Here is a 56,997-nt window from a genome sequence, read left to right on the forward strand (position 1 = left end):
AGTACCGTGAGGGAAAGGTGAAAAGCACCCCGACGAGGGGAGTGAAATAGAACCTGAAACCGGATGCCTACAAACAGTCGGAGCCCGCAAGGGTGACGGCGTACCTTTTGTATAATGGGTCAACGACTTAGTGTAACTAGCAAGCTTAAGCCGGTAGGTGTAGGCGCAGCGAAAGCGAGTCTGAACAGGGCGATTGAGTTAGTTGCATTAGACCCGAAACCGAGTGATCTAGCCATGAGCAGGCTGAAGGTTGGGTAACACCAACTGGAGGGCCGAACCCGTATCTGTTGCAATAGATTGGGATGACTTGTGGCTAGGGGTGAAAGGCCAATCAAACTCGGAAATAGCTGGTTCTCCGCGAAATCTATTTAGGTAGAGCGTCGACCGAATACCCTCGGGGGTAGAGCACTGGATGGGCTATGGGGACTCACCGTCTTACTGATCCTAACCAAACTCCGAATACCGAGGAGTACTAGTCGGCAGACACACGGCGGGTGCTAACGTCCGTCGTGAAAAGGGCAACAACCCTGACCTCCAGCTAAGGTCCCCAAGTCATGGCTAAGTGGGAAAGGATGTGAGGATCCCAAAACAACCAGGATGTTGGCTTAGAAGCAGCCATCATTTAAAGAAAGCGTAACAGCTCACTGGTCTAAATAAGGGTCTTTGCGCCGAAAATGTAACGGGGCTAAAGCCATGCACCGAAGCTGAGGATTTGCAGTAATGCAAGTGGTAGCGGAGCGTTCCGTAAGTCTGTGAAGGCGGACCCGTGAGGGCTGCTGGAGATATCGGAAGTGCGAATGTTGACATGAGTAACGATAAAGGGAGTGAGAGACTCCCTCGCCGAAAGACCAAGGGTTCCTGCTTAAAGTTAATCTGAGCAGGGTTAGCCGGCCCCTAAGACGAGGCGGACACGCGTAGTCGATGGGAACCACGTTAATATTCGTGGGCCTGGTGGTAGTGACGGATCTCGTGTGTTGTACAACCTTATTGGATTGGTTGTGCGGCGAAGAGGTTCCAGGAAATAGCTCCACCGTATAGACCGTACCCGAAACCGACACAGGTGGTCAGGTAGAGTATACCAAGGCGCTTGAGAGAACTATGTTGAAGGAACTCGGCAAATTGCACGCGTAACTTCGGAAGAAGCGTGACCCCATTTTAGGCAACTATGATGGGGTGGCACAGACCAGGGGGTAGCGACTGTTTATCAAAAACACAGGGCTCTGCGAAGTAGCAATACGACGTATAGGGTCTGACGCCTGCCCGGTGCTGGAAGGTTAAAGGGAGGGGTGCAAGCTCTGAACTGAAGCCCCAGTAAACGGCGGCCGTAACTATAACGGTCCTAAGGTAGCGAAATTCCTTGTCGGGTAAGTTCCGACCTGCACGAATGGCGTAACGACTTCCCCGCTGTCTCCAACATAGACTCAGTGAAATTGAATTCCCCGTGAAGATGCGGGGTTCCTGCGGTCAGACGGAAAGACCCCGTGCACCTTTACTATAGCTTTACACTGGCATTCGCCAAGGCATGTGTAGGATAGGTGGTAGGCTTTGAAGCAGGGACGCCAGTTTCTGTGGAGCCATCCTTGAAATACCACCCTTATCTTCGTGGATGTCTAACCGCGGTCCGTTATCCGGATCCGGGACAGTGTATGGTGGGTAGTTTGACTGGGGCGGTCGCCTCCGAAAGAGTAACGGAGGCGCGCGATGGTTAGCTCAGACCGGTCGGAAATCGGTCGTCGAGTGCAATGGCATAAGCTAGCCTGACTGCGAGACTGACAAGTCGAGCAGAGACGAAAGTCGGTCATAGTGATCCGGTGGTCCCGTGTGGAAGGGCCATCGCTCAACGGATAAAAGGTACGCCGGGGATAACAGGCTGATGACCCCCAAGAGTCCATATCGACGGGGTTGTTTGGCACCTCGATGTCGACTCATCGCATCCTGGGGCTGGAGCAGGTCCCAAGGGTATGGCTGTTCGCCATTTAAAGCGGTACGTGAGTTGGGTTCAGAACGTCGTGAGACAGTTCGGTCCCTATCTGCCGTGGGTGTAGGAATATTGACAGGATCTGTCCCTAGTACGAGAGGACCGGGATGGACGTATCTCTGGTGGATCTGTTGTCCTGCCAAGGGCATAGCAGAGTAGCTATATACGGAATGGATAACCGCTGAAGGCATCTAAGCGGGAAACCAACCTGAAAACGAGTGTTCCCTATCAGAGCCGTGGAAGACGACCACGTTGATAGGACGGGTGTGGAAGCACAGCAATGTGTGAAGCTTACCGTTACTAATAGCTCGATCGACTTCTTCGTTCCCATTGTTCATGTTCATCAAGCCAAGCTTGATGACATCATCTTCTGTCTTCACGGGCCAAGGCCCTGCAGACGGCGCGCGCCACAGGTATTTTGCTTGACAGCAAAAACCGGAAGGCGCGACGGACTAGCGTCCTGTATGGCTGCCTCGCTCAACCTCGAGCAAGGCAGGCAAACGGACCAGTCAAAGAAAGACGTGTTAAATTAAATAGAGCTTCGGCTCTCCAGCTTCTCGAAAACTGTTTCCATCTCAAAAATGGAAATCGTTGCGTTTTGCCGACCTGGTGGTTATCGCGGGGCGGCTGCACCCGTTCCCTTTCCGAACACGGCCGTGAAACGCCCCAGCGCCAATGGTACTTCGTCTCAAGACGCGGGAGAGTAGGTCGCTGCCAGGTCTGCAAAACGCAACACAAAATCTTCTCAATCACAAAAATGGGCAACAAGCCCAAATCAAAAGGCCGCCAAAAGCGGCCTTTATGCTATAATAAATCATTCCGCGGGGTGGAGCAGCCCGGTAGCTCGTCAGGCTCATAACCTGAAGGCCGCAGGTTCAAATCCTGCCCCCGCAACCACCGACACTTGCAAATTCGCCCACTCGGGGTATTTGCGACGAAGCTCCTCCTCATATGAGTCGAGGAGCTTTTTGCGTTTCTGGACCTCGGAAATTACGATATTCTGTCAAACCGCAATGACCTTGCCCCCAAGTTTTATCCAGTTTTGAGTTCGCTCCAGCGGTTTTGGGTTGCTGTATTCGGGGCGGTAGCGGCGGGGTGCGGTGCTGAGCCATTTCGGCTGCGCAGCACCGCATCACGTCGCGGGTTGATTGTCTGAGCGAACTCGGCGGGTGTCAGCCAGCCGAGGCCAGAGTGTGGGCGGTGATCGTTGTAATCGTAGCGCCAGTTTGAAAGCGCTGATCGAGCATGAGCCAGCGACGAGAAGAGAGTCTCATTCAGGAACTCGTCTCGCAGCCGCCCATTGAAGCTTTCGATGAAGGCGTTCTGGATCGGCTTGCCCGGTGCGATGTAGTGCCATTCCACCTTGGTCCGATCCGTCCATTGCAAGATCGCGTTGCTGGTGAACTCGCTACCATTGTCGCTGACGATCATCTTCGGCTTGCCTCGTCCCTCGATGATCCGGTCCAGCTCACGGGCAACCCGCAGACCGGAAAGCGACGTATCGGCGACGAGAGCCAAGCACTCCCTGGTGCAATCGTCGACCACCGTAAGCACCCGGAACCTGCGACCATCGGTGAGCTGATCCGACACGAAGTCCAATGACCAGCGATCGTTGGCGGCAAGCGGGATCAGCATCGGTGCTCGTGTGCCTATCGCTCGTTTCCGACCGCCGCGCTTGCGCACCGTCAGTTTCTCTTCCCGATAGAGCCGGAAGAGCCGCTTGTGGTTCACAAGGTGACCCTCACGCCTGAGCAGCACATGAAGGCATCGATATCCAAAGCCGCGACGTTCATGCGCCAGCGCCTTCATCCGCTCGCGAAGATCATAGTCATCGCTGCGTCTGGTTTCGTAACGGATCGTCATCCGGCAAAAGCCGATGGCTTTACACGCCCGCCGTTCGCTCATCTGGTGGTGATCCATCAGATGCGCGACAGCTTTTCGCCTTGCTGCGGGCGTCACCACTTCTTTCCCAAAAGGTCTTTCAAAGCCGCATTGTCCAGCATCGCATCTGCCAGGAGCCGTTTCAGCTTCGTGTTCTCGTCTTCCAGCGTCTTCAATCGCTTGGCTTCGGATACGTCCATGCCGCCGAACTTGGCTTTCCACTTATAGATGCTGGCATCGCTGACGCCGTGCTTGCGGCAAAGCTCCGAGACCGGCGTGCCAGCCTCGTGCTCCTTCAGAATGCCGATGATCTGTTCGTCTGTAAAACGATTGCGCTTCATTCCCTGGTCCTCTCAATGGGCCAGAGCTTACTTCAAAATGGATTATTTCAACGGGGCAAGGTCATTCCATGACCAATTCCATCTTCGGGATTGCCATAGACCCCAAAACGGTGATGATGCGCCATCATTCCAGTTCGGATAAAAGCTGCCGTGACCGCTGATCCCTTGCACATCCTCAAGACCGTCTATGGCTACGATGTGTTTCGTGGGCGGCAGGCCGAAATCATCCAGCACGTGGTGGCGGGCAATAATGCTTTCGTTTTGATGCCGACAGGTGGTGGGAAGTCGCTTTGTTACCAGATTCCAGCGCTTGCACGCGACGGTATGGGGCTGATCGTCTCGCCGCTCATCGCGCTGATGGTCGATCAGGTCGCTGCCCTGCGTCAGGCGGGCGTGCGGGCAGAGGCTCTTAATTCCGATCTCTCTCCGGAAGAGCGGCGCGCGCTCTGGCGGGATATGCGGGCCGGTAAAGTCGACATTCTTTATGCCGCACCGGAAACCCTTCTCAAGCCGGATGTCCTGGACGCCCTCCAGCCCATTGCCCTGTCGCTGATCGCTATCGATGAAGCCCATTGCCTGTCTCAATGGGGGCATGATTTCCGGCCACCTTACCGCCAGCTTGATACGCTGATCGAGCGTTTTCCCGACACGCCACGCATGGCGCTGACAGCAACGGCCGATGGGCCTACGCGCACCGAAATTCTCGGTCACCTGGGAATCGAAGAGGATGACGCCTTCATCGCCGGCTTCGATAGGCCCAATATCCGCTATGCGATCATGGAAAAGGATAATCCACGCGCGCAGCTGAAGCGCTTTTTGAAGGACCGCGACAGTGAAAGCGGGATCGTCTATTGCCTTTCCAAACGGAAGGTGGACGAAACGGCCGCATGGCTGCGGGAGGAGGGGCGCGATGCACTGCCCTATCACGCTGGGATGGACAAGGCCGCCCGCGAGGAGAACCAGACCCGTTTCCAGCACGGCGAGGCGGTCATCATTGTCGCGACCGTCGCTTTTGGCATGGGCATAGACAAGCCCGATGTGCGCTTCGTCGTTCATATTGATCTGCCCGGCAGCATCGAAGCCTATTATCAGGAAACGGGCCGAGCCGGCCGCGATGGTCTGCCATCGGACGTACTCATGCTCTACGGTTACGAAGACATCGCCCTGCGCAACCGCTTTATCGAAGAGTCGGATGCTGCGGACCAGCGCAAATATATGGAGCGCCAGAAGCTTGACGCGCTGCTCGGCCTTGCGGAAACCGCGAGCTGCCGCAGGCAGGTTCTGCTGTCCTATTTCGGCGACCGGTGTGAGCCCTGCGGCAATTGCGATACCTGCGCCGAGCCGCCCGACCTGTTTGACGGGGCCATAGCCGCACAGAAGCTTCTGTCCTGCATTTATCGCACGGGTGAACGTTTTGGCCAGGCCTATGTCATCCGCGTGTTGCTGGGTGTCGAGGATGAGCGGATTTCCCGCTTCGGACATGATCGCATCACGACATACGGTATAGGCAAGGAACATGACAATCGCACCTGGCGCGCCATTCTGCGTCAACTGGTTGCGTTACGCATGATTGAAGTGGATCTGTCCGGGCATGGTGGACTGTCCATTTCCGAGGACGGACGGCGTTTCCTGCGCGAAAAACCTGCGTTGATGCTGAGGATACCATCTGCTCCGCGTTCCGCCCGGCAACAGACGCCCCGCAACACGGTATCGACGATTTTGCCTGAAGCTGATCGCAGTCTTTTTGAGGCACTGCGTGCGAAGCGCATGGAAATTGCCCGTGCGCAGAACGTTCCGCCCTATGTGATTTTCCACGACAAGACCCTGATAGAACTTGCCACGGCAAAACCGGTCTCCGCGAAGGAAATGGCTGGGATTCCCGGCGTCGGAGACACCAAGCTGGAGCGCTACGGGCCAGCCTTTCTGGCGGCGATCATGCAGCACGCCGCTGGCGAGTGACCGGCAGAAATCGAATGAAAAGCCGGGTAAGCAAAAATCGGTGGGCTCCGACAAAGGCTCAGCCGGTCGTGTCCTTGAACAGAACGTTCTGATCGATGAGGTAGCGCGAAAACAGCGGTAGGCTAGCACCGCCGATTGCCCGCGCCTGGCTACCCACCGCACCTTCGATGATGTCAGGCAGCGTGACACCCTGCAAATCGTGGTGTTTAAGGGCAAGGCGGGTGGCGGCTACGATCCTTGTTCTGACCCAATCGGGAAAACCGCCGTCGATGATAACGCTCGAAAAATCGATGATGGAGGCGGCGGCAATGACGGCCTGCGCCAGAGCCGCGGCAGTTTTTCGGATCCAGCTTTCCAGCGGCTCGCCGAAATCGATCCACTCGTCTGGAGAAAACCACAGGGGACGCGGATCGATGCCCCTATCCCGCAACATATTTTCCAGAACGAAGATCGACGCGATTTTCAGAAGCTGGACGGTATTGCCGTCCTGCCCCTGCACCGGCAGGGGGCCGATAGCGCCGGCCGTTCCGGTCTTTCCGGAAAACAGCGCCGAATTCAAAACGACGCCGCCACCGATGAAGGAGCCGATGAAGACGTAGAGAAAATCCGGATAATGCTGGCCTGTCCCGAAAACCAGTTCAGCGCCACAGGCACTGGTCGCGTCGTTTTGCAGAAAAACGGGATAGCTGACGCTTTCAGCAATTTCCGACCGGATATCGACGCCCCGCCATCGCTCCATTTCAATCTGCGGAGCGCCCACTTCCTGCGCCCAGTTCCACAATTCGAATGGCGCGGCGATGCCGACGCCGGCAATTCTCTCTCGCTCGGCCGGCGAAAGCTTCGATTCGAGCTCCGTTATGCCGTCGATTACGAATGGCAATATCCATTCCGGCAGGGGATAGGGATAGGTTCTGCGCAGCTTGAGCCTGATCCGGCCGACAAAATCCATCAGCACGAGATCGACGCTGCGCCGGCCGATCTTTACGCCAAAAGAAAAGACGGCGTCAGGATTAAGCCGCATCGGCGTCGAAGGTTGGCCGACTTTGCCGCGCAGTCTTTCACCACGAATGAGAAGCCCGTCCTTTTCAAGCGACCGCATGATGACGGAGACGGTCTGTGCCGAAAGGCCGCAAAGTCTTGATATTTCGGCTTTTGACAGTCCGCCGTGGCGACGAACGAGGGACAGCACGAGCCGCTCATTATAGGCGCGCACCCCGATCTGGTTGGCGCCGCTGCTTATATCCATGGTGGTGGGCGACGCCGGCGGCGTCGTCTCGACAGATTGTCTCATATGTCATCCTCCCGCCCGCAATATCCGTCGCGACCGATACAGCAGGCTTTATGGCAATCTTGCTATCGCAACGTTAAACGACGCGGCGATATTCCTCCCTGCCGCCTATTAGAATGCCATAGAGAATTAATAATTCAATCGGATTTATTTATTGACAGCCGTTTCCTTTGGTGGTTCCATCTGGGTCAACGATCATTGTTCTCGGAGGAGACGGGATCGTCGGGTAACCGTCACGGTGCTCAAATATCCATTGGGAGGATCTCATGAAGACCACTGTTTCCGCTCTTCTGGGCGCGCTTGCGCTTGGCGTTTCTTTCGCGTCCGTTGCGTCTGCGGCCGATACTTCGGTTTGCCTCATCACCAAAACCGATACCAATCCCTTCTTCGTCAAGATGAAAGAAGGCGCGACCGCCAAGGCCAAAGAGCTGGGCGTGACGCTGAAATCCTATGCCGGCAAGATCGACGGCGATTCCGAAAGCCAGGTTGCCGCCATCGAGACCTGCATTGCCGATGGCGCCAAGGGTATCCTGATCACCGCATCGGACACCAAGGGCATCGTTCCGGCCGTGCAGAAGGCGCGTGATGCCGGTCTTCTGGTCATCGCCCTTGATACGCCGCTCGAACCCGTTGATGCCGCCGATTCCACCTTCGCCACCGACAATCTTCTCGCCGGCGAACTGATCGGCAAATGGGCCGCCGGCAGCCTCGGCGACAAGGCCAAGGATGCGAAAATCGCCTTCCTCAACCTCACCCCCTCCCAGCCGACGGTTGATGTGCTGCGCAACCAGGGCTTCATGAAGGGCTTTGGCATCGACGTGAAGGACATCAACAAGATCGGCGACGAGAGCGATCCGCGTATCGTCGGTCACGATGTCACCAATGGTAACGAAGAAGGCGGCCGTGCAGCGATGGAAAATCTGCTGCAGAAGGACCCCACCATCAACGTCGTCCACACCATCAACGAGCCCGCAGCTGCCGGCGCTTATGAGGCGCTGAAGGCGGTCGGCCGCGAAAAGGATGTTCTGATCGTATCCGTCGACGGTGGTTGCCCGGGCGTCAAGAACGTAGCGGAAGGCGTGATCGGCGCGACCTCGCAGCAATATCCGCTGCTGATGGCGGCGCTCGGCGTCGAAGCCGTCAAGAAGTTTGCCGATACGGGCGAAAAGCCGAAGCCGACCGAAGGCAAGAACTTCGTCGATACCGGCGTGACGCTGGTAACCGACAAGCCGGTCAAGGGCCTCGACTCGATCGATACGAAGGAAGGTCTCAACAAGTGCTGGGGCTGATGCCTCACCTTTGAAACCCGCGGGGGCATTCGTGCCCCCGCCCTTGGACCAGAATGAATATCAGGCACGATCCGGGGGATCGGACAAAGGAATAAACGAGCGCGTTGCGCGCCCCTGCGGGGATGACACAGGCCGCTTCACAACACTTTGAAATCTACGCATCATTCTCTTTGGAGATAGACCCAGGTGTCAGGGCTGATGCGATAGAGCGATCGGGAGGAAAATCCAATGAGCGATCAGCCGGTGCGGGCTCAGCCGCATAATGAATTTGAAAAGGTGCTTTCGGGAAGTTCGACGCAGGTCGCCGCTTTCGATACGCACGACAAGAGTGCGCTGGAAAAATTCCAGCATTTTCTCCATTCCAGCCCGGCGGCCGTACCGCTTATCGTTCTGGTGCTGTCGCTGGTTATTTTCGGCCTGCTCCTAGGCGGCAAGTTTTTCTCCGCCTTCTCGCTGACCCTCATCCTGCAGCAGGTTGCGATCGTCGGCATCGTTGGCGCCGCGCAATCGCTTGTCATCCTGACGGCGGGCATCGACCTTTCGGTCGGCGCGATCATGGTTCTGTCCTCCGTCGTCATGGGGCAGTTTACCTTCCGTTACGGTCTTCCGGCGGAGCTTTCCATTCTCTGTGGTCTCGCCGTCGGCGCATTTTGCGGCTTCATCAACGGCGTGCTGGTTTCGCGCATGCGCCTGCCGCCCTTCATCGTCACGCTTGGCATGTGGCAGATCGTGCTTGCGACCAACTTCCTCTATTCCGCGAATGAGACGATCCGGGCCCAGGACATTGCCCAGCAGGCGCCGATCCTGCAGTTCTTCGGCGCCAATATCCGTTTCGGCAACGCGGTCTTCACCTATGGCGTCATCGCCATGGTTCTGCTGGTCGCCCTGCTCTGGTATGTGCTGAACCGCACCGCCTGGGGCCGCCATCTTTATGCCGTGGGTGACGATCCTGATGCTGCGGAACTCGCTGGTGTCAATGTCAAGCGTATGCTGACCACCGTTTATACCCTGTCCGGTCTCATCTGCGCCTTTGCCGGCTGGGCCCTCATTGGCCGTATCGGCTCGGTTTCGCCGACCGCCGGCCAGTTCGCCAACATCGAATCCATCACCGCGGTGGTTATCGGCGGCCTGTCACTGTTCGGCGGACGCGGCTCCATCATGGGCATGATTTTCGGTGCGCTGATCGTCGGCGTCTTTTCACTCGGTCTCCGGCTTATCGGCACAGACCCGCAATGGACCTATCTGTTGATCGGCGTCCTTATCATCTTGGCTGTCGCAATCGACCAGTGGATCAGAAAGGTAGCAGGCTGATGGCAAAAGAACCTATCCTCACAGCACGCAATCTCGTCAAACGCTACGGTCGTGTGACCGCCCTCGACAATGCCGATTTCGACCTTTATCCGGGCGAAATCCTTGCCGTCATCGGTGATAACGGCGCCGGCAAATCCTCTCTCATCAAGGCGATTTCCGGTGCGGTGACACCCGATGAAGGGGAGATCAGGCTGGAAGGCAAGCCGGTGCAGTTCCGCTCGCCGATCGAGGCGCGCAAGGCGGGCATCGAAACCGTCTATCAGAACCTTGCGCTGTCTCCCGCATTGTCCATAGCTGACAATATGTTTCTCGGCCGTGAAATCCGCAAGCCCGGCATTCAGGGCAGCCTGTTCCGGGCGCTCGACCGCCCGGCCATGGAAAAATTCGCCCGCGAAAAACTGTCGGAACTCGGCCTGATGACGATCCAGAACATCAATCAGGCGGTGGAAACCCTCTCCGGCGGTCAGCGCCAGGGCGTGGCGGTGGCGCGTGCGGCAGCCTTTGGCTCCAAGGTCGTCATCCTCGACGAGCCGACGGCGGCACTCGGCGTCAAGGAAAGCCGTCGCGTTCTCGAGCTTATTCTGGATGTGCGCTCCCGCGGTCTGCCGATTGTCCTGATCTCGCATAACATGCCGCATGTTTTCGAGGTTGCGGATCGCATCCATATCCACCGGCTCGGTAAGCGCCTGTGCGTCATCAATCCGAAGGACTATTCCATGTCCGACGCCGTCGCCTTCATGACCGGCGCCAAGGAAGCGCCGAAGGAAACGCTTGCCGCATGACGCTGAAGCTTGAGACGATCGTCGAAGACGTTCTTCGGCGGGCAGAGGGTCAATCCCGTTTCATCATAGCCATTGCCGGTCCCCCTGGGGCCGGCAAATCCACGCTGGCGGATGCTCTTTGCGAGGCCTTGTGCGCGCGAGGCGAAACGGCTGCCGTCCTGCCCATGGATGGCTTCCATATGGACAATGGCATTCTTGAGGAACGGGGCCTGCTGCCGCGAAAAGGCGCACCTGAAACTTTCGATGTGCGCGGCTTCCTTGATATCGTGTCCGCTGTCCGCAAGGGCGGGCAGGAGGTGCTTGTTCCGGTTTTCGACCGCTCCCGGGAGATTGCCATTGCGTCCGCCCGGGCGATCGCGCCGGAAACACGCCTTATCCTTGCCGAAGGCAACTATCTGCTGCTGAACGAAGCGCCCTGGACAAACCTCTCCGAGAGCTTTGACCTCACCATCTTCGTGGGCCCGTCCGTCGCCGTGCTGGAAGAGAGGCTGCGGAACAGATGGCAGGGTTATGGTCTCGATGCCGCTCAGATCCATGCCAAGCTTTTCGTAAACGATCTTCCCAACGGAAAAAGGGTGATCGAAAACGCCCGTCCAGCCGATATTCACATCGATATCTGGGAATAGATTAACGCTTTCCAGTTCTTTACCGGCAAAGCGCGTTTGCCGTTAAGCCTTTGTTGACCATGTGTTGAATCTTTTTGATCCACAGGGTGGGGCTTTTGTGTGTCTATTCATTGACGTGAAAATTTCCTCATATACTATATGTGGTGTTCAAGGTTCTTCCGATTCGCAAGGGTTGGGAGCTAAGACGGGAATTCGGTGCGTAACGCCATCATGGCGGAACAAGGCCGAAACTGCCCCCGCAACTGTAAGCGGCGAGCATCGTTCCGATTTGGGTCACTGGAGCCAAAAGCTCCGGGAAGGCCGGAATAGATGTTGTGACCCGCAAGTCAGGAGACCTGCCTTGAGCGCAAACGTCCACGGGCGGGGTGTCCGGAGGAAGGTGTTGACGCAAATGATTTGCGTGCGCCCTTTTCTGCCCCCTCCAGAACAAGCTTCGGGGTGAAGTCATGCCAGTGCATTTCTTTAAGTTGCTGCGCTCGTCGGCGTAGAGAGTGATTTTGTGCGGCTTGCAGCATTTTGGGAAAACCGGAGCCCGGTTTCCATCCGAAAATGCGAAGAGTTGCTTGGGCTACGCGCCTCACCTGAATGACAGATCCACCGCCACCCGATTGCGATTGTAATCGGCAATGTTGAGCCGTGTCCGAAATCGGCTTCGAGAGAGGAAATCATGACCGTCACCGTTTACAGCAAACCCGCCTGCGTCCAGTGCACCGCCACCTATCGTGCGCTCGACCGCATTGGTGTTCCCTATGAGATCATCGATATCTCCGAAGATGCGGATGCGCTCGATCACGTCCGGGGTCTTGGTTACATGCAGGTTCCCGTGGTCGTCGCCGGCGAACGCCATTGGGCGGGTTTCCGGCCGGATATGATCGGCTCGATCAGCTGAGGCGGTAAGGTGATGGGCCTGATCGTCTATTATTCCAGCCGCTCTGAAAACACCCATCGTTTCCTTCTGAAACTGGGGCGGCGTTTGTTTCGCCTGCCGCTCGGCGCTGAGGACGACGTGCCTCATGTGTCGGAACCCTATGTGCTGGTCACCCCCACCTATGGGGGCGGCGGCACCAAAGGGGCCGTGCCTAAGCCGGTCATCCGGTTTTTGAACGAGCCCTCCAACCGAAATCTCATTCGCGGCGTCATCGCGGCGGGAAACACGAATTTTGGCACCGCTTTCGCATCCGCCGGAGATATCGTCTCGCGCAAATGCGCGGTGCCGTTTCTCTATCGCTTCGAGCTTCTCGGCACGGAAGAAGACGTCGCCAACGTCAAACATGGATTGGAACGATTTTGGACACGCTGACCTCGAGCGCGCTGCGCAAGGACGCCAAACAGCCGGCAGCCGCAAGCCAGAAACCGCTTGATGCGGGGCTGGACTATCACGCGCTGAACGCGATGCTGAACCTTTACGACGAGAACGGGAAGATCCAGCTCGACAAGGATCGGCTGGCCGCCCGGCAATATTTCCTCCAGCACGTCAACCAGAACACGGTATTTTTCCATAACCTCAGGGAAAAGCTCGATTATCTGGTGACGGAGGGATATTACGAGCAGGAGGTGCTGGACCAGTATTCCTTCAATTTTGTTCGTGACCTCTATGACGAGGCCTATGCCCGGAAATTCCGTTTTCCGACCTTTCTCGGCGCCTTCAAATATTACACCTCCTATACGCTGAAGACCTTCGACGGAAAACGTTATCTGGAGCGTTATGAGGATCGCGTCTGCATGGTGGCGCTGGCCCTTGCGCGTGGTGATGAGCAACTTGCCCGCAATCTGGTCGATGAAATCATTTCAGGCCGCTTCCAGCCGGCCACCCCGACATTCCTCAATGCCGGCAAAAAGAGCCGCGGCGAGCTGGTCTCGTGTTTTCTGCTGCGGGTGGAAGACAATATGGAAAGCATCGGCCGCTCCATCAATTCGGCCTTGCAGCTTTCCAAGCGCGGCGGCGGCGTGGCGCTGTCCTTGACCAATATTCGCGAATTCGGAGCGCCGATCAAACAGATCGAAAACCAGTCCTCCGGCGTCATTCCTGTCATGAAGCTGCTGGAAGATTCTTTTTCATATGCCAACCAGCTTGGCGCACGCCAGGGTGCTGGCGCGGTCTATCTGCATGCCCATCACCCTGACATCATGCGCTTCCTTGATACCAAGCGCGAAAACGCCGACGAAAAAATTCGCATCAAGACGCTGTCGCTCGGCGTGGTGATCCCCGACATCACCTTCGAACTCGCCCGCAACAACGAGGACATGTATCTGTTTTCGCCCTATGATGTGGAGCGGGTCTATGGCGTGCCGTTGACCGAGATTTCGGTCAGCGAAAAATATCACGAAATGGTCGCCGACAGCCGCATCCGCAAGAAGAAGATCAAGGCGCGCGAATTCTTTCAGGTGATCGCCGAAATCCAGTTCGAGAGCGGTTACCCCTACATCATGTTCGAGGACACGGTGAACCGCGCCAATCAGATCGCCGGCCGCATCAGCATGAGCAATCTCTGCTCGGAAATCCTGCAGGTCAGCGAAGCGAGCGAATTCAATGCCGATCTGTCCTACAGCCATATGGGCAAGGATATTTCCTGCAATCTCGGTTCGCTCAACATTGCCGCTGCAATGGATTCGGACGATTTCGGCAAGACCATCGAGACCTCCATCCGGGCGCTGACAGCAGTGTCTGATATGAGCCACATTTCCTCCGTCCCCTCGGTGGAAAAGGGCAATGATGCGAGCCACGCCATCGGGCTCGGCCAGATGAACCTGCACGGCTATCTGGCGCGCGAACGCATCTTCTACGGTTCCGAAGAGGGCGTCGATTTCACCAATATCTATTTCTACACCGTGACCTATCATGCCATCCGCGCTAGCAACCGGCTGGCGGTGGAAAGAGGCCAGAGCTTCAAGGGCTTTGAAAATTCGAAATATGCCTCGGGCGACTATTTCGACAAATATACCGACCGGGAATGGTTGCCCGCGACCGAAAAGGTGAAGGAACTGTTCGAAAAGGCCGGCATTGCCATTCCGACGCAGGAGGACTGGAAGGCGCTGAGGCAGGACGTCATGGCATCAGGTCTTTATAACCAGAACCTACAAGCTGTGCCGCCGACAGGTTCGATCTCCTATATCAACCACTCGACGTCTTCCATTCATCCAATCGTCTCGAAGATCGAAATCCGCAAGGAAGGCAAGATCGGCCGCGTTTATTACCCGGCTTCCTATCTCTCGAACGACAATCTCGAATATTATCAGGATGCCTATGAGATCGGTCCTGAGAAGATCATCGACACCTATGCGGCGGCCACCCAGCATGTCGATCAGGGCCTGTCTCTGACGCTGTTCTTCCGCGATACGGCAACGACGCGCGATATCAACCGGGCGCAGATCTACGCCTGGAAGAAGGGCATCAAGACGATCTACTACATCCGTTTGCGCCAGATGGCGCTGGAAGGCACGCAGGTTCAGGGCTGCGTTTCCTGCACGCTCTGAATTGAGGGACAAGACAATGAACATCGCCGTAAAACCCGCGTCCCGCATTCGCGCGGTCAACTGGAACCGCATCGAGGACGACAAGGATCTCGAAGTCTGGAACCGCCTGACCTCGAATTTCTGGCTTCCGGAAAAAGTGCCGCTCTCCAACGACATTCCCTCCTGGGGAACGCTGAAGCCGGAAGAACAGAAACTGACCATCCGTGTCTTCACCGGGCTGACATTGCTCGACACCATCCAGAACGGCGTCGGCGCCGTGCGGCTGATGGCGGATTCGGCCACGCCGCATGAGGAGGCCGTGCTCTCCAACATTTCCTTCATGGAGGCCGTGCACGCCCGCTCCTATTCCTCGATCTTCTCGACGCTATGCTCCACGCCTGATGTCGACGATGCCTATCGCTGGTCTGAGGAAAACGAGTTCCTGCAACGCAAATCCGCGCTGATCATGCGCGAATATGACAGCGGCGATCCGCTGAAAAAGAAGATCGCCAGCGTTTTCCTGGAAAGCTTTCTGTTCTATTCCGGCTTCTACCTGCCGATGTTCTGGTCAAGCCGCGCCAAGCTTACCAATACGGCGGATTTGATCCGCCTCATCATCCGCGACGAGGCCGTGCATGGCTATTATATCGGCTACAAGTTCCAGCGGGCGGTGGAGCGCCTCGGCGAAAAGGAGAGACAGGAAATCAAGGACTTCGCCTTCGATCTCCTGCTCGAGCTTTATGACAACGAGGCGAAATATACCGAAGACCTCTATGACGGCGTTGGCCTGACCGAGGATGTCAAGCAGTTCCTGCATTACAACGCCAACAAGGCCCTTATGAATCTGGGTTACGAGGCGCTGTTTCCCGCCGAGGCCTGCCGGGTCAATCCAGCGATCCTGTCGGCACTCTCACCCAATGCCGACGAGAACCACGACTTTTTCTCCGGTTCCGGCTCGTCCTATGTCATCGGCAAGGCGGTCGCGACTGAAGATGAAGACTGGGATTTCTGAAACCCTGATGTCAGCAGGAACCCGCAAAGCCTATTGCGGGTTCACCACCTGGCTCGCAAGGCGGAAGGGGCTGGAGACCGTTGCGCCGATCGCATCGAATACGAAGGCTCCTGCACTATTGATATCACCGCCGCGCCTGCTTGCCTCCAGTTGCGGAACCATGGAGGCCAGCGCGGCATAACGGTCGTGATTGAGTGGGTCCGACGCCTCCAGATTGGAGATATCGACGAATTGCACGCCCTCTTTCAGGGCCGCTTCCTGAACCTGCGGATCGGTGACGTCAAGCGCACCGATGCGGGTGACATCGGCACCCAGTATGGAGGATGCTTTTAAGGCCCGGTCGTCCTTGGACACCAGCACGGTGAGTGGCGGATTGAGCCGGCCGACGACCTCGATCTGCTTGCGGAAGACATCGGCGTCGATATCGGGCGCAGCCAGCACCACCTGCAGCTTGGCGATGACATCGTTCCTGCCTTCGAAGCGCAATTGCCGCAACGCTTCCATCACCAGCCAGCCGCCCATGCTGTGACCGAATACGACGACGCTTTTTCGTGGTGTCTGCCGGGTGAGGTCGGTCAATAGGGCGGCCAGCGCATCACGCGAATAGGTCGCCGATTCCTTGTCGGCGACGTAGCCGGTGACATTGGCCTGCGAAGGCCAGGCAAAGACTAATGGCACGCCATTCATATTGGCATCGGCAGCCATTTGCGCCGCGCGGAAAAGGGCTTCCTGATAGCTGTAATTATAGCCATGCACAAAAAGTGCGATCTGCTTGCCAGAGCGGGCAATATCGCCGAGATCGGCGTTGAAGGCCGTCTTCGTCAACATATCGGCCTTGGTAACAACGAAGTCCTTCTTCGGGTCCGGCTTGCCGCTGGACCACTCGATTTTTCCGCTTTTATGGGTAGGAGGAATGGAAATATCGAAGCGCGCATAATTCGGCTCGGCCGCCCGTTCCGTCCCGAAGCCCTTTTTTGCGTCCTTGTTTCTCTCGCGTGTACTCGCCACATAGGCGGTTACGATTTTGGTGCCTTTGGCCCTGGTGTCCACAGCCTGCAGCACATCCGCCCCCGGTCTGCCCGCGCAGGATGAAAGAACGCTGAGGGTGAGAAGGAGCGAAAAAATCAGGCGCATGAATGGGCTACCGATGACAAGGAACGGCTGATAAATAACCGGCCGTCAAAAAAGTTGCTACTGGAGAATGAATTGCGCTGCTGCGGTGGTCTTCGATGTGGAGAGGCATTCCCCACCTTGCTATCCGGACATGTTCGTTTTAGGCCGTAAAGATGACGAACAAGGTGTCGCTTTTACGGCTGAAACTCACGGACTTCCGCAATTATGCGGCGGCTGCGCTCACGCTCGATGACCGCCATGTGGTGCTGACGGGCGACAATGGTTCCGGCAAGACCAATCTGCTTGAGGCTGTCTCCTTTCTCTCACCCGGAAGAGGCCTGCGCCGGGCCACTTTATCCGACGTAACACGGGTGGGGGCGGAGGCTGCCGGTTTCTCGATTTTTGCCGATGTCGAAGGCATGGATGGCGAAGTCGCCATCGGCACCGGGATCGAAGGTGACGGAGAGGTGGTGTCGCGTCGCCTGAGACTAAATGGCACGCCCGTCAAATCCGTCGACGAATTGACCGACCATCTGCGGGTGCTGTGGCTGACGCCCGCCATGGATGGCCTCTTTACCGGCTCATCATCGGATCGCCGGCGTTTCCTCGACCGGCTGGTGCTGTCGCTCGATCCAGCTCATGGACGGCGGGCAAGCGATTTTGAAAAGGCCATGCGCGGCCGCAACCGCCTGCTTTCGGAAGGCCGCTTTGATCCGGTCTGGCTGGACGGTATCGAAAAGCAGATGGCCGAACTCGGCATATCCATGGCCGTTGCCCGTTATGAGATGCTCGGCCTTCTGAAGAGCCTGATCGAAGGGCGGGCGGGCAATGCCGCTTTCCCGTCGGCAGCGCTCTCGCTCTCCGGTTTCATGGACGATGGGCTCAACCGCCCTGCCGTCGATCTGGAGGATGAATACAGGCTTATGTTGCGCGATGGCCGGTATCGCGACGCCGCTGCCGGCCGTACGCTGGATGGGCCGCACCGCGTCGATCTCTTCGTGCGTCATGCGGAAAAGGACATGGAGGCCGAACGCTGTTCAACCGGGGAACAGAAGGCGCTGCTGGTGGGGCTGGTGCTTGCCCATGCGCAGCTCACCGCCAATATGACCGGCCATGCGCCGGTCCTGCTGCTGGACGAGATCGCCGCCCATCTGGATGAGGGCAGGCGGGCGGCGCTGTTCGATCTCATCCACGCGCTTGGCGGCCAGAGCTTCATGACGGGAACGGATGCGGCCATGTTCTCGGCCCTTGGTGAGCGGGCGCAGTTCTTCAATGTATCCCACGGGAGCATCACGGCGTGACGGCAGAGAGATGGAGTGCGACATGGACCCGCTGAGCCCGGAAGAAATCGAACGCTACAAGCGTCACATCCTGCTGCCGGAAATCGGCGGCGCCGGACAGCAGCGGCTGAAGGCGGCGCGCGTACTGGTGATCGGAGCGGGCGGTCTTGGTGCGCCCGTGCTTCATTATCTTGCCGCCGCCGGTGTCGGCACGCTCGGCATGATCGATGACGATGTGGTTTCCCTCTCCAACCTCCAGCGACAGGTGATCCACGATACCGGCACGATTGGGGAGCTGAAAACGGAAAGCGCCCGCAAGGCCATCGCCCGTCTCAACCCGTATGTCCGTACTCTTGTTTATGAGGAACGCTTTTCGCAGGTCTGGGCGCATGACCATCTGCAATCCTTCGATCTCCTTATCGACGGCTCGGACAATTTCGATACGCGTTATACCGCCGCCGATGCGGCGGAGGCTGCCAGGAGACCGCTGGTAACGGGTGCTGTCGGCCGTTTTGACGGCTCGGTAACGGTGCTGAAACCCTACGAGACAAATGTCGAGGGCATTCTGCTGCCCGGCTATCGTGACCTGTTTCCCGAGCCGCCTCCGCAGGGGCTTATTCCCAATTGCGCGGAAACAGGTATTGTCGGCGCGCTGACCGGGGTTATCGGCACGCTTATGGCCATGGAGGCGATCAAGGTGATCACCGGTGCCGGCGAACCGCTGATTGGCCGCCTGCTCCTTTATGATGCCCTGTCGGCCCGTTTCGAAACCGTGCGATACAGGCGACGGGCAACGGGAGGGAAATCATGACCGAGATTATCGGGATCGGAGAGGACTTCGATCGCTGGCAGGAATTGCTGGCGCTCATCATGTCGTCCTTCGCCTATATGGACGGCGTCATCGATCCACCGTCCTCGGCCCATCGCCTGACGCTGGATAATCTCTCCGAAAAGGCGAGGGCGGAAATTGCTTTCGTTGCGGTGGACGAAGGCGAACTGTTGGGCTGCCTGTTCTGCCGGCCGGAGCCACCCGCCTGTCTTTACGTCGGAAAGCTGTGCGTCTCACCCCAGGCGCAGGGAAAGGGCATAGGCAAGATGCTGCTGCAGAGGTCCGAAGCGTTGGCGCGCGAATTGGCGCTGCCGGCGCTGCGGCTGGAAACCCGCATCGAGCTGATCACCAATCACGCCAGATTCGCCGCCTGGGGTTTCGTCAAGACTGCTGAAAACGCCCATGCCGGTTACGATCGCACGACCTCGATCGAGATGACCAAGGTCCTCGGCTGAAATCGTCTTCAGCCGATCCGGCTGCGTAAAGTCCGGAGTTATCTTCCTTGGCCGATCACAGAGCCTATTGCAAAAGGCCGGATTGCACCATCTGGGAGAGAAAGACCGAGGAGACGCGGTCAATGCCGGTCTGCGACTGGTTTTCTGCCGATCCGACCCGCCACACAGCTTTCTCCGGCCCGCGGAAGAGCTGGATTTCCGTGTTGACCTTGTGGGTGAGAGGAGCCGCCTTTGTCGCTTCCACCATCTGCTTCATCAGTCTTGCGGACGGCATGCGCGTTCTGTCGCCGATCTCGTCTGCATTTGCACTGGCCTTCAGCCGCTGGAAGGCTGGCGCGACATCCGGCAGAGAGCAGTTCATCCTGATTTGCGCCACAACAACACCCGTGGGCGTTTGTGCACCGATACGTGCGGGCTCCGCCTTGCAACGCACCCGTTTCGTACTCGCCACCCAGAGCTTTGCGAATTGCTCCGATTGTTCGTTCGTTGTCCCCTTGGGTGAATGCATGCCTCTGTTTTTGCGTTGCCAGGCGACCGGGTCTGCAACCAGTTCCATATCCGCGTAGCGCGGGCTGCTACCCGAGGATCCCCATTCCTTGTTCAAACGAGACATGCTGGCGCGATCAAAATTCAGCCAGGCGCGATAATAGAGTTCCGCAGTCTCTTCAGGGGAGGGCGAAGCGGCCTGGGCCGAACCGCCGACCAGCATGAGCAGGATGGAGATCACCGTTAAGAACTTCGCCTGGATACCCATTGAACTTTCCCTCCCTATGATCGAACGACGGTGGCCTGAGCCGGCTCAGTTCCGCCCCGGCAGCACCCGGTTCGGGGGACGGTGGCCGTCGAACAGCGTGCGGATGTTGATGATGACCTTGTCGCCCATTTCGATGCGGCCTTCGATCGTCGCAGAACCCATGTGCGGAAGCAGCACGACCTTACCTTCCTTGGCGAGCTTGATGAGCTTGGGGTTCACCGCAGGCTCGTTCTCATAGACGTCAAGACCGGCGCCGGCGATCTTGCCTTCGCGCAGGCACTGGATCATCGCCGCCTCATCGATGATATCGCCGCGCGCAGTATTGACGATGTAGCTGGTCGGCTGCATCAGCGCGAGCCGCCGCGCCGAAATCAGATGATAGGTTGCAGGCGTCGAGGGGCAATTGACGGAAACGATATCCACCCGCGCCAGCATCTGGTCAAGGCTATCCCAATAGGTCGCCTCAAGCTCCGCCTCGGTGGCCGGATTGACGCGCTTGCGGTTATGATAATGAATGGAAAGCCCGAAGGCCTTGGCGCGGCGTGCAACCGCCGTTCCGATGCGGCCCATGCCAACAATACCGATGCGCTTGCCGGAAATACGCCGCCCCAGCATCCAAGTCGGTGACCAGCCAAGCCATTCATCTGCGCCATTGGCGAGCACGCGTGTGCCTTCGATCATGCGGCGCGGCACGGCCAGCACCAGCGCCATGGTGATATCGGCGCTGTCCTCGGTCAGCACATTGGGTGTGTTGGTGACGGTAATCCCCTTGCGGGCCGCGGCATCCACATCCACATGGTCGATACCGTTGGAAAAGCTGGCGATCAGCTTCAGCTGCGGCCCCGCCTGATCGATCATCGCGGCGGTGATGCGGTCAGTGACGGTCGGCACCAGCACATCCACTCGCTGCATGGCGGCGACAAGCTCCGCTTCGCTGCGCGGCGTATCGTCGATATTCAGCTCGGCATCGAAGAGTTCGCGCATTCTGGTTTCGACGACGTCTGGCAATTTGCGGGTGATATAGACTGTCGGTCTCTTCTTGTGGGTCATCGTTTGCCGCTGCCTTGTTCAGAAGTCATTAACCAGAAAGAGCGATAATTTCTTTCAATCAGGGCGTTTCTACCAGACCCACCGGCGAAGACAAATAAAACTCGCTGAAGCTTGAGGCATGTGGAAATAAGCCTCCTTAAATATCATCCGGTTTGCAGAAGGCAGGAAACGGAAATGGGCATACGCAGTGTGGTTTCTATCGTTTGCATTGCATTGTCTCTGGGCCTTCTCTGTGCGGCCGGCGAAGCCATGGCGCAGGGTGCCGCAAAAGGCGCAAGCGGTCTGCCGCTGCCGCGTTTTGTCAGCCTGAAATCAAAGCGCGTCAATATGCGCATCGGCCCGAGCACGGATTATGCCGTGTCATGGATGTATTTGAAATCGGGAATGCCCGTCGAAATCATCCAGGAATATGAAAACTGGCGGCGTATCCGCGATGCCGACGGCACGGAAGGCTGGGTCAATCAGGCCCTGCTGTCAGGTGAGCGCACGGCCGTTGCGGCTCCGTGGATGCGTGGCAAGGGCAAGGAAGTCTTTGTGAACATGCGCCGCGAAGCGCAGTCGGGCGCTTCCGTTGTTGCACGGCTTGAGCCGGGCGTCGTCTTCAGGATCGGCGAATGCAATGGCGACTGGTGCCGCGCCGAGGCCGGTCAGGCCTCGGGCTGGGTTTCGCAGGGCGAAATCTGGGGTGCTTACCCGGGCGAAGCCTTTAAATAAGACCGTGTTTTTCGCCAAGCGCCTTCAACGATGACATGGGGCGCGGGCCGATCTGCTGAATGACGGCGGCAGCCGCAAGGCAGCCGAGCTTGCCGCAATCTTCGAGCGACCGGTCCTGCGTATAACCAAACAGGAATCCGGCAGCGAAAAGATCGCCGGCACCCGTCGTGTCGACCACGTCATGCACCGGATAGGCTTCTACCTTCACACGCTCCGTGCCGCGCAGGATGACGGCGCCTTCTTCACTCATCGTCACCGCCGCGATCTTGCAGTCGGCTGCGATTTTGGTCAGCGCCAGTTCGAAATCGTCGGTTTCGTAGAGCGACAGTGCTTCCTGCTTGTTGGCGAAAACGATGTCCACCGTGCCGGAGCGCATCAGGTCGAGAAACTCTTCGCGGTAGCGGCCGACGCAGAAGCTGTCGGAAAGCGTCATGGAGACTTCGCGGCCGTTTTCATGGGCAATGCGGGCGCATTCGCGGATGGCGTCCTTGGCGCGCGGCGGGTCCCACAGGTAACCCTCGAAGTAGGTGACTTTCGTATCTGCCACCACATCATCTTCGACATCTTCCGGACCGAGATCGACGCAGGCGCCGAGATAGGTGTTCATCGAGCGCTCGCCGTCTTCGGTCACGAAGATCATGGAGCGGGCGGTCGGCGGAAAGGTGCCTTCCGGTTTCGTTTCGAAATAGACACCCTGGGCGCGGATATCGTGCTGGAAGATTTCTCCGAGCTGGTCTTCCGCCACCTTGCCGAAATAGGCGGCCTTACCGCCGAAATTCGCCACGCCTGCCGCCGTGTTGCCAGCGCTGCCGCCGGAGGCTTCAAGAGCCGGCCCCATAAGCGAATAAAGCAGCTCGGCGCGTTCCGCGTCGATGAGGTTCATCGCACCTTTGGTAATGGCATTGTCGTTGAGAAAGCGATCATCGCAGCGGGAGATAATGTCGACGATGGCATTGCCGACAGTCAGTACGTCGAATTTCGTCATAGGCCCTATCCGTTTCGCACGGGGTGTGCATATTTTTCGAAAGGTCTTAAACATTTCTCGCGGCAAGAAAAGCCCAAAGAGAAAATATGCGGTTCTCGGGACGGGGCGAAAACGCGTCATCTGCCTGTAATGTGGTTAAGCTATTCCTTCTACCAGAGCAAAAGGTGTGTGAACGCGTACCGGAATGGAAGACATGATGGTCTTCTGGCTCAACCGTTATCTCCGCCACGGATGTACTGGCGGTATATAACGGACATAAAAGGCGGGGGTGACCCCGCTTTTTCTTTTTGGAGAACGCCGGCCCATGGTACCACGTGGCCACTAAGGGCGTTTCCGCCCAAGCGCCTCACCACGCGTTCTTCCCCTTCACGGCATACCTCATCGGACGAAAACGCGGAGCGAAAGCGTATTCGTGATTCCATTCCCGCTGAAAAGGCTCTAAAGCGGAGTATCTCCCCGCAAAAGCCGCGAAAGCTTTCCCTCCATGTCTGCCGTTGCCGCGAATGTCGCCCCGATTTTCATTCTCATCCTGATCGGTTGGCTCACCGTCAAGGCCGGTCTGTTCAGGGCCGATGCCGGCGATATCCTCAGCGACTTTGTGTTCAAGATTGCTGTGCCGACCTTGATCTTCCGCACGCTTGCCGAAGCGAATTTTCACGGTGCTTCGCCTTTCCGACTGTGGATCACCTATTTCGCCGGCGTAGCCGTCACCTGGACGGTTGGGCATATCGTCACCCGTTATGTCTTCCAGCAGGATGTCCGCATCGCCGTCATTGCCGGCATTTCCTCGGCCTTTGCGAACAATATCTTCATCGGCCTGCCGCTGGTCGGGCGGTCCGTGGGGGATGAGGGGCTGGTCGCTCTCTCCATCCTGCTCGCCATCCATCTGCCTGTGATGATGATCGCCGGCACGATCCTGATGGAAAATGCCACCCATAAGGCGGTCGGCGGTGAAAAGCGCAGCATGGCTGCGGTGTTCAAGCAGGTAGGCCGCAATCTCATTACCAATCCGCTGGTGATCGGGCTTGTCATCGGGCTTTCGACCAATGTTTCCGGCGTAGCTCTGACGCCCATTTTAAAAACCGTGGTTGATCAGATCGCGTCGATGGCGGGGCCGGCGGCGCTTATTTCGCTCGGCATGGCGCTGACCAAATACACCATCCGCGGCAATATGGGCATTGCCGTCACCATGACGGTGTTCAAACTGCTGCTTCTGCCCGCCTGTGTGTGGGCAATGGGTCATGCGCTCGGTCTCAGCCGGGAATGGACTGCGGCGCTCGTGCTCACCTCCTCGGTGCCCACGGGGGTGAATGCCTGGCTTATCGCCAACCGCTTCGGCATCGGCCACAGCGTTGCCGCCTCCACCATCAGCATTTCCACAGCGACCGGCGTTCTCTCCGTGTCGCTGTGGGCATGGCTGTTGAGCTGATTATTCTGCTGCGTTGATTACTTCTGGGCGCTCAGAATCTTGAAGCGGGCGTTGCGGCATACTTCAGTGCTGGTGCGGAATTCAGCCGCGAGCACCGGCTCATAGGGCATGCCGCGATTGGCGACCATCAGCAGCTTGCCGCCGCTGCGCAGTGCGCCGGCGGCGGCCTTGATGAAGGCCTGACCGAGGGCAGGTTCTGCTGCCTGTCCCGCCGCATGGAAAGGCGGGTTCATGATGATGAGGTCGTATTTTTCCTTCGGCGGCTCGTTTGCCAGATCCTGCCAGAAGAAGCGCGCCGTCAGTCGCGGATTGTTTTCGAGAAGATTGGTCTTTGCAAATTCCAGCGCGTTCCAGTCTGCTTCAAACAGATCGATACGGGCCGTGCGCGGCGATTTCTCGGCCAGCATGACGGAGAGATAACCCCAGCCCGCGCCGAAATCGGCGGCGTTGCCGTCAAAATCGTTCGGTAGGCGCGATGCGAGCAGTTCTGAGCCATCATCCACGCGGTCATGCGAGAACATGCCGGGCAGGGCGGTGAAACGGCCTTCAACCGTCGCCGGTTTCTGGGCGAGTTTCGACACTGCGGATGCGATATCGTCCGGACGTTTGAACCAGAGGGCGACGCCGTGATATTTCGGTGTCGATTCCGCCTCGATGCCAAGCTTCGCCAGCGTCTTGCGCAGCGTCACGATACCGTCTTCCTTCGATCCTGCCGCGACGATCAGGCCGCCGGCCTTCACGCGCGAAAGTGCTTCGGCGACGCGGTTTTCGTTTTCGCCACGGTGCTTGCCGCACAGCAAAAGCGCCGCATCGTAGTCCTCGCCCGAAACATCCGGGGTGACTTCTGCGCCCTGAGCCTGCAAGGCCCGGTAGAGCGGCCGGAGATGTTGAACCGCGACGATCTCGGCGTCGAAACCATCAAGGCGCGGACCGGCCTCAGCTCCCAGAAACAGAACGCGCTCGCCCTCTTTCGGCATAGGAAGCATTTCCGAGGCAAAGGGGTGGAAAAGGGTTTTCACAGCGTCACGGCTCATGGGAGCATCCTCAAGGTAGAATAGAAAAAAGGCGCGGGCAAAACCCGCGCCTCGATAGGGTCTGGCGGCGCTGCCTTATTCGGCAGCGGCTTCGCCGTCTTCTTTCTTCTTGTCGGCAGCGATTTCCTGGCCGGTGGCCTGATCGACAACCTTCATGGACAGGCGAACCTTGCCACGCTCGTCGAAGCCCATCAGCTTGACCCAGACCTTGTCGCCTTCCTTGACGACGTCGGAGGTCTTGGCGACACGCTCTGAAGCGAGCTGCGAGATGTGAACGAGGCCGTCACGGGCGCCGAAGAAGTTGACGAAAGCGCCGAAGTCAGCGGTCTTGACAACAGTACCTTCGTAGATCTGGCCGACTTCCGGTTCCGCAACGATCGAGTGGATCCACTTGCGGGCCGCTTCGATTTCCTTGCCGGACGAGGAGGCGATCTTGACGGTGCCGTCGTCTTCGATGTTGATCTTCGCGCCGGTCTTTTCGACGATTTCGCGAATGACCTTGCCGCCGGAACCGATGACTTCACGGATCTTGTCGACCGGAATGTTCATCACTTCGATGCGCGGTGCGAATTCGCCGAGCTGGCCGCGGCTTTCGGTGATGGCGTTCGCCATTTCGCCGAGGATGTGCTTGCGGCCACCCTGTGCCTGCTCCAGAGCGATCTTCATGATCTCTTCGGTGATACCGGCGATCTTGATGTCCATCTGCAGCGAGGTGATGCCGTCGGCAGTACCGGCGACCTTGAAGTCCATGTCGCCGAGGTGATCTTCGTCACCCAGGATGTCGGAGAGGACCGCAAAGCGCTCGCCTTCGAGGATCAGGCCCATGGCGATACCGGCAACCGGCTTTGCCAGCGGAACGCCGGCGTCCATCAGTGCAAGCGAGGTGCCGCAGACCGTTGCCATCGACGAGGAGCCGTTGGACTCGGTGATTTCGGAAACGACGCGCAGCGTATAGGGGAACTGTTCCGCAGTCGGCAGCATCGGACGGATAGCGCGCCATGCGAGCTTGCCGTGACCGATTTCGCGACGGCCCGGGGAGCCCATGCGACCTGTTTCACCGACCGAGTAGGGCGGGAAGTTGTAATGCAGCAGGAAGCGTTCCTTGTACATGCCGGTAAGGCTATCGACATACTGTTCGTCTTCGCCGGTGCCGAGCGTCGCAACGACGATCGCCTGGGTTTCACCGCGGGTGAACAGCGCCGAACCGTGGGTGCGCGGCAGCAGGCCGACTTCCGAAACGATCGGACGAACGGTCGACAGGTCGCGGCCGTCGATGCGGCTCTTGGTGTCGAGAACGTTCCAGCGAACGATCTTCGCCTGAAGGTGCTTGAAGACGGCGCCGATTTCTTCCGGCGAGTACTTGGCTTCGCCTTCTTCCGGCAGGAAGTGCGCCTTGACCTTCGCCTTCACGGCGTCGACGGCGGCGTAACGGGCAGCCTTTTCAGTGATCTTGTAGGCGTCGCGCAGTTCGGCTTCGGCGAGCGCCAGCATTTCGTTTTCGAGCGCGGAGAAGTCTTCCGGTTCGAATTCGCGTGGTTCCTTGGCGGCAACTTCGGCGAGCTTGATGATCGCGTCGATAACCGGCTGGAAGCCGCGATGACCGAACATGACGGCGCCGAGCATGATTTCTTCGTTGAGTTCCTTGGCCTCGGACTCAACCATCAAAACAGCGTCCTGCGTACCGGCAACGACGAGGTCGAGAACAGACTCGTCCATTTCGTCCAGATGCGGGTTAAGAACATACTCACCGTTGATGTAGCCAACGCGCGCGCCGCCAACCGGGCCCATGAAGGGAATGCCAGAGAGCGTAAGCGCTGCGGAAGCCGCAACCATCGACAGAACGTCCGGGTTGTTTTCCAGATCATGCTGGATAACCGTGACGACGACCTGCGTGTCGTTCTTGTAGCCTTCCGGGAAGAGCGGGCGGATCGGACGGTCGATCAGGCGGGAAACGAGAGTTTCGTTTTCGCTCGGACGGCCTTCGCGTTTGAAGTAGCCGCCGGGGATCTTGCCGGCCGCGTAGGTCTTTTCCTGGTAGTTGACGGTCAGCGGGAAGAAGTCCTGGCCGGGCTTCGGAGACTTTGCGGAAACCACTGTCGCGAGAACCATCGTCTCGCCGTAGGTTGCGATGACGGCGCCGTCAGCCTGACGGGCAACCTTGCCGGTCTCGAGCTTCAGCGGGCGGCCTGCCCATTCGATTTCCACGGAGTGTTGATTGAACATATCTTGTCCTTGGTTGTGGCTGCCGCTCCAGCATCGTGCCGGCGGTGGCAACGCGGTGACTCAATCACGGGCAAGACAGCGGGAGGCTTTCGACAAGCAAGCATCCGGCAATCCTGCCCCATGACAGGTCTGCGGTTGAAAAGGCGACACCGGCCCATCCGGGTCTACCTTATCGTCCGGGGGCCACATCTGCGGCAAACGCCCGGAAATTCATATAGCCTTTGAAAGGCCGGATATAAAAACCGGCGGGCATCGTTGCGAAACCCGCCGGAAAAGTTATTAGCGGCGAATGCCGAGAGCACCGATCAGCTTGCTGTAACGGGCTTCGTCCTTCTTCTTCAGATAGTCGAGAAGCGAACGACGGCTCGAAACCAGCGTCAGAAGGCCACGACGGGAGTGGTTGTCCTTCTTGTGGTCCTTGAAGTGACCGGTCAGGTTGTTGATCCGCTCGGTCAGGATAGCGACCTGAACTTCCGGAGAACCGGTGTCGCCTTCCTTCGTGGCATATTCCTTGATGAGGGCGGCTTTGCGCTCTGCAGTAATCGACATCGGACGATCCTTTCTGTTTTAAGGAAAAATGGGACGCCTTGAGCCGGGATGTCGTCCAGCTCAGGCCATTCAGCAGCATAGGCAAAGCCCAAGCTGGCGCTGCCTATAAACTATTCCGGGTGCAATGGAAAGAGGCGATTGATTCCCGCCCGCGCTGCCCGGCTCAGCCGAAAACCCGCTTCGGCCGAAACTCGCCTTCACCGATCTCGCCGATAGCGACAAGCTTGCCATGTGCGGTGGCATAGGCTTCCGGATGGTTGGCCGGTGCATCACGCCCACGAAGCAGGATTGGGTTGCCCATCTTCAGCCGGTGCGCCTGATCGTCGTTGATGATGAGGCGGGGAAGGGCGGAAAGCGCTTCGGCCGTATCGATCAGGAAGGCGTCCAGCGCCTCCAGCCGTTCGTCGCGGTCCTCCACGGCCTCCAGTGCCGTCAGGGTTTCGAGCGGCACCATCATGTCCTCGCCGAAGGGGGCGACCATGGTGCGGCGCAGTTCCGAAATATGGCCGAAACAGCCGAGATCACGGCCCATATCGCGTGCCAGCGCCCGCACATAGGTGCCCTTGCCGCATTCCACTTCGAAATGGGCCGTATTGGCGTCCGGGCAGGCAAGCAGCGTCAGGCGATGGATTTCGACCTCGCGTGCGGGAATTTCCACCGTTTCGCCTTCGCGCGCCAGATCATAGGCGCGCTCGCCAGCGATCTTGATGGCCGAAAATTGCGGCGGCGTCTGCAGGATCACCCCGGTATAGTTGGGCAGAATATCGCGGATCGCCTGTTCGTCCGGGCGCTGCTCGGAGGAATCGAGCACCTCGCCTTCCAGATCGTCGGTCGTGCGCTGCTCACCCCAGGTGACGGTAAATTCGTAGATTTTCCGACCGTCCATGACGTAAGGCACGGTTTTGGTGGCGTCGCCGAGCGCGATCGGCAGCATGCCGGAGGCCAACGGATCGAGCGTGCCGGCATGGCCCGCCTTCTGGGCATTGAACAGCCACTTGATCTTGGAAACGGCCTCGGTGGAGCCAAAATCGAGCGGTTTGTCGAGGATGAGCCAACCGGAAATCGGGCGGCCCTTGGGTTTGCGGTTCTGCTGTTTGCGTGGTTTGGACATGCTTCAGTTCTGTTCGTCGTCTTTTTCGTTTGAAGGTCCAAGATCGCGCTGCACTTCGGGCGAGCGCAGAAGGGCGTCGATCTTCTGGTAATTGTCGAAACTCGTATCGTCGCGGAAACGCAGTTCCGGCATGTATTTCATCTGCCGCAGCTGCGGGCCGAGGCGGCCGCGCATGAACTTGGCATGGCGGTTGAGCGCCGTGATGATGTCGGTGTGATCGGCAACGCCAAGCGGCGTCACATAGGCGGTCGCGATCTTCAGATCGGGAGACATGCGCACTTCCGAAATGGAAATGACGGTGCCTTCGATCAGATCGTCGCGGACTTCACCGCGCTGGAGAATCTGGGTCAGGGCGGCGCGCACCTGTTCGCCAACACGCAGCATGCGTTGCGAAGGGGCCGATGATGTAGCTTTTGCCATTGGTTATGCCTCAAACGGAGCGAGCGCCGGTAAGCCGGCGCCCGACAGTAAATTCCTGTTTTGCGGCGAGAACGCTTAGAGCGTTCTCGTGATGTGTTCGACGCGGAAGCACTCGATGGTGTCGCCGGCGCGGATGTCTTCGTAGTTTTCGAATGCCATACCGCACTCCTGACCAACAGGCACTTCGTTGACTTCGTCCTTGAAGCGCTTGAGGGTCTTGAGCTTGCCTTCGTGGATAACGACGTTGTCGCGCACCAGACGCACACCCGCACCACGTTCCACCTTGCCCTCGACGACGCGGCAACCCGCGACCTTACCGACCTTGGTGATGTTGAACACCTCGAGAATTTCGGCATTGCCGAGGAAGGTCTCGCGACGTTCCGGCGAAAGCAGACCCGACATCGCCGCCTTCACGTCATCCACCAGATCGTAGATGATGTTGTAGTAGCGGATTTCTATACCGGCGCGTTCGGACGCCGTACGTGCCTGTGCGTTGGCGCGAACGTTGAAGCCGATGATCGCGGCGTTCGATGCCTCGGCAAGCGAGATATCCGATTCCGTGATGGCACCAGCACCAGAGTGAACGACACGAGCGCGGACTTCGTCTGTGCCGAGCTTGTCGAGCGAAGCGATAATGGCTTCGACCGAACCCTGCACGTCCGCCTTGATGACCAGCGGGAATTCCTTCAATCCCGAAGTCTGCAACTGGCTCATCATCTGTTCCAGCGAACCGCGCTGGCCGGTCTGACGGGCGACAGCCTTGTCGCGGGCCAGACGCTGGCGGTACTCGGAAATCTCTCTCGCGCGGCTTTCGTTTTCGACGACCGCAAAACGGTCACCGGCCGAAGGCGTGCCGGAAAGGCCGAGAATCTCGACCGGCATTGCCGGACCGGCTTCCTTGACGTGTTCGCCCTTGTCGTTGACGAGTGCGCGCACGCGGCCCCACTGGTCGCCGGCAACGATGATCTGGCCGGGCTTCAGTGTACCCTTCTGCACGAGAACGGTCGCGACGGCACCACGTCCACGGTCCAGCTCGGCTTCGATGACCGTGCCTTCTGCGGTGCGGTTCGGATCCGCCTTCAGATCGAGGATTTCGGCCTGAAGCAGGATCGCCTCGAGCAGCTTGTCGAGGTTGAGCTTGTTCTTGGCCGAAACTTCGACATCAAGAACTTCACCACCCATCGATTCCACGAAAACTTCGTGCTGCAACAGCTGCTGGCGCACCTTTTCCGGGTTTGCCTCGTGCTTGTCGATCTTGTTGATCGCAACGACGATCGGAACACCGGCAGCCTTGGCATGGTTGATGGACTCGATCGTCTGCGGCATCACACTGTCATCAGCGGCGACAACCAGCACTGCAATGTCGGTTGCCTGCGCGCCACGGGCACGCATGGCCGTAAAGGCGGCGTGGCCGGGGGTGTCGATGAAGGTGATCTTCTGACCGTTCTTTTCGACCTGGTAGGCGCCGATATGCTGGGTGATGCCACCGGCTTCGCCAGCGACCACGTTTGCCTGACGAATGGCGTCGAGCAGCGAGGTCTTGCCGTGGTCGACGTGACCCATGATCGTCACGACCGGCGGACGGGAAACCATCTCGCCTGCGTCGTCAGCCTGATTGAAGATGCCTTCTTCAACGTCCGATTCAGATACGCGCTTGACGGTGTGGCCGAATTCGACCGCGATCAGTTCGGCCAGATCGGCGTCGATAACGTCGCCCGGCTTCATCATCTGGCCTTCCTTCATCAGGAACTTGATGACGTCGACAGCGCGTTCGGACATGCGCTGCGACAGTTCCTGAATGGTGATGGTCTCAGGCAGGATCACTTCGCGCATGACCTTTTCGCGGGTTTCCTGCATCTGGCTGCGGCGGAATTTTTCCTGGCGGCGGCGCATGGATGCCATGGAGCGGCCACGCGGCGTGCCGTCTTCATCCAGATTGGACGAGGTAACGGTCAGCTTGCCGCGACGGCGTTCTTCTTCCGTCTTCAGGCGGGCAGCGGGCTTGGCCGGAACCGGAGCCACGACCTTGCCGCGAGCCGGAAGGCTGCTACCGCGGCGCGCACTACGATCGTCCTCGTCGTCACCACCGGTACGACGTCCGCGCGGAGCGATGGCGTCAGGCGTGGCAGGAGCAGAACGGGGAGCGGCGGCTGCAGGTTGAGGACGGGCGTCGGCTCGTGGCGCAGGTGCTGCGGCCGCAGCCGGCGTTTCATCGGCCGGTTCGGATTTTGCTTCAGTGGCAGGCTGGCTTGCGGCCACCTTTGCAGCCGCTGCCTCTTCGACGGCGCGGCGTGCCGCCTCTTCCTTTTCGGCTGCGATGCGCTGTTCTTCCTCGACCTTGCGGCGTGCTTCATCTTCCGCGCGCTGCTTGGCTTCCACCACGTCACGAGCCTGCGCTTCCATCAGCGCGCGGCGACGGGCTTCCATCTCGCCTGCTGAAAGGTCGTGCAGAACATTGCCGCGCGGTCGGTCAGGCTGGCGCTGCTGGGGTGCGGACGAGCCTGGACGCTGCTGCGACTGGGAAGAGCCCGGACGCTGCTGCTGGCCGCCTGGCTGGTGAATACGCTGCTGGGGAGCCTGCGGACGCGGTGCCGAAGGCGCGGGGGCTGCTACCACCGGCCTCGGTGCTGCCGCAACAGGCTGAACCGGCTTCTCGTCTTCGGGACGCAGGGGGCGGCGCTTGCGTGTTTCCACGACAACCGCGTTTGTGCGACCTCGACCCATGTCCTGCCGCACGGTACCTTGATTCATCCCGCCCGGTTTCAGGGTAAGAGTCTTCTTGGCCGGCGCATTGAGTGTCTTGTCGTCGTTGTTGTCGGTCATTCCGTTCCCGTTCCTTCGGACGAGAACCGGATGACGTTCATCAGGTCTCGTCGTTCAATTGCTGCATCGGAACGCGGCGACCGTTCATGTCGGGCAACCGCGTCATTGTTCTGTCCGGGCAGCGTCGCGTTCCGCCTGAGATCGACCGCCAAGGCGGTACTGCTCAAGCATCGTTGCGCGCTTCACTACACCTTCACCCGCCTGCCCTGCAAGCGCGCAGGCATGGATAAAAGCATTCTGGCCCATCAACTCGTCCATTTCGGCTTCGCTAAAGAGCCGGAAGGACGGAATTTCATTGCCGGCATCGCTGCCGAGCGCCCAGGCCTTGCGGGCCTGGTCCAGTTTTCTCACGCCATCGGCCGCAGCATCGGTCGCGTGGAATACGGCGATCGCGTTCCCGGACCGGACGGCGGCATCGACCTTCGTCGCGCCACTGATGAACTGGCCCGCCTTGCGCGCCATGTTCATCATACCAGCCACATGCTGCGCCATCAGCCGGTCGAGAATAGCAAGAAGCTCGGGTCCGGCCTTGACGTCACGTTTGAGCGCCCGCGCGAAGAGCTTCTTCGCGATGGCCTTCTCGATCAGGGCGCGCTCGGGTGTTACCCAGCAACCGCGCCCCGGCAATTGGCGTTTCAGATCCGGCACGACGCTGCCGTCCGGGCCTGCGACGAAGCGGATCAGCTCATCCGGCGATCCGCTTTGCCGTGTCACAATGCACATACGTCCATTGACGTCGCCTTTGAGCCGCCCGTCGTCATCCGTTTCGGGCAGCTCGTCCGGCTCATGCGCCTGCGATGTCATTCCTGTTCGGCGGTATCCGCCTCCTCGGCAGCTTCCGCATTGGCTTCCTCTTCAGAAGCGAGCTCTTCGGCGGTGATCCAGCCTGCCAGAAGGCGGGCCTGCACCACCATGTTCTCGGCTTCGACGCGCGAAACGTCGAGCTTGGAGAAGATGCCTTCGAACTTCTTCGTCTCGCCGTCCTTGCGCTCGCTCCAGCCGACCAGGTCGTCTGCGGCACAGCCGGCAAAGTCCTCGATGGTCTTGATGCCTTCTTCACCGAGGGCGACCATCATCTGCGAGGTCAGGCCGTCGATCTGGCGCAGTTCGTCGGAAACGCCGAGTTCCTTGCGCTTGGCGTCCATTTCGGCTTCCAGGCGCTCCAGATATTCGCGGGCGCGGGTCTGGATTTCATCGGCGGTGTCTTCGTCGAAGCCGTCGATCGACGAAATTTCGTCGAGATCGACATAGGCCAGTTCTTCAACCTGCGCGAAGCCTTCCGAAGCCAGAACCTGACCGACCATTTCGTCGACATCCAGCGCTTCCATGAAGAGGGCCGTACGCTCGTTGAATTCCTTCTGACGGCGCTCGGATTCTTCCTGCTCGGTCATGATGTCGATATCCCAGCCGGTCAGCTGCGATGCCAGACGCACGTTCTGGCCACGGCGGCCGATGGCGAGCGACAGCTGCTCATCCGGAACAACCACTTCGATGCGCTCGGACTCTTCATCCAGAACGACCTTGGCGACTTCTGCCGGCTGCAGGGCGTTGACGATGAAGGATGCCGGCTCCTGGCTCCACGGAATGATGTCGATCTTTTCGCCCTGGAGTTCGCCGACGACGGCCTGAACGCGCGAACCGCGCATACCGACGCAGGCGCCGACCGGATCGATAGACGAGTCGTTCGAGATAACCGCGATCTTGGCGCGCGAACCGGGGTCACGGGCAACCGACTTGATCTGGATGATGCCGTCGTAGATCTCAGGAACTTCCATGGTGAACAGCTTCACCATGAACTGCGGATGGGTACGCGACAGGAAAATCTGCGGGCCGCGCTGTTCGCGGCGAACGTCGTAGACGTAAGCGCGCACGCGATCGCCGTAACGCATGTTTTCACGCGGGATCATCTCGTCACGACGGATGATGCCTTCGCCACGGCCGAGATCGACGATGACATTGCCATATTCGACGCGCTTGACGGTGCCGTTGACGATTTCGCCGATACGGTCCTTGAATTCGTCATACTGGCGGTCACGCTCGGCTTCGCGCACCTTCTGCACAATCACCTGCTTGGCGGACTGGGCGGCGATACGGCCAAAATCCATCGGCGGCAGCGGGTCGGCGATGAAGTCGCCGAGCTTGGCGTCCGGGTTGCGGTCGCGGGCCAACTCAAGCGGGATCTGGGTCGAATAGTCCTCGGCCGCTTCGACAACTTCGAGAAGACGCTGCAGGCGAATTTCGCCGGTCTTGGAGTTGATGTCGGCGCGGATGTTGGTTTCCGAACCATAGCGCGAGCGGGCGGCTTTCTGGATAGCGTCGGCCATTGCGGCAAGCACGATTTCGCGGTCGATGACCTTTTCGCGCGCCACAGCATCGGCGATCTGCAGAAGCTCAAGCCGGTTAGCACTCACTGCCATTTTTCTATCTCCGTAAGTCGCATAATTGCGTTGATCGCCCGTTTTTTCGGGCTTTACGTTGGAATTAGTCTTCGTCTGCTTCGTTTTCGTCGTTCTGGTTTGCGGCGGCGGCCTTGGCGGCCTTGTCTGCCCGCAGCGCATCACGAATAAGGTCGTCCGTCAGAATGAGCTTCGCATCGGAAAGCGCGCTGAACGGAATGATGACTGTCGGCTCTTCGCCATAGGCGATCTGGTCGCGTTCCAGCTTGAAGCCGTCAGCATTAACCTCAACGATCTTGCCGCGAAACCGCTTGCGGTTCTCGACCAGAATGGAGGTTTCGACCTTCACCAGATGGCCCTGCCAGCGGGTGAAATCCGATTTGCGAACCATCGGCCGGTCGATGCCGGGCGAGGAAACTTCGAGATGATACGCTTTATCGACCGGATCTTCCACATCAAGAACCGGTGAAATCGCCATCGAAATGGCTTCGCAGTCCTGAACGGTCATGGTTCCGTCTTCGCGCTCGGCCATCACCTGCAGCGTCATGCCGTTCTGGTTGGAGAGCCGCACGCGCACCAGAAGATAGCCCATGCCCGTCAGAACAGGCTCGATGATCTCGGCAATGCGCTGGTCGATGCCTGTTTCGGTAATCAGTCGCGGTTCTTGTGCGGTGTCTGCCATCTGGCCTTCCGGTCTTTGATTTTCACCGGGCTTTCTGCCCGTGGTTTCCGGTTCGCCTAACGAAAAAGAGCGGAGCCTTGCGGCCCCACTCTTCATCAAGCGATCAAGAATTTCAGGGGTCATATAGACCCATCGGGGCAGGATTGCAAGGTTTTAGCGGGCTCCTCCGCTTCGGCCACTGCCTTCGCCACATTTTCACCCTTACCTTGTCGGAAAGGCTGGCATGATTACCGGCACTGTCTATAGTTGCCGTTTGACAAATCGCAGTTGCATCAAGTGGACAGAGCGTGCCTGACCGTAAATCGCCACTCGCGCCTTTAAGGCATTTGACTTACAGACGAATCTGGGTCGCGAGCCTTGCCTCGAATTTCGGCGGACTGATCCAGGCGGTGGGCGCCGCATGGATGATGACGTCGCTCTCAAGTTCGGAAAACATGATCGCTCTGGTGCAGGCCTCCACCTCTTTGCCGATCATGCTGTTCTCGCTGATTTCAGGCGCGCTGGCCGATAGTTTCGACCGCCGCCGCATCATGATTTCGGCGCAGCTGCTGATGCTGACGGCCTCTGTGCTGCTCACGGTTTTTGCCTGGTCCGGCTGGCTCACGCCCTGGCTTCTGCTCTTCTTCACCTTCATGATCGGCTGCGGCACGGCGCTCAACAATCCGTCCTGGCAGGCATCGGTCGGCGAAATGGTGCCGCGCGAGGACTTGCCCGCCGCCGTGACGCTGAACAGCGTCGGCTTCAACATCACCCGCAGCGTCGGCCCGGCCATCGGTGGTATCATCGTCGCCGCCGCCGGTGCTGCCGCTGCGTTTTTCGTGAATGCGCTGAGCTATTTCACCCTGATCTACGCCCTGTTTCGCTGGCAGCCGCCTAAATATGCCTCGACATTGCCGCGCGAGCAGCTTCTGGCCGCCATTTCGGCCGGCATGCGTTATGTGGCGATGTCGCCCAATATCGGCAAGGTGTTGGTGCGCGGTTTCCTCTTCGGCCTTTCCGCCAGCGCCATCCTCGCCCTGATGCCCATCGTCGCTCGCGATCTGGTCGAGGGCGGTCCGCTGACCTACGGCGTCATGCTCGGCGCATTCGGTGTCGGCGCGATAGCCGGCGCGCTGGTCAGTGCGAGACTGCGTGAGGTCCTGTCCAGCGAATGGATCGTGCGCGTCGCCTTTTTAGGCTTCGCTTTCAGCTCCGGCGTGACGGCGGTGAGCACGAGCGCGATCATCACCTCGCTTGTCCTGACGGTTGCCGGCGCCTGCTGGGTTCTGGCGCTGTCGCTCTTCAACACCATCGTCCAGCTTTCCACGCCGCGCTGGGTGGTGGGTCGGGCACTGTCGCTTTACCAGACGCTGACCTTCGGCGGCATTGCGGTCGGCAGCTGGCTGTGGGGTGAGTTGGCGGAAGACTACGGCATTTCCTATTCGCTTCTCTGTTCCTGCGTGCTGATGCTGCTCGGCGTCGTCGTCGGCCTCAAGCTCGCAATGCCGGCCTTCGCCTCGCTCAATCTCGATCCGCTCAACCGTTTCGTGGAACCGCCGCTGAGACTGGACATCAAGCCGCGCAGCGGCCCCATCGCCATTCTCATCGATTATGAAATCCATGACGAGGACCTCGGCGAATTCCTGCCGTTGATGGCCGAGCGTCGCCGTATCCGCCTGCGCGACGGCGCGCGCAACTGGAACCTGATGCGCGATCTCGAAAACCCCGACATCTGGACGGAAAGCTACCATGTGCCGACATGGGTGGAATATGTCCGCCACAACCACCGCCGCACCCAGGCGGATGCGGAAGCCTGGGACCGGCTGCTCGAGCTTCACCGGGGCAAGACGCGGCCGCGGGTACACCGGATGATCGAGCGGCAGACCATCCCGCCGACCGACGATATCTTTCACAAGCCGCATACCGATCAGCACTGAAAGACGATGCGCTGGGAGAGTGGCGGCGGCTTTTACCCCACACGCGCCGTCATCCTCGGGCCTGTCCCGAGGATCCAATCACCTGTCGTTAAATCAATCGGTTGCAGATGCTCGGGAAAGGCCCGAGCATGACGGAAGAGAGGTTTGTGCTTCGCCAGCAACCTGCTATTTCAGCTTCGCCTTCAACGTCGAATCGGGAAAGCAGGTGGGGGCCAAGCCGTTTTTCGCCTGCCAGTCGCCGAGCGAGCGGCGCGTCTTGAAGCCCGCCAGCCCATCGGCCTTGCCGACATCATAACCCTTGGTGACCAGCGCCTTTTGCATGGCGAGAACGTCGGAGCGCAGCATCGACCCGACATTGCCCCATTCACCCTTGAACGGTCCTGCTCCATGGGTGATGCGGTCGGCGAGATTGCCGATGAAGAGCGCGTAGAGATCGGAATTGTTATATTCCTTGATGACGTAAAAATTCGGCGTCACCACGAATTCCGGCCCGTGCCGCCCGGCCGGCACCAGCATCATGCCGTCGGCTGATAGGTCGTTGGCTGGAAAGGCTTTTCCGGAAATGCGGGTAATGCCCATATTCGCCCAGTCGGCCACCGGCCGGGCAAGATCAGGGCCCTCCTGCGCGCAGGAGACATTGGCGGGGATAGAGACTTCAAAACCCCAGTCACGATTGCGCTGCCAGCCGCGCTGGGAAAGATAGTTTGCTATGGATGCCAGCGCATCCGGCACTGAGTTCCAGATATCGCGGTGGCCGTCGCCATCGAAATCCACGGCATATTTGAGATAGCTCGACGGCATGAATTGCGGCTGGCCGAGGGCGCCGGCCCAGGAACCCATCATGCGCGAGGCCGCGATATCGCCGCTTTCGACGATCTTCAGCGCATCGATCAGCTCGGCGCGGAACATCTCCTTGCGGGTCGACATATAGGCTTTTGTGGCGAGTACATCGACCACGGAATGCGGCAGTTTTGCTCGGCCGAACCCGGATTCGCGACCCCAGATCGCAACGACGATATCACCCGGCACACCGTATTTCGCCTCGATTCTGCGCAGCGTCGCCGCATAGGTGGCTGCAAGCGAACGGCCGGTGCTGGCCAGCCCCTGCAGCCGCTTTTCGGAGAAATAGGCGCCGGGTGAGGAAAATTCCGCCTGGCTCTGGCTCTGCTCCTTTGGCGGCTTCTGGCCGGGAATGACGAGATCGGGCAGGTTCCAGCTGATGGAGAGACCATTGAGCGTGGCTTCAAGCGTCTTTTGCGAAATGCCGGCCTTGCGGGCCTCCGGCCAGATTTCCTTTTTCAGCCAGACATTAAATTCAGCGTCATATCGGGCTGCCGCTGCTCCTGTCGGTGCCGACTGCGCTAGAGCTGTCGTTGCTGAAAAAACGGAAAGAAGTGCAGCCAGTGCCTTCGGGGCAAAATGGTTTCGCATTGGGTCTCCTCTTTGAATGACGGGGAGGGAGGGGGACTTCAGATCGTCGTGCGCGACCGAAGCGCCGCCGTCAATGTGCCCTCGTCGAGATAATCGAGCTCACCGCCCACCGGCACGCCATGCGCAAGCCGGGTGATCTTGATGTCGAGACCGGAGAGGCGGTCGGTGATGTAATGGGCGGTTGCCTGTCCCTCCACCGTCGCATTGACGGCGATGATAAGCTCGCGAATGCCGCCCGCGCTGACACGGTCGATCAGGCCCTTGATATTTAGGTCCTCCGGCCCGACGCCATCGAGTGGCGAAAGCGTGCCGCCGAGAACGTGGTAGGCGGTGTTCATCGCGCCCGTCCGCTCCAGCGCCCAGAGATCCGACACGTCTTCCACCACGATGATGACCGACTGGTCACGCCGGTCGTCAGCGCAGACGGTGCAGGGATCGATGGTATCGACATTGCCGCAGCAGGAGCAGATCTTCACCTTGTCATAGGCCTCGCCCATGGCATGGCCTAGCGGTCCGAGAAGTTGCTCCTTCTTCTTGATGAGATGCAACGCTGCCCGCCGCGCCGAGCGGGGCCCAAGCCCCGGCACTTTTGCCAGAAGCTGGATGAGTTTTTCAATTTCGGGACCGGTGACTCGTTTTGCCATGAGCGCTTTCTACTGCATAAAACGGGAAACGGGAATCATGAAGCACGAAGGGCAGGCCATGAAAATACAGGCGGTATGCCGGGGCGAGGCAAAAAGCCTGCCGGGAAAGACGACGAAGACGGGCATCTTCAAGCATCCCGTGAAGGGGCCGGTCATGGTGGATGCCGAAGGTATCGTCAGCGATGCCGTCTGCAATCGCAAACATCACGGCGGGCCGGATCAGGCAATTTACGTGATGGGCTCCGTTGATCTCGACTTCTGGTCCCGCGCTCTGGGTTTCGTGGTCGAACCCGGATTTTTCGGCGAGAACCTCGTGCTTGATGGTGTCGACAGCGCGAAACTCCATGTGGGTGACAGGTTCTCGGCAAGCGAAGTCTTGCTGGAGGTGACCGCTGCCCGCATTCCCTGCGCCACGCTGTCGGCCCGGATCGGCGATCCCGATTTCGCACCGCGCTTCCGGCAGGCAGGCCATCCGGGTTTTTATTGCCGGGTGTTGAAGGGCGGAATGCTCGCTGCCGGGGAGGATATCGCCTTTGCAGCCTATCAGGGAACGAAGCTGCCGATACCAACTATTCTGCAGCGCTTCCGCCCCATGCAGCTCGACGCAGCCGAACGCAGGACCTATCTCGAAACACCGCTTGCAAGCCGGTTCCGTGCGATGCTGGAAGCCTGAATCTCGCCTCGAGACAGGGACGGCGACCACGCCATGCGTGTCGCCATCCTCTTCGGGTTGATTATATCAGAACGGGAATTTCATGCCGGGCGGCAGCGGCAGACCCGCGGTCAGGCCGGCCATCTTTTCCTGTGCCTGCGCTTCGCCTTTTTCCTTGGCGTCCTTATGGGCAGCCACGATCAGGTCCTCGAGGATTTCCACCTCGTCTTCCTTGAACAGCGAAGGATCGATTTTCAGGCCGCGCATTTCGCCCTTGCCGTTGAGAATGACGGTCACCAGACCGCCGCCGGCCCTGCCTTCGACTTCGAGGGCGGCGATTTCTTCCTGCACCTTCTCCATCTTGGACTGCATTTCCTTGACCTTGCCCATCATGCCCATGATGTCACGCATGTGCCAATCTCCTGTTCTTTTTGTTTAAAACTCGATGTCGTCGCCGGGAAGGATGTCACCTTCGCTCGATTCGGCAACCGATGGCGGCGCGATATCCTCCGCCTCATCCTGTGCGGCGGCACGGATGCGCACGTCGGTGATTTTTGCGCCGGGAAACTGCGCCAGAATGGCGGCAACGTCAGGATCCTGACGCGCATCGACAAGGCGGGCATCCCGGGCATTGCCTTCAGCTTCGACGAGGGTAGGTTCCCCCTGTTCCTTGCTGAGGCTTATGATCCAGTGGATACCGGTCCATTCCTTGAGCTTGACGCCAAGCTCGCCGGGCAGAGAGCCGGGCGCGCCTTCGCCGAGGCGCATATCAAGCCGGCCGGGCTCCAGCCGCACCAGCCGCACAAAGTTTCGCACCTTCGCCCGCATGACGGGATCGCGGTTCTTCTGGCAGAGATCGGCAATATCCTGCACCGAATTGACGGGAACCTTCGGCTCCGGCCGCTCCTCGGTTTTGGGTGCTACGACCTGCATCTCCTGCGGGCGGCTGTCTGGAACGGCGCGCAGCATGGCGGAGGTCTGCGGCGTCGTCTGGCGCTGGGCGGGAAGATCGACAGGTCTTCCCGCGGCCACGGTCTGTCCTGACGAATAGGCGCGCGCACCGCCGCCATTGCCGCCGCCCGAAGGTCCGCCATTGGCGTAACCGCCGCCGTCGCCGCTCGAAAGCTCGAGCAGGCGCCGCGCGGCATCTTCAGGTGCGGGCAGATTGGCGGCGTGCGAAAGCCGGATCAGAACCATTTCGGCAGCACCGGCAGGCCGCGAGGCGTTTTCCGTTTCTGGAATGCCCTTCAGCAGCATCTGCCAGATACGTGACAGTGCGGTTACCGCAATCGTCTCGGCAAATTCCGCACCACGCACGCGTTCTATTTCCGAAAGCGAGGGGTCTTCCGCCGCATCAGGTACATATTTCATGCGGGTGACGAGATGGGTGAAATCGGCAAGGTCGTTCAATACGACGACAGGGTTCGCGCCCGCCTCATATTGCCCGTTGAATTCCGAAAGGGCGGCCGCGACGTCGCCTTTGACGACGTGCTGGAAGAGATCGACGATGCGCGCACGGTCGGCAAGGCCGAGCATGCCGCGCACCGCTTCGGCCTCCACCCGGCCGCCGCCATGGGCGATCGCCTGGTCGAGCAGGGAAAGGCCGTCACGGGCGGAACCCTCTGCCGCGCGGGCGATCATCGACAGCGCCTGCGGATCGGCCTCGAAACCTTCCTTGCCCGCAATGGCGGTGAACAGGCCGACGAGATCAGCGGCGCTGATGCGGCGCAGGTCGAAGCGTTGGCAGCGCGACAGAACGGTAATTGGAACCTTGCGGATTTCGGTGGTCGCGAAGATGAATTTCACATGTTCCGGCGGCTCTTCCAGCGTCTTCAGAAGACCGTTAAACGCCTGCGTCGACAGCATGTGCACTTCGTCGATGATATAGACCTTGTAGCGCGCCGAGACCGGGCGATAGCGCACCTGTTCGATGATCTCGCGAATATCGTCGATGCCGGTATGGGAGGCGGCGTCCATCTCGATCACGTCGACATGCCGGCCTTCCATGATCGCCTGGCAATGTTCGCCGGGGATCCGAAGGTCGATGGTCGGCTTGTCGATGGTGTCGGTCTTGTAATTCAGCGCGCGGGCGAGAATGCGTGCCGTGGTCGTTTTGCCCACGCCGCGAACGCCGGTCAGCATATAGGCCTGGGCAATGCGGCCGGTCTCAAACGCGTTGGTCAGCGTGCGGACCATCGGCTCCTGGCCGACCATCAGATCGGAAAAATCTTTCGGGCGATATTTGCGTGCCAGTACCCGGTAGCCGGTCCCGACCTGGGATTCGCTTGTTGTGGTGGGTACGGTATCGCTCATTGCCTCGCCAGTTTGTTTTGCCAGTTTGTCTTGGGGCGCTGAACTGGCCCGGCGAAAGCTGAGCACGTCTTCTAAAAAGGTGGGAGGCTGGCACGGCGACCCGTGCCGGGCTCGTTAGGGCTGCTTCCTTCCGGACCTGACCCGGTTGGCGAGTGGCTCGTCCACCACCAACCTCCCGGGGCCACATATCGGCAATATCGACAGCAAATGCAAGCCAAGCCTTCAAAAAACTGCTATCACGATGAAAACAAACATGGAGGACACCTTGGAGACATTCCGGCTGGACGACAGGCTGGCGCGCGACAGTGTGCTTGTGACGCGTTTGGGGCTATGTGAACTGCGTTTGCAAAACGACAGTCGCTGGCCTTGGCTGGTGCTGGTGCCGCAGCGAGACGGCGTCAGCGAATTGTTCGATCTCACCCCGCTTGATCAGGCCGTGCTGACATTCGAGACCAATCTCGTCGCGTCCGCCTTGAAGGAGATCACGGGGGCCACCAAGATAAATGTCGGTGCTTTGGGCAATATCGTCCGGCAATTGCATGTCCATATTATCGCCCGCAATGAAGGCGACACCTGCTGGCCCGGCCCCATCTGGGGTTACGGAATGGCGGTGCCCTATGCTGCGGGCGAAAAGGAAACTTTGATGAAAAAAATCTCCGGCGCGCTCTGATGATTTCCATGAAAATTTTTGAAACCACTGCCCCCCATCCTGAAGCAAGCCTGCTGACGGCCTTTTCCAAAAATGCCCTCGACCGTTTCGCCGAAAAGCGGACGGAGGAGTGTGTTGCCGATGCACTGAAAGTCGATGGCACCCATATTTTTGCCTTCTCGGGCAACCGGCTGGTCCTGAAACATGATGAGCAGGTCATCGATCCCCTGTTTTCCGCCTATGAGCTGGCCGAATTGCAGCCGGATTTCGACAATGCCGTGCTGCTCGGATACCGCGAAACCGGCGAGCCGAGAATTGCGGTGCCGGTCGCCGTGGCCGAGGATCAGCTGGCGAGCCATTACAAGCTGGCCGATGCCCGCACGCTTTATCGCGATCATCTTCTCGACGAGGAACTGCTGAGCGAGGTTGCGCAGGCAGTCAGCCTGACGCACTGGAATGGTGACAATCGCTTTTGCGGTAAGTGCGGCGGAACCATGGAGCTGCGAATCGGCGGCTACAAGCGCATCTGCGGCGCCTGCAGCCACACTATTTTTCCGCGCACCGATCCCGTTGTCATCATGATGACCATCGATATCGAGCGTGATCTCTGCCTGCTTGGCCGCGGTGCGCATTTTGCGCCGGGCATGTATTCCTGCCTTGCCGGCTTCGTGGAGCCGGGCGAAACCATCGAACAGGCCGTCCGCCGCGAAACGCATGAGGAATCCGGCGTTGAAATCGGTCGTGTGCGGTATCACGCCTCCCAGCCCTGGCCGATGCCGCATACGCTGATGATAGGCTGTTATGCCGAGGCGCTCTCTTTTGAGATCGCGCGTGACGAGATCGAGCTTGAGGATTGCCGCTGGTTCACGCGGGAAGAGGTAGCAAAGATGCTGGAGGCCCCGACGGGTGAAGGTTTTTCCGCGCCGCCAATGGGAGCCATCGCGCATCGGCTGATGCGCGACTGGGTGGAATGGCTAAAATAATGGGCTGCGGCAGGCTCAGCTCTGGTTGAGCTTGCCGCGCATCGCGTGACCGTTGTAGACGCCGAGAATGCGGACTTTTTCCGAGAAGAAACGCAACTCGTCCAGCGCATGCCGCACCGGCTCGTCATCGGGGTGGCCTTCAATATCGGCATAAAACTGCGTCGCCACGAATTTGCCGCCGAGCTGGTAGCTTTCGAGCTTCGTCATGTTGATGCCGTTCGTCGCAAAGCCGCCCATGGCCTTGTAAAGTGCTGCCGGAATATTGCGAACGTTGAAAACGAAGGTGGTGACGACGATTTCATCGCTCGACTGGCGCTTGGCCCAGTTTTCATCGCGGGAAAGCACCACGAAGCGCGTGACGTTGTTTTCCGAATCCTCGACATTTTCAGCGAGAATATCGAGACCGTAGAGGCTGGCGGCAAGACGTGGCGCAAGGGCCGCCATGCTGCGGTCGCCCTGTTCGGACACGAGCCTTGCGGAGCCTGCCGTATCGCCGGCGATGACGGGCTTCCAGCCGTTGGAACGAATGATCTTGCGGCATTGGCCAAGCGCGTGAATGTGGCTGTGGACGGTGCGGATCTCGTCCTTCTTCACGCCTGGCATCACCATCAGCTGGAAGCGGATCGGCATGAAATATTCACCGATGATGTGCAGACGCGATTCCGGCAGCAGGTGATGAATATCCGCAACGCGGCCGGCCAGTGTATTTTCAATCGGGATCATACCGAGATCAGCTTCGCCATTTTCAATGGCGTTGAAGGCATCCTCGAAGGTCGGGCAGGGCAAAGGCTCCATATCCGGGAACATGTCGCGGCAGGCCATGTCGGAATTCGCGCCGAATTCGCCCTGGAAGGCAATACGATTTGTGCTCAAGGTCATGGGACTGTCCGTTAGAGGGTTCTGCTTGCGAGAATTTTGCGGGCTTTTTCCAGATCGTGCGGCGTGTCGACGCCGAGCGGCACGGAACGGACGATTTCAGCGTCGATGCGCATCCCCGCTTCCAGTGCGCGCAGCTGTTCCAGCCGTTCGCGTTTTTCAAGCGGCGAGGGCGGCAGGCTCACGAATGTCTCGAGCGCAGAGCGGCGATAGGTATAAAGCCCGATGTGATGATAAAGCGGGCCATCGCCATAGGGTGCGGTGGTGCGGGTAAAATAAAGCGCGCGCAATCGCGTCTCGGAAAGCGGGCTGCCCACCACTTTCACCACGTTCGGATTGGTTTTTTCTTCCTCGTCGGTGATTTCGACCGTCAGTGTCGCAATATCGACCTCTGTATTTTCCAGTGGGCGCAGCGAAGCGCGGATCGTTTCCGCCTCAATGGTCGGCAGGTCGCCCTGAACATTGATGACATATTCCGCCTTTCCATAGGGGTCGGCCTTTTGCAGCGCTTCGAAAATGCGGTCCGAGCCGGACTGGTGGTCGTCGCGGGTCATCATCACGTCGAAACCGGCATTTTGCACGGCCGAAAACACCTGTTCGTCATCAACGGCAACAACGATTCGTTCCGCACCGGCCTCGCGTGCCCGCAGCGCAACCTGCACGATCATCGGCTTGCCGCCTATGTCGGCGAGCGGCTTGCCTGGCAGGCGTGTGGATGCCATCCGCGCCGGTATGAGGACGACAGCTTTCTCGAATTCCCGATTCTTCATCCGACACCCTTCAAATCCCGCCCGAAAAGTGTCAAAACGTCACGGTGTGGGGAGCATTATTCAAGTTGCGCAGGCTGTGCAAAAGCCATAGCTTTCGAGCAATTTCAAGATGCCCGTTATATCAAGCGGATGCGAGGGAGCGCATATAGATGAATTCTTATGTAAATATGGGCGTTGGGGCGTTGCTTGGCACGGTTTTCGTCCTGATGTCGGTGTCGATTGCGTCTGAGGGCATTTTCCATGCGCCTGCGCCCGAAAAGGAAGGTTTCGCCATTGCTGCGGCAGAGAGCGGCGGCGAAGCGGGTGGCGGTGAAGCCGCTGCCGCGGCGACGCCGATCGCGCAATTGCTTGCCAGCGCCGATGCCGCCAAGGGCGAAACAGTCTTCAAGAAGTGTACGAGCTGTCATACCGGAGAGAGTGGTGGTGCAAACAAGGTCGGCCCCAATCTCTTCGATATCGTCAACCGGCCGATCGCCAGCCATGAAGGTTTCAGCTATTCCGCAGGGATGAAGGATTTCTCCAAGGGTGGTTCCGTGCATTGGGATTACGATCATCTCAGCTACTTCCTCGAATCCCCCAAAAAACACGTTCCCGGCACGGCCATGGGCTTTGCGGGTGTGAAGAAGGAAACGGAACGCGCCGATCTCATCGCTTATCTGCGCACGCTTTCGGCAAACCCGGCACCGCTTCCGGATCCGGCAGCGGCTCCCGCGCCGACAAACTGATCGTCATGATGATTTCATGATAAAAGCCCGGCATCGCTGCCGGGCTTTTGTTTTTATAACGGATGGACTGCAGCTGCGGGAATGGCGTCTGAAAAATCAGAAACCCTTGCCGCCGCGCAATTCGGAAATCACCGTTCCGACCATGATCCTGATATCAAGCCAGATCGAAAAATTGTCGACGTAATAAAGATCGGAGACGATTCGGGCGCGCGCCTTGTCGCTGCGATCCGTCGGGCCGCGTAATCCCCGCATCTGTGCGAGGCCGGTAATGCCCGGCCGCACCCGGTGCCGCATATGGTAGTGCGGCACCAGTTCCTCATAAAGACGGCCAGCCGCCAGCATGCCGATGGCATGGCAGCGGGGCCCGACCAGCGACATATCGCCTTTCAGCACATTCAGAAGCTGCGGCAGTTCGTCGATATTCGTGCGGCGAAGAATCGCGCCGATCCGGGTTATTCTGGGATCGTTCTTCACCGTTTGCGCCACACCGGTGGCATCGCAAAGGTCGGTTCTCATGGAGCGGAATTTATAGACACGGATTTTCCGCCCGTTCATACCCCAGCGGACCTGCGAAAACAGGACCGGCCCTTTGCTATCGAGTTTGACCAGAGCCGCGACGGTGAGCAACACCGGCGCGAGCGCGACAAGGGCGATGGACGCCCCTGCAATATCCATCGTTCTTTTGAGCGCGAACTGGCCGCGCAAAAATGCGGAGACGGTTTTTTCCGAAGAGGAAGGTTGCGTTTCCGGCGATTCGAAAGTTGTGGCTGCGGAATAGGAGGCACCGTAAAAAACGGCATGCGATGAGCCTTTAGTACCCAGCATAATATAAAGCCCTGAAAAGTTATTTTGATAGAAGAAAATTAATTTATATGAACGATTAATAATTCATTTACCGTAAAAAGTCATCCGAAATGTAACCGCTCTGGAGCAAATGGCAATCTACGGTTAATGCGACTGCACGCGGATGTTGCAGGGCGAGCATCCTCTCCGCTCGTAGCTGCCGAGACGACCAGTCTCCATGGAGCCAAATCCTGCTAAATCGGGAATTTAGCGCGACAATGACGTCATCGTCACCGCCCGTGAGATCAGCGCCTGCCGGCCACGCTATGCCGTCAGTTTCCCATCAGAATATCGAGCAGGGTCGTCTGCTTTGGTCCGGATGGCGCCTGACCGCCGATATCGGCGGGTGGTACAGGCCCGTTGCCGGCTGAATAGCCGGGCTCGATATCGCGGGAAGGGATATTTGCCGGCGGCATCGGCACATCCGGCTGATTCGGGTTCGGCGCAATGGGGGCTTGGGGATAGGCGCGCGTATCCGGCGTCCCGCCCCCGAGCGCATTGGAAATGATATCGCCGATGGAGGAGGGCGGGTTTTCCGGTGCCGGCTGCTGCATTTCCCCAAGCGGCGGCACGCCGCCTGCGCCAAGCCCGAAGAGCGGCGAGGGTGAAAGCCCCGAATGGGCGGCGGTCATGAAATCTTTCCACGCCTTTGCCGGAAGCCCGCCGCCGGTGACCTTTTTCATTGATGTGCCGTCGTCATTGCCGAACCATACGCCGGTGGTCAGGTTGCTTGTGTAGCCGACAAAAAGTGCATCGCGGAAGGACTGCGTCGTGCCGGATTTTCCAGCCGCCTGCCAGCCCTGCAGCCTTGCCGCCTTGCCGGTGCCTTCGGTGATAACGCGCGACAGCATGCTGTTCATGGTCGCGGCGATCTCTTCGCTCAGAACGCGAGGCGGATTGTCATATTTGTTTTCGTAAAGCACTTTGCCGTCGGCGTCGGTGATGCGTTTGACGATATGCGGCGTCGCCTTGTAGCCGCCATTCATGAAGGGGGCGTAGGAGGCCGTCAGCTCCATCAGCGACACTTCCGAGGTGCCGAGCGCGATGGAGGCATTGTTCTGCAGCTCGGATTCGATGCCCATGCGATGTGCCACCTGGGTCACACGATCAGGACCCACTTCCATCACCAGCTGCGCGGCAATGGTGTTCAGCGAATTGGCGAGCGCGGTGGCGAGTGTCACTTCGCCTCGATATTTCTTCTCGTAATTTTCCGGGGTCCAGTTGCCGATACGAACAGGCGCGTCATTACGGATGGTATAGGGGGTAAGCCCGGATTCGAGCGCGGCGACGTAAACGAAGGGCTTGAATGCGGAGCCGGGTTGCCGTTTTGCCTTGGCGGCGCGGTTGAACTGGCTTTCGGCATAATCAGCCCCGCCTACCACGGCCCGGATTGCACCCGTGCCATCAATGGAAACAAGGGCCGCTTGCGAGGCGCCCTGTTTCTTGCCGTCGCCCTGCAGCACGTGGGTCAGCGCCTTTTCGGCATCGCGCTCGAGATTGGGATCGATCGTCGTGTCGACGACGATATCCTGCTTCACCTCGCCAACCAGGTTGCGCACCTCCTCCAGCACCATGTCGGCGGCGTAATGTTCGGCGCCGGACCAGAAACGTTTCGCCTTGGTTGGCGGCTGCGACATGGCGGTCTTGATTTCGTCGTCCGTGATGAAGCCGACATCGCGCATGGATTGCAGCACGACCTGCGCCCGCTCTTCCGCCGCCTGCGGATCGCGCGCCGGCGAAAGGCGCGAGGGCGCTTTAAGAAGCCCGGCCAGCATTGCCGCTTCGCCCAGATTGACGTCGCGCGCGGATTTGTTGAAGTAGCGCCGCGAGGCCGCCTCGACGCCATAGGCATTGGAGCCGAAATAGACGCGATTGAGATACATCGCGAGAATCTGGTCCTTGGTGAATTCATGCTCCAGCCAGAAAGACAGCAGCACTTCCTGAACCTTGCGCTCCAGCGTGCGATCCGGCGAGAGGAACAGGTTTTTTGCCAGCTGCTGTGTCAGCGTCGAGCCGCCCTGCACCGTTCGCCCCGTCAGGACATTCGTTACGATAGCGCGTCCAAGACCCAGCGGATCGACGCCGAAATGCGAATAGAACCGCCGGTCCTCGATCGCCATCACGGCCTGCGGAATATAGGGTGACATGTCCTCCAGCGCGAGCGCCTCGCCGCCGGTGGTGCCGCGATTGGCAAGCACGCTGCCATTCACCGAAACGATCTTCACATTCGGCGGGCGTTCGGGAATGGACCAGCTGCTGGCGCTCGGCATGCGCGCGCCATAATAAAGGACAAGACCGGCAACGCCGATGCCGCCCCAGATGCCGAGTACGATACACCAATAAACGAGGGAGCGGAGGAAGCCCGTCGCGCCACGGCCGGAACTGCGGGTGCGCTTTTCTTTTTTGCTGGATTTGGTGCGGCCGGATGCCGGCTTCGGTTTCCTGGCCTGCTGCTTTGTGGTTCCGCTGATGCGCTCGCTGGCGTCAAGGCGCAGGTCGTCACCGGACTCATGGAAATCCCCGAAGGAAGGTTCTACCCGTTCGCGTGATTTACCCTTGCCTGCCATCCAGCCGAAGTCGCTCCTATTCGCGAAACCGCGCGCATCCCATTCGGGTTTCAGGCTTCTATGCCTGCGCGATCCTTAATCCAGGATGAAGAGTTTAAATGCGGCAATTTAAGGCGGGGTTAAGTCCCGGCCGCATCAAATCAGCGTCATTGGCAGACGTCGACCCACTCCGCGTCCGTCAGTTCGGCCATCACATCGGGTGAAATCTTCACCGCCGCATTGGTGGCGCCGGCCGCGGGAACTACCTCACGATAGTTTTTCAGTGATATGTCGCAAAACACCGGGAGGGTCGAGGGCAGGCCGAAAGGGCACACCCCGCCGATGGGATGGCTGGTCACCGCAACCACCTCATCCGGTCCAAGCATGCGCGGCTTTGCTCCGAAATGATCGCGGAATTTCCGGTTGTCGAGGCGTTTCGTGCCGGCGGCGACGACGAGAAGAATGGTGTCGCCCGCCTTCAGGCAGATCGTTTTCGCAATCTGGTCGGGGTCGACGCCGTGTGCTTCGGCGGCCAGCGCCACCGTCGCTGAACTCGCTTCCGTTTCAATCACGGTCACTTCGGGCGACTTTTCGGTGAAGAAGGCTCTGACGGATTCGATAGACATGCGTATTTATTAGGCGTTACGCGGAGAAGCTTCAAGTCACCCTGAAGTAGCTATGCATTATGCGCAATGCTGCGCTGCGATGAAACGTCTGTTTTTTAAGCTGATATCCTGTATCTTCAAACCATCGAAGCGACGCACTCCTCCTCCCAGCGTCGCCCGATTGGACTGACAATACTCCTCCTCCCAATTGTCAGTCAGTTTCAAGAACCCGGCGCACCTCCTCCCGCGCCGGGTTTTTGCTGTTTAGGGCCCTGTTTCCAACGGATTTGGGTGGCCGGCGGCTCACAAAGATCGCCGCGTTTTTCAAAGAAACTTGACTTTTCGCCCCTGCCAACCTAGGTGTTCGGCCATCGATATTTGTTTGACGACCAGAGCTTCGGCGCCTTTTTGGGTGCACACGACGATCTTTCCTTCAAATTCGACCTAAGTCCGCACTGCTCGCAGTGCAAATACAATTGCCAACGGAAGGAAATCGTTATGGCGACTGGTACAGTAAAGTGGTTCAACGCAACCAAGGGCTACGGCTTCATTCAGCCTGACGACGGTTCGCAGGACGTATTCGTTCACATCTCCGCTGTTGAGCGCGCTGGTCTGACCGCCCTCAACGACGGCCAGAAGCTCTCCTACGAGCTGATGCAGGATCGTCGCTCGGGCAAGATGTCCGCAGGCAACCTCGTTGCTGCCTGATAAGCGCTTTGGCCCGAAAGGGTCATTCGCATGAATGGAAAGGCCGGATTTTTCCGGCCTTTTTCTTTTGCAGGAAGGGACTGGGCCGGCCACTCTTGAAAAAGCCGGACGACATACCAATATAGGGTTCAACAGTGCTCCGGATCGGAACTGCCGGGAATGGCGCTTTTAAAAGTGCCGCTGCTGTTGCGTTAACCAAAGATTAACCAAAGCAGCCGATCCTAAGCCGGAAAGCAGCGTCGATATCTTTGGCGCGCTCTGGAGCATCAGACCGTTTGAACGCTTTGACCACGGATGTACTGGCATTGACGAAAAACGGATGGAAAGGTCGGGCTTGCCCGGCCTTTTTGTTTATGTACCGAGGAGGCGCCGAATATTCGGCGCCTCCTCTTTTTCCGGATTATTTTGCCGCGAGTGCGTCGAGAATGCGGACCCAGGAGCGGATGCCCTTGTGGAACGACTGCAGGTCGTATTTTTCATTCGGCGAATGAATGCGGTCATCGGTAAGTCCGAAGCCCACAAGCAGCGAATCCATTCCCAGCATCTTCTGGAAATCGCCGACGATCGGGATCGAGCCTCCCATGCCGATGACGACGGCAGGCTTTGGCCACTCTTCCGAAAGCGCATTTTTGGCTTTGGTCAGTACGGGCGAGTCGTAGGACAGCTGGATGGCGGGTGAACCGCCATGTTCGTGGAATTCCACGGAGCAGTCGGCGGGTATTTTCGAGCGCACATAGCCCCGGAAGCTTTCGCGAATGGCCGCAGGGTCCTGCTCACCGACGAGACGGAAAGACACCTTGGCGGAGGCTTTCGCGGCGATCACGGTCTTGAAACCATCGCCGGTATAGCCGCCGATAATGCCGTTGACTTCCGCCGTTGGTCGCGCCCAGGTCTGCTCCAGCACGGAGCGACCCTTTTCGCCCGAGGGAACCGAAAGGCCTACTTCGCCGAGAAAGGCTTCGGCCGTGCGGCCCAGCGTTTCCCAGGAGGCCTTGATGTTGGCTGGGGTTTCTTCCACGCCGTCATAAAAGCCTGAAAGAGTTACCCGGCCGGTCTCGTCATGCAGGCCGGCGAGAATATCGGTGAGAATGTGGATGGGGTTTGCCGCCGCCCCACCGAACAGACCGGAATGCAGATCGCGGTCGGCTGCTGTGATGACGACTTCTTCGCCGACCAGGCCGCGAAGGGCCGCAGCAATGGCTGGCGTATCCCGGTCCCACATGCCGGTATCGCAGACCAGCGCATAATCGGCCTTCAGTTCTTCCGCATTGGCTTCGAGGAAAGGCTTCAGCGACGGCGAGCCGGATTCCTCTTCGCCTTCAAAAAGAATGGTGACACGCACCGGCAGGCCGCCATTCACTGCCTTATAGGCGCGGCAGGCTTCGACGAAGGTCATCAGCTGGCCCTTGTCGTCTGCCGTACCACGTCCCGTGATCACCTGGCGGCCGGCGCCGATATCCTTTACGGCGGGTTCGAACGGATCGTTTTCCCAGAGCTCGAGCGGATCAACCGGCTGTACGTCATAATGGCCGTAAAAAAGCACATGCGGCGCGTCCTTGGTGGCCGCATCATGATGCGCCACCACCATAGGGTGGCCGGCCGTATCGCGCACGGAGGCCGTAAAGCCGAGCGCTGAAAGCGTCCTGACCAGCCACTCCGCCGCCTTGCGGCATTCCGCCTTGTAGGCGGGGTCCGTCGAAATCGACGGAATGCGTACGAGCTCGAACAGTCGCTCAAGGCTGGAGGTGAGATTGTCGTCGGCGGTGGAAAGAATGGGGGAAACGTCTGTCATCGCTGATCCTGTCATGTCTGTCGTGACCCGGCGATAAGACGAAACATCCGGGCATCGCGCATCGCGGGAAACAAGGGGGCCGGCGCGTCGTGAATCGGCAAACGTGCGGCCGCCGGAACGATAGAGCAGTTCAGGGAAAGTGCGAAGTGGTTTCGGGCTGTAAATGCTATTTCGCTTTTTTGGCGCTTTCGATCGCCCGGCGCATATATTCCAGCAAAAGCTGTCTCTCGAAACGCCGGAAATCCTTGAGCAGTGCATCTTCGGTGGCTTCGGAAGCTGCAATGGCATTGGCTTCCAGATCCCTGCCGCGCTGTGTCAGCTCGATGATCTGGGCACGGCGGTCGCTTGGATGGGATTTGCGGATGATCAGCCCGTCGCGTTCCATGCGTGAGAGCGCATTGGCGAGCGTCGCCTGTTCGACATCGATTCTATCAAGCAATTGTCGCTGCGTCAGGCCGTCCTCATGCCAAAGTTCGATGAGAATGGGGAATTGTCCGGGCGAGAAACCCAGGGCGGCGGCTCTTTTCTGCAGCGCCATGGTGAATTCCCGCGCCATTTTCGAGGCGAGATAGATCGCCGATTCGTCCCGGGAAAAACCCATTTTTCCGCCCATAAAACATCACGGCCGGCTCAGCCCGGCAATTCAATAGCGCGATATATATCGCATGATATGTTTAGGCCAGCCCGAAACGGCGCATAAAATAAAACCGCCATGGCCGGGAGGGGTCGGCCATGGCGGTCATATTGGAGGACAAAGGCCCGGAGAGGGGGAAAGGCCTTTGTCCGGTCTGACGCGGCGGGGGACGAGCCAGCTATCAGACTACGGCGTGATCAGGCGCCGTCCCTTATGAAATGTGTCTGCAAATGCGGCTTTTCAAGGGAAGGGCGGATTACAAATCGGTAACGTTCAGGTGAATTTTGCAGGTCTGTGCTGGAGCCCCATTCCCCGCGCTTTACGGTGCGTTGTGCGAAGTTTCGGTAGACGTCAAAACGGCCCCGCGCTATCCATGCTACCCATGAAAAAAGGCGATCATCTCTTCCTCGTTGACGGTTCCGGTTTCATTTTCCGGGCCTTCCATGCAATCCCGCCGCTGAACCGCAAGTCGGACGGGCTGCCGGTCAACGCCGTTTCCGGCTTCTGCAACATGTTGTGGAAGCTCTTGAGGGATGCGCGCAATACCGATGTCGGCGTGACGCCTACTCATTTCGCGGTGATTTTCGACTATTCATCGAAGACCTTCCGCAACGAGCTTTATGATCTCTACAAGGCCAACCGCACCGCACCGCCGGAAGATCTGGTGCCGCAATTCGGCCTGATCCGCGAAGCGACGCGGGCCTTCAACCTTCCCTGCATCGAGACGGAAGGCTTCGAGGCTGATGATATCATCGCCACCTATGCCCGGCAGGCCGAAGCGATCGGCGCCGATGTCACCATCATCTCCTCCGACAAGGATCTGATGCAGCTCGTCACGGCCAATGTACACATGTACGACGCCATGAAGGACAAGCAGATCGGCATTCCTGATGTCATCGAGAAGTGGGGCGTAGGCCCTGAAAAGATGATCGACCTGCAGGCGATGACCGGCGATTCCACCGACAATGTGCCCGGCATTCCCGGCATCGGCCCGAAGACGGCGGCGCAGTTGCTGGAGGAATATGGCGATCTCGATACCCTCCTGACCCGTGCTGGCGAAATCAAGCAGCAGAAGCGGCGGGAGAATATCATCGCCAATGCGGAACTTGCCCGCCTTTCCAGACAGCTTGTGGCGCTCAGGACTGATGTGCCGCTGGAGCAGTCGCTTGAAGCTCTGGTGCTCGAACCGCAGAACGGGCCGAAACTGATCGCCTTCCTGAAGGCGATGGAGTTCACGACGCTGACACGCCGGGTGGCCGAGGCGACCGAAACCGACGCTTCTGCCATCGACCCTGCCAATGTGCCAGTGCAATGGGGTGCCGATGCCCATGGTCCCGATCTTGATGCGCCAGCCCCTGCCGTTCAGGCTGGTGAAGTGGCCACTAACACCGCTGGCGCCGCGGCTTCGCCCGCCGCTCCGGCAAGAAAAGTAACGGGGGAGGGCAGCGCGCCCGCCGATCTGGCCGCAGCGCGACAGGCGCTTTTTTCCGCCGCCAAGATCGATACGACAGCCTATCTAACGATCAGGGATCTTCCGACGCTCGACCGCTGGATTGCGGCGGCCCGGGAGACGGGCGTTGTCGCCTTCGATACGGAAACGACCTCGCTCGATCCGATGCAGGCCGAACTTGTCGGTTTTTCGCTGGCCATTGCCGATAATGGCAAGGATGCCACGGGCACCGATATCCGGGCCGCTTATGTTCCTTTGACGCACAAGACCGGCTCCGGCGGCGATCTCTTCAGCGATGGCATCAGAATGGCGGAGGGGCAGGTGCCCTTTGCCGAGGCGCTGGCGCGCCTGAAGGACCTGCTCGAAGATGAAGCTGTCCTGAAAGTCGCCCAGAACCTCAAATATGATTATCTGCTGATGAAACGCCACGGCGTCGTCATGCAGAGCTTCGACGACACGATGCTGATTTCCTATGTTCTCGAGGCCGGCAAGGCCACGCACGGCATGGATTCGCTGTCCGAACGCTGGCTTGGCCACACGCCGATCGCCTATAAGGACGTGGCGGGATCGGGCAAGTCGAGCGTCACCTTCGATTTTGTCGATATCGACAAGGCGACAGCCTACGCGGCGGAAGACGCGGATGTCACCTTAAGGCTATGGATGGCGCTGAAGCCGAGGCTTGTGTCGGAACGGCTGACCAAGGTCTATGAGCGGCTGGAGCGCCCCCTCGTGCCGGTTCTGGCGCATATGGAAGAGCGCGGCATCACCATCGACCGGCAGATTCTCTCGCGCCTTTCCGGCGAACTCGCGCAGAAGGCTGCGTCCTTCGAAGAGGAAATCTACGAGCTGGCAGGCGAGCGTTTCAATATCGGATCGCCAAAGCAGCTCGGTGATATCCTTTTCGGCAAGATGGGCCTGCCGGGTGGTTCCAAAACCAAGACCGGCCAATGGTCGACATCGGCGCAGGTTCTGGAAGATCTCGCGGCGGAAGGTATCGAACTGCCGCGCAAGATTGTCGACTGGCGGCAGCTGACGAAGCTGAAATCGACCTATACGGATGCGCTGCCGGGATATATCCATCCCGAAACGAAGCGGGTGCACACATCCTATGCGCTCGCCTCCACCACCACGGGACGCCTGTCCTCCTCGGAACCGAACCTTCAGAACATCCCGGTCCGCACTGCCGAAGGGCGCAAGATCCGCACGGCTTTCATCTCCACGCCGGGTCACAAGCTTCTGTCGGCCGATTACAGCCAGATCGAACTGCGCGTGCTGGCTCATGTCGCCGATATTCCGCAGCTTCGCAACGCCTTCGAAAACGGCATCGACATTCACGCGATGACGGCATCGGAAATGTTCGGCGTGCCTGTCGAAGGCATGCCGTCGGAAGTGCGCCGCCGCGCCAAGGCCATCAACTTCGGCATCATCTACGGCATTTCCGCTTTTGGCCTTGCCAATCAGCTCAGCATCGCCCGCTCCGAAGCAGGCGACTATATCAAGAAATATTTCGAGCGTTTTCCCGGTATTCGCGACTACATGGAGGCGACCAAGGCCTTCGCCCGCGAAAACGGTTATGTCGAAACGATTTTCGGCCGCCGCGCGCATTATCCGGAAATTCGCTCTTCCAATCCTTCGGTAAAAGCATTCAACGAGCGCGCGGCCATCAACGCGCCGATCCAGGGCTCGGCTGCCG

Annotated in this window: 47 protein-coding genes, 1 tRNA gene, 2 rRNA genes, 1 other RNA gene and 1 riboswitch (2 of these 52 cut by a window edge); of the genes, 24 read left to right on the forward strand and 27 right to left on the reverse strand. The window is 59.0% G+C overall.

Translation table 11 applies throughout. The features are described from left to right. The 3 genes from MRBLRC7O_RS12710 to MRBLRC7O_RS12720 form a co-directional block, all read left to right on the forward strand. A 23S ribosomal RNA gene (locus MRBLRC7O_RS12710) occupies positions 1-2,303 on the forward strand (it extends 584 nt beyond the left edge of the window). Between the two features lie 280 nt (positions 2,304-2,583). Beyond that, positions 2,584-2,698, forward strand: a 5S ribosomal RNA gene (rrf, locus tag MRBLRC7O_RS12715). A gap of 100 nt (positions 2,699-2,798) precedes the next feature. Then, positions 2,799-2,875, forward strand: a tRNA-Met gene (locus MRBLRC7O_RS12720). Positions 2,876-3,010: 135 nt separating this feature from the next. On the opposite strand, the gene MRBLRC7O_RS12725 is transcribed toward MRBLRC7O_RS12720, so the two are convergent. Further along, positions 3,011-4,200 (reverse strand): IS3 family transposase gene (locus MRBLRC7O_RS12725; protein ID WP_112540227.1). Its coding sequence is split into 2 segments (ribosomal slippage): positions 3,011-3,951 and positions 3,951-4,200, totalling 1,191 coding nucleotides; the frame shifts between segments, so codons are not numbered across the junction. Between the two features lie 150 nt (positions 4,201-4,350). Here MRBLRC7O_RS12725 and recQ point away from each other — a divergent pair. Beyond that, positions 4,351-6,159, forward strand: coding sequence for a DNA helicase RecQ (gene recQ, locus MRBLRC7O_RS12730; protein WP_080865671.1), 1,809 nt, complete (start codon positions 4,351-4,353; stop codon positions 6,157-6,159). A 58-nt stretch (positions 6,160-6,217) separates the two neighbouring features. Here the strand turns inward: recQ and MRBLRC7O_RS12735 are convergent, their stop codons facing one another. Continuing rightward, positions 6,218-7,450, reverse strand: a complete 1,233-nt coding sequence (locus MRBLRC7O_RS12735; RefSeq protein ID WP_080865672.1) for an ROK family transcriptional regulator — start codon at positions 7,448-7,450, stop codon at positions 6,218-6,220. A gap of 263 nt (positions 7,451-7,713) precedes the next feature. Between MRBLRC7O_RS12735 and MRBLRC7O_RS12740 the strand changes: the two genes are divergently transcribed. The 8 genes from MRBLRC7O_RS12740 to nrdF all read left to right on the forward strand — a co-directional run bounded on the left by MRBLRC7O_RS12740 (position 7,714) and on the right by nrdF (position 15,920). Next, on the forward strand, positions 7,714-8,736 hold the full coding sequence (locus MRBLRC7O_RS12740) for a sugar ABC transporter substrate-binding protein (protein ID WP_003507133.1): 1,023 nt from the start codon (positions 7,714-7,716) through the stop codon (positions 8,734-8,736). A gap of 228 nt (positions 8,737-8,964) precedes the next feature. Further along, a complete protein-coding gene (locus tag MRBLRC7O_RS12745) occupies positions 8,965-10,047 on the forward strand; it encodes an ABC transporter permease (RefSeq protein ID WP_003507134.1) in 1,083 nt (360 codons plus the stop codon). Continuing rightward, positions 10,047-10,829, forward strand: a complete 783-nt coding sequence (locus MRBLRC7O_RS12750; RefSeq protein WP_003507135.1) for an ATP-binding cassette domain-containing protein — start codon at positions 10,047-10,049, stop codon at positions 10,827-10,829. Before MRBLRC7O_RS12745 ends, MRBLRC7O_RS12750 begins: the two co-directional genes overlap by 1 nt. After that, positions 10,826-11,455, forward strand: coding sequence for a nucleoside triphosphate hydrolase (locus MRBLRC7O_RS12755; protein ID WP_080865673.1), 630 nt, complete (start codon positions 10,826-10,828; stop codon positions 11,453-11,455). Before MRBLRC7O_RS12750 ends, MRBLRC7O_RS12755 begins: the two co-directional genes overlap by 4 nt. A 133-nt stretch (positions 11,456-11,588) precedes the next feature. Further along, positions 11,589-11,812: riboswitch (cobalamin riboswitch) on the forward strand. 310 nt (positions 11,813-12,122) lie between these two features. Further along, positions 12,123-12,344, forward strand: coding sequence for a glutaredoxin-like protein NrdH (nrdH, locus tag MRBLRC7O_RS12760; RefSeq protein ID WP_003507138.1), 222 nt, complete (start codon positions 12,123-12,125; stop codon positions 12,342-12,344). 12 nt (positions 12,345-12,356) lie between these two features. Next, the gene (gene nrdI / locus MRBLRC7O_RS12765) at positions 12,357-12,755 is read left to right on the forward strand and encodes a class Ib ribonucleoside-diphosphate reductase assembly flavoprotein NrdI (RefSeq protein ID WP_080865674.1); all 399 of its coding nucleotides are present in this window, start codon (positions 12,357-12,359) and stop codon (positions 12,753-12,755) included. Beyond that, entirely contained in the window at positions 12,743-14,929 is a 2,187-nt protein-coding gene (gene nrdE / locus MRBLRC7O_RS12770; RefSeq protein WP_080570324.1) for a class 1b ribonucleoside-diphosphate reductase subunit alpha, read from the forward strand. Before nrdI ends, nrdE begins: the two co-directional genes overlap by 13 nt. Positions 14,930-14,945: 16 nt before the next feature. Beyond that, entirely contained in the window at positions 14,946-15,920 is a 975-nt protein-coding gene (gene nrdF / locus MRBLRC7O_RS12775) for a class 1b ribonucleoside-diphosphate reductase subunit beta (protein ID WP_003507143.1), read from the forward strand. Between the two features lie 30 nt (positions 15,921-15,950). Here the strand turns inward: nrdF and MRBLRC7O_RS12780 are convergent, their stop codons facing one another. Further along, complete coding sequence (locus tag MRBLRC7O_RS12780) at positions 15,951-17,054, reverse strand: alpha/beta hydrolase (RefSeq protein WP_003507145.1); 1,104 nt, start codon at positions 17,052-17,054, stop codon at positions 15,951-15,953. A gap of 152 nt (positions 17,055-17,206) precedes the next feature. Between MRBLRC7O_RS12780 and recF the strand changes: the two genes are divergently transcribed. From recF to MRBLRC7O_RS12795, 3 genes are read left to right on the forward strand one after another with little or no spacing between them, the layout of a single operon-like run. Then, positions 17,207-18,334 (forward strand): DNA replication/repair protein RecF, encoded by a 1,128-nt coding sequence (gene recF / locus MRBLRC7O_RS12785; protein WP_003507147.1) that lies wholly within the window; start codon positions 17,207-17,209, stop codon positions 18,332-18,334. Between the two features lie 22 nt (positions 18,335-18,356). After that, a complete protein-coding gene (locus MRBLRC7O_RS12790; RefSeq protein WP_080865675.1) occupies positions 18,357-19,124 on the forward strand; it encodes a molybdopterin-synthase adenylyltransferase MoeB in 768 nt (255 codons plus the stop codon). Next, on the forward strand, positions 19,121-19,597 hold the full coding sequence (locus tag MRBLRC7O_RS12795) for a GNAT family N-acetyltransferase (RefSeq protein WP_080865676.1): 477 nt from the start codon (positions 19,121-19,123) through the stop codon (positions 19,595-19,597). Before MRBLRC7O_RS12790 ends, MRBLRC7O_RS12795 begins: the two co-directional genes overlap by 4 nt. Before the next feature lie 64 nt (positions 19,598-19,661). Here the strand turns inward: MRBLRC7O_RS12795 and MRBLRC7O_RS12800 are convergent, their stop codons facing one another. Continuing rightward, entirely contained in the window at positions 19,662-20,351 is a 690-nt protein-coding gene (locus MRBLRC7O_RS12800) for a hypothetical protein (RefSeq protein ID WP_080865677.1), read from the reverse strand. Positions 20,352-20,396: 45 nt separating this feature from the next. After that, a complete protein-coding gene (locus MRBLRC7O_RS12805) occupies positions 20,397-21,401 on the reverse strand; it encodes a 2-hydroxyacid dehydrogenase (protein WP_020812792.1) in 1,005 nt (334 codons plus the stop codon). A gap of 174 nt (positions 21,402-21,575) precedes the next feature. Here MRBLRC7O_RS12805 and MRBLRC7O_RS12810 point away from each other — a divergent pair, with 174 nt between their 5' ends. Next, on the forward strand, positions 21,576-22,115 hold the full coding sequence (locus tag MRBLRC7O_RS12810) for an SH3 domain-containing protein (RefSeq protein WP_080865678.1): 540 nt from the start codon (positions 21,576-21,578) through the stop codon (positions 22,113-22,115). Here the strand turns inward: MRBLRC7O_RS12810 and MRBLRC7O_RS12815 are convergent. Continuing rightward, complete coding sequence (locus MRBLRC7O_RS12815) at positions 22,108-23,100, reverse strand: adenosine kinase (RefSeq protein WP_003507158.1); 993 nt, start codon at positions 23,098-23,100, stop codon at positions 22,108-22,110. The genes MRBLRC7O_RS12810 and MRBLRC7O_RS12815 overlap by 8 nt on opposite strands. A gap of 484 nt (positions 23,101-23,584) precedes the next feature. On the opposite strand from MRBLRC7O_RS12815, the gene MRBLRC7O_RS12820 reads away from it, so the two are divergent. After that, positions 23,585-24,529: an AEC family transporter gene (locus MRBLRC7O_RS12820; RefSeq protein WP_080865679.1), complete on the forward strand. Its 945-nt coding sequence runs from the start codon at positions 23,585-23,587 to the stop codon at positions 24,527-24,529. Between the two features lie 17 nt (positions 24,530-24,546). On the opposite strand, the gene MRBLRC7O_RS12825 is transcribed toward MRBLRC7O_RS12820, so the two are convergent. From MRBLRC7O_RS12825 to rimP, 9 genes are all read right to left on the reverse strand, one after another. Next, positions 24,547-25,563, reverse strand: a complete 1,017-nt coding sequence (locus MRBLRC7O_RS12825) for a class I SAM-dependent methyltransferase (protein WP_035213073.1) — start codon at positions 25,561-25,563, stop codon at positions 24,547-24,549. A gap of 75 nt (positions 25,564-25,638) precedes the next feature. Next, positions 25,639-27,786: a polyribonucleotide nucleotidyltransferase gene (pnp, locus tag MRBLRC7O_RS12830; protein ID WP_003507162.1), complete on the reverse strand. Its 2,148-nt coding sequence runs from the start codon at positions 27,784-27,786 to the stop codon at positions 25,639-25,641. Between the two features lie 279 nt (positions 27,787-28,065). Then, complete coding sequence (gene rpsO / locus MRBLRC7O_RS12835; protein WP_003492949.1) at positions 28,066-28,335, reverse strand: 30S ribosomal protein S15; 270 nt, start codon at positions 28,333-28,335, stop codon at positions 28,066-28,068. A 163-nt stretch (positions 28,336-28,498) separates the two neighbouring features. Next, positions 28,499-29,446, reverse strand: coding sequence for a tRNA pseudouridine(55) synthase TruB (gene truB, locus MRBLRC7O_RS12840; RefSeq protein ID WP_003507165.1), 948 nt, complete (start codon positions 29,444-29,446; stop codon positions 28,499-28,501). A gap of 3 nt (positions 29,447-29,449) precedes the next feature. After that, positions 29,450-29,866, reverse strand: coding sequence for a 30S ribosome-binding factor RbfA (gene rbfA / locus MRBLRC7O_RS12845; RefSeq protein ID WP_003507167.1), 417 nt, complete (start codon positions 29,864-29,866; stop codon positions 29,450-29,452). Positions 29,867-29,941: 75 nt separating this feature from the next. Next, on the reverse strand, positions 29,942-32,689 hold the full coding sequence (infB, locus tag MRBLRC7O_RS12850; RefSeq protein WP_080865681.1) for a translation initiation factor IF-2: 2,748 nt from the start codon (positions 32,687-32,689) through the stop codon (positions 29,942-29,944). Between the two features lie 102 nt (positions 32,690-32,791). Beyond that, positions 32,792-33,493 (reverse strand): RNA-binding protein, encoded by a 702-nt coding sequence (locus MRBLRC7O_RS12855; RefSeq protein WP_003507171.1) that lies wholly within the window; start codon positions 33,491-33,493, stop codon positions 32,792-32,794. Continuing rightward, positions 33,490-35,106 (reverse strand): transcription termination factor NusA, encoded by a 1,617-nt coding sequence (gene nusA / locus MRBLRC7O_RS12860; protein WP_080865682.1) that lies wholly within the window; start codon positions 35,104-35,106, stop codon positions 33,490-33,492. Before nusA ends, MRBLRC7O_RS12855 begins: the two co-directional genes overlap by 4 nt. Before the next feature lie 64 nt (positions 35,107-35,170). Further along, a complete protein-coding gene (rimP, locus tag MRBLRC7O_RS12865; protein WP_003507173.1) occupies positions 35,171-35,767 on the reverse strand; it encodes a ribosome maturation factor RimP in 597 nt (198 codons plus the stop codon). 287 nt (positions 35,768-36,054) lie between these two features. Here rimP and MRBLRC7O_RS12870 point away from each other — a divergent pair, with 287 nt between their 5' ends. Beyond that, positions 36,055-37,683 carry an MFS transporter gene (locus tag MRBLRC7O_RS12870; RefSeq protein WP_060722713.1) on the forward strand — a complete coding sequence of 543 codons (1,629 nt, stop codon included), beginning with the start codon at positions 36,055-36,057 and terminating at the stop codon, positions 37,681-37,683. A gap of 165 nt (positions 37,684-37,848) precedes the next feature. Here MRBLRC7O_RS12870 and MRBLRC7O_RS12875 read toward each other — a convergent pair whose 3' ends face one another. Together MRBLRC7O_RS12875 and recR are read right to left on the reverse strand one after the other, a co-directional pair. Then, positions 37,849-39,114, reverse strand: coding sequence for a lytic murein transglycosylase (locus tag MRBLRC7O_RS12875; protein WP_080865683.1), 1,266 nt, complete (start codon positions 39,112-39,114; stop codon positions 37,849-37,851). A 38-nt stretch (positions 39,115-39,152) separates the two neighbouring features. Then, positions 39,153-39,758 carry a recombination mediator RecR gene (recR, locus tag MRBLRC7O_RS12880; RefSeq protein ID WP_080865684.1) on the reverse strand — a complete coding sequence of 202 codons (606 nt, stop codon included), beginning with the start codon at positions 39,756-39,758 and terminating at the stop codon, positions 39,153-39,155. 37 nt (positions 39,759-39,795) lie between these two features. Between recR and MRBLRC7O_RS12885 the strand changes: the two genes are divergently transcribed. Continuing rightward, positions 39,796-40,431, forward strand: coding sequence for an MOSC domain-containing protein (locus MRBLRC7O_RS12885; RefSeq protein ID WP_003507178.1), 636 nt, complete (start codon positions 39,796-39,798; stop codon positions 40,429-40,431). 66 nt (positions 40,432-40,497) lie between these two features. Here the strand turns inward: MRBLRC7O_RS12885 and MRBLRC7O_RS12890 are convergent, their stop codons facing one another. From MRBLRC7O_RS12890 to ffs, 3 genes are all read right to left on the reverse strand, one after another. Continuing rightward, complete coding sequence (locus MRBLRC7O_RS12890; RefSeq protein ID WP_003507179.1) at positions 40,498-40,821, reverse strand: YbaB/EbfC family nucleoid-associated protein; 324 nt, start codon at positions 40,819-40,821, stop codon at positions 40,498-40,500. Between the two features lie 24 nt (positions 40,822-40,845). Further along, a complete protein-coding gene (locus tag MRBLRC7O_RS12895) occupies positions 40,846-42,723 on the reverse strand; it encodes a DNA polymerase III subunit gamma/tau (protein WP_003507182.1) in 1,878 nt (625 codons plus the stop codon). Positions 42,724-42,802: 79 nt separating this feature from the next. Next, positions 42,803-42,899: signal recognition particle sRNA small type (gene ffs, locus MRBLRC7O_RS12900), an RNA gene on the reverse strand. 65 nt (positions 42,900-42,964) lie between these two features. Here ffs and MRBLRC7O_RS12905 point away from each other — a divergent pair. Beyond that, on the forward strand, positions 42,965-43,393 hold the full coding sequence (locus tag MRBLRC7O_RS12905; RefSeq protein ID WP_162690801.1) for an HIT domain-containing protein: 429 nt from the start codon (positions 42,965-42,967) through the stop codon (positions 43,391-43,393). Next, entirely contained in the window at positions 43,393-44,355 is a 963-nt protein-coding gene (gene nudC / locus MRBLRC7O_RS12910; protein WP_003507186.1) for an NAD(+) diphosphatase, read from the forward strand. Before MRBLRC7O_RS12905 ends, nudC begins: the two co-directional genes overlap by 1 nt. A gap of 15 nt (positions 44,356-44,370) precedes the next feature. Here the strand turns inward: nudC and MRBLRC7O_RS12915 are convergent, their stop codons facing one another. Beyond that, a complete protein-coding gene (locus MRBLRC7O_RS12915; protein WP_003507188.1) occupies positions 44,371-45,234 on the reverse strand; it encodes a prephenate dehydratase in 864 nt (287 codons plus the stop codon). Between the two features lie 11 nt (positions 45,235-45,245). After that, positions 45,246-46,001, reverse strand: coding sequence for a 3-deoxy-manno-octulosonate cytidylyltransferase (locus MRBLRC7O_RS12920; RefSeq protein WP_003507189.1), 756 nt, complete (start codon positions 45,999-46,001; stop codon positions 45,246-45,248). Positions 46,002-46,150: 149 nt separating this feature from the next. On the opposite strand from MRBLRC7O_RS12920, the gene MRBLRC7O_RS12925 reads away from it, so the two are divergent. Continuing rightward, entirely contained in the window at positions 46,151-46,726 is a 576-nt protein-coding gene (locus MRBLRC7O_RS12925; protein WP_003507191.1) for a c-type cytochrome, read from the forward strand. 96 nt (positions 46,727-46,822) lie between these two features. Here MRBLRC7O_RS12925 and MRBLRC7O_RS12930 read toward each other — a convergent pair whose 3' ends face one another. The 3 genes from MRBLRC7O_RS12930 to MRBLRC7O_RS12940 all read right to left on the reverse strand — a co-directional run bounded on the left by MRBLRC7O_RS12930 (position 46,823) and on the right by MRBLRC7O_RS12940 (position 50,741). Continuing rightward, positions 46,823-47,551: a sugar transferase gene (locus MRBLRC7O_RS12930; RefSeq protein ID WP_080865686.1), complete on the reverse strand. Its 729-nt coding sequence runs from the start codon at positions 47,549-47,551 to the stop codon at positions 46,823-46,825. A gap of 290 nt (positions 47,552-47,841) precedes the next feature. Beyond that, the gene (locus tag MRBLRC7O_RS12935; protein WP_065694863.1) at positions 47,842-50,136 is read right to left on the reverse strand and encodes a transglycosylase domain-containing protein; all 2,295 of its coding nucleotides are present in this window, start codon (positions 50,134-50,136) and stop codon (positions 47,842-47,844) included. Between the two features lie 146 nt (positions 50,137-50,282). Then, positions 50,283-50,741: a YbaK/EbsC family protein gene (locus tag MRBLRC7O_RS12940; RefSeq protein ID WP_003507196.1), complete on the reverse strand. Its 459-nt coding sequence runs from the start codon at positions 50,739-50,741 to the stop codon at positions 50,283-50,285. Positions 50,742-51,218: 477 nt separating this feature from the next. Here MRBLRC7O_RS12940 and MRBLRC7O_RS12945 point away from each other — a divergent pair, with 477 nt between their 5' ends. Next, positions 51,219-51,428, forward strand: a complete 210-nt coding sequence (locus MRBLRC7O_RS12945) for a cold-shock protein (RefSeq protein WP_003492998.1) — start codon at positions 51,219-51,221, stop codon at positions 51,426-51,428. 400 nt (positions 51,429-51,828) lie between these two features. Here MRBLRC7O_RS12945 and MRBLRC7O_RS12950 read toward each other — a convergent pair whose 3' ends face one another. Then, positions 51,829-53,220 carry a dipeptidase gene (locus MRBLRC7O_RS12950; protein ID WP_080865688.1) on the reverse strand — a complete coding sequence of 464 codons (1,392 nt, stop codon included), beginning with the start codon at positions 53,218-53,220 and terminating at the stop codon, positions 51,829-51,831. Positions 53,221-53,386: 166 nt separating this feature from the next. Then, the gene (locus MRBLRC7O_RS12955) at positions 53,387-53,821 is read right to left on the reverse strand and encodes a MarR family winged helix-turn-helix transcriptional regulator (RefSeq protein ID WP_162690800.1); all 435 of its coding nucleotides are present in this window, start codon (positions 53,819-53,821) and stop codon (positions 53,387-53,389) included. A 415-nt stretch (positions 53,822-54,236) separates the two neighbouring features. Here MRBLRC7O_RS12955 and polA point away from each other — a divergent pair, with 415 nt between their 5' ends. Beyond that, positions 54,237-56,997: the 5' portion of a DNA polymerase I gene (gene polA / locus MRBLRC7O_RS12960; protein WP_060727128.1), read on the forward strand. Its footprint extends 239 nt past the window's final position; the window shows 2,761 of its 3,000 coding nt (coding positions 1-2,761); it begins with the start codon at positions 54,237-54,239; the stop codon falls past the right edge of the window.

This window comes from Agrobacterium radiobacter, assembly GCF_040801995.1.
In the GTDB taxonomy this organism is placed as follows: Bacteria; Pseudomonadota; Alphaproteobacteria; order Rhizobiales; family Rhizobiaceae; genus Agrobacterium; species Agrobacterium radiobacter.

What these genes read in the sequence shown, in the direction of transcription:
- MRBLRC7O_RS12735 (WP_080865672.1), bottom strand. Translation starts at nt 7,450, where the DNA reads ATGAGACAATCTGTCGAGACGACGCCGCCGGCGTCGCCCACCACCATG.
- MRBLRC7O_RS12740 (WP_003507133.1), top strand. Translation starts at nt 7,714, where the DNA reads ATGAAGACCACTGTTTCCGCTCTTCTGGGCGCGCTTGCGCTTGGCGTT.
- MRBLRC7O_RS12745 (WP_003507134.1), top strand. Translation starts at nt 8,965, where the DNA reads ATGAGCGATCAGCCGGTGCGGGCTCAGCCGCATAATGAATTTGAAAAG.
- MRBLRC7O_RS12750 (WP_003507135.1), top strand. Translation starts at nt 10,047, where the DNA reads ATGGCAAAAGAACCTATCCTCACAGCACGCAATCTCGTCAAACGCTAC.
- MRBLRC7O_RS12755 (WP_080865673.1), top strand. Translation starts at nt 10,826, where the DNA reads ATGACGCTGAAGCTTGAGACGATCGTCGAAGACGTTCTTCGGCGGGCA.
- nrdH (WP_003507138.1), top strand. Translation starts at nt 12,123, where the DNA reads ATGACCGTCACCGTTTACAGCAAACCCGCCTGCGTCCAGTGCACCGCC.
- nrdI (WP_080865674.1), top strand. Translation starts at nt 12,357, where the DNA reads ATGGGCCTGATCGTCTATTATTCCAGCCGCTCTGAAAACACCCATCGT.
- nrdF (WP_003507143.1), top strand. Translation starts at nt 14,946, where the DNA reads ATGAACATCGCCGTAAAACCCGCGTCCCGCATTCGCGCGGTCAACTGG.
- MRBLRC7O_RS12780 (WP_003507145.1), bottom strand. Translation starts at nt 17,054, where the DNA reads ATGCGCCTGATTTTTTCGCTCCTTCTCACCCTCAGCGTTCTTTCATCC.
- recF (WP_003507147.1), top strand. Translation starts at nt 17,207, where the DNA reads ATGACGAACAAGGTGTCGCTTTTACGGCTGAAACTCACGGACTTCCGC.
- MRBLRC7O_RS12790 (WP_080865675.1), top strand. Translation starts at nt 18,357, where the DNA reads ATGGACCCGCTGAGCCCGGAAGAAATCGAACGCTACAAGCGTCACATC.
- MRBLRC7O_RS12795 (WP_080865676.1), top strand. Translation starts at nt 19,121, where the DNA reads ATGACCGAGATTATCGGGATCGGAGAGGACTTCGATCGCTGGCAGGAA.
- MRBLRC7O_RS12800 (WP_080865677.1), bottom strand. Translation starts at nt 20,351, where the DNA reads ATGGGTATCCAGGCGAAGTTCTTAACGGTGATCTCCATCCTGCTCATG.
- MRBLRC7O_RS12805 (WP_020812792.1), bottom strand. Translation starts at nt 21,401, where the DNA reads ATGACCCACAAGAAGAGACCGACAGTCTATATCACCCGCAAATTGCCA.
- MRBLRC7O_RS12810 (WP_080865678.1), top strand. Translation starts at nt 21,576, where the DNA reads ATGGGCATACGCAGTGTGGTTTCTATCGTTTGCATTGCATTGTCTCTG.
- MRBLRC7O_RS12815 (WP_003507158.1), bottom strand. Translation starts at nt 23,100, where the DNA reads ATGACGAAATTCGACGTACTGACTGTCGGCAATGCCATCGTCGACATT.
- MRBLRC7O_RS12820 (WP_080865679.1), top strand. Translation starts at nt 23,585, where the DNA reads ATGTCTGCCGTTGCCGCGAATGTCGCCCCGATTTTCATTCTCATCCTG.
- MRBLRC7O_RS12825 (WP_035213073.1), bottom strand. Translation starts at nt 25,563, where the DNA reads ATGAGCCGTGACGCTGTGAAAACCCTTTTCCACCCCTTTGCCTCGGAA.
- pnp (WP_003507162.1), bottom strand. Translation starts at nt 27,786, where the DNA reads ATGTTCAATCAACACTCCGTGGAAATCGAATGGGCAGGCCGCCCGCTG.
- rpsO (WP_003492949.1), bottom strand. Translation starts at nt 28,335, where the DNA reads ATGTCGATTACTGCAGAGCGCAAAGCCGCCCTCATCAAGGAATATGCC.
- truB (WP_003507165.1), bottom strand. Translation starts at nt 29,446, where the DNA reads ATGTCCAAACCACGCAAACAGCAGAACCGCAAACCCAAGGGCCGCCCG.
- rbfA (WP_003507167.1), bottom strand. Translation starts at nt 29,866, where the DNA reads ATGGCAAAAGCTACATCATCGGCCCCTTCGCAACGCATGCTGCGTGTT.
- infB (WP_080865681.1), bottom strand. Translation starts at nt 32,689, where the DNA reads ATGACCGACAACAACGACGACAAGACACTCAATGCGCCGGCCAAGAAG.
- MRBLRC7O_RS12855 (WP_003507171.1), bottom strand. Translation starts at nt 33,493, where the DNA reads ATGACATCGCAGGCGCATGAGCCGGACGAGCTGCCCGAAACGGATGAC.
- nusA (WP_080865682.1), bottom strand. Translation starts at nt 35,106, where the DNA reads ATGGCAGTGAGTGCTAACCGGCTTGAGCTTCTGCAGATCGCCGATGCT.
- rimP (WP_003507173.1), bottom strand. Translation starts at nt 35,767, where the DNA reads ATGGCAGACACCGCACAAGAACCGCGACTGATTACCGAAACAGGCATC.
- MRBLRC7O_RS12875 (WP_080865683.1), bottom strand. Translation starts at nt 39,114, where the DNA reads ATGCGAAACCATTTTGCCCCGAAGGCACTGGCTGCACTTCTTTCCGTT.
- recR (WP_080865684.1), bottom strand. Translation starts at nt 39,758, where the DNA reads ATGGCAAAACGAGTCACCGGTCCCGAAATTGAAAAACTCATCCAGCTT.
- MRBLRC7O_RS12885 (WP_003507178.1), top strand. Translation starts at nt 39,796, where the DNA reads ATGAAGCACGAAGGGCAGGCCATGAAAATACAGGCGGTATGCCGGGGC.
- MRBLRC7O_RS12890 (WP_003507179.1), bottom strand. Translation starts at nt 40,821, where the DNA reads ATGCGTGACATCATGGGCATGATGGGCAAGGTCAAGGAAATGCAGTCC.
- MRBLRC7O_RS12895 (WP_003507182.1), bottom strand. Translation starts at nt 42,723, where the DNA reads ATGAGCGATACCGTACCCACCACAACAAGCGAATCCCAGGTCGGGACC.
- MRBLRC7O_RS12905 (WP_162690801.1), top strand. Translation starts at nt 42,965, where the DNA reads ATGAAAACAAACATGGAGGACACCTTGGAGACATTCCGGCTGGACGAC.
- nudC (WP_003507186.1), top strand. Translation starts at nt 43,393, where the DNA reads ATGATTTCCATGAAAATTTTTGAAACCACTGCCCCCCATCCTGAAGCA.
- MRBLRC7O_RS12915 (WP_003507188.1), bottom strand. Translation starts at nt 45,234, where the DNA reads ATGACCTTGAGCACAAATCGTATTGCCTTCCAGGGCGAATTCGGCGCG.
- MRBLRC7O_RS12920 (WP_003507189.1), bottom strand. Translation starts at nt 46,001, where the DNA reads ATGAAGAATCGGGAATTCGAGAAAGCTGTCGTCCTCATACCGGCGCGG.
- MRBLRC7O_RS12925 (WP_003507191.1), top strand. Translation starts at nt 46,151, where the DNA reads ATGAATTCTTATGTAAATATGGGCGTTGGGGCGTTGCTTGGCACGGTT.
- MRBLRC7O_RS12930 (WP_080865686.1), bottom strand. Translation starts at nt 47,551, where the DNA reads ATGCTGGGTACTAAAGGCTCATCGCATGCCGTTTTTTACGGTGCCTCC.
- MRBLRC7O_RS12935 (WP_065694863.1), bottom strand. Translation starts at nt 50,136, where the DNA reads ATGGCAGGCAAGGGTAAATCACGCGAACGGGTAGAACCTTCCTTCGGG.
- MRBLRC7O_RS12940 (WP_003507196.1), bottom strand. Translation starts at nt 50,741, where the DNA reads ATGTCTATCGAATCCGTCAGAGCCTTCTTCACCGAAAAGTCGCCCGAA.
- MRBLRC7O_RS12945 (WP_003492998.1), top strand. Translation starts at nt 51,219, where the DNA reads ATGGCGACTGGTACAGTAAAGTGGTTCAACGCAACCAAGGGCTACGGC.
- MRBLRC7O_RS12950 (WP_080865688.1), bottom strand. Translation starts at nt 53,220, where the DNA reads ATGACAGACGTTTCCCCCATTCTTTCCACCGCCGACGACAATCTCACC.
- MRBLRC7O_RS12955 (WP_162690800.1), bottom strand. Translation starts at nt 53,821, where the DNA reads ATGGGTTTTTCCCGGGACGAATCGGCGATCTATCTCGCCTCGAAAATG.